This window comes from Flavobacterium sp. Root901, from assembly GCF_001429765.1.
Lineage (GTDB): Bacteria > Bacteroidota > Bacteroidia > Flavobacteriales > Flavobacteriaceae > Flavobacterium.
This window is the reverse complement of the sequence record NZ_LMJB01000005.1, coordinates 636,646-694,316: the sequence shown is the minus strand read 5'-3', so window position 1 is coordinate 694,316 and position 57,671 is coordinate 636,646. Positions and strand designations below refer to the sequence as shown.

General features: G+C 33.4%; 59 protein-coding genes. 22 read left to right on the top strand and 37 right to left on the bottom strand.

All coding sequences use genetic code 11. The features are described 5' to 3' along the window. The first annotated feature begins 62 nt into the window (after positions 1-62). The 22 genes from ASE21_RS06750 (at position 63) to ASE21_RS06645 (ending at position 22,281) form a co-directional block, all read left to right on the top strand. A complete protein-coding gene (locus ASE21_RS06750; RefSeq protein WP_057121841.1) occupies positions 63-1,523 on the top strand; it encodes a DUF5687 family protein in 1,461 nt (486 codons plus the stop codon). Positions 1,524-1,592: 69 nt separating this feature from the next. Continuing rightward, positions 1,593-2,288, top strand: coding sequence for an ABC transporter ATP-binding protein (locus ASE21_RS06745; RefSeq protein WP_057121840.1), 696 nt, complete (start codon positions 1,593-1,595; stop codon positions 2,286-2,288). Between the two features lie 88 nt (positions 2,289-2,376). Continuing rightward, complete coding sequence (locus ASE21_RS06740) at positions 2,377-4,986, top strand: tetratricopeptide repeat protein (protein WP_057121839.1); 2,610 nt, start codon at positions 2,377-2,379, stop codon at positions 4,984-4,986. A gap of 4 nt (positions 4,987-4,990) precedes the next feature. Further along, the gene (locus ASE21_RS06735) at positions 4,991-5,389 is read left to right on the top strand and encodes a polymer-forming cytoskeletal protein (protein WP_057121838.1); all 399 of its coding nucleotides are present in this window, start codon (positions 4,991-4,993) and stop codon (positions 5,387-5,389) included. Continuing rightward, positions 5,370-5,594: an AtpZ/AtpI family protein gene (locus ASE21_RS06730; protein ID WP_057121837.1), complete on the top strand. Its 225-nt coding sequence runs from the start codon at positions 5,370-5,372 to the stop codon at positions 5,592-5,594. Before ASE21_RS06735 ends, ASE21_RS06730 begins: the two co-directional genes overlap by 20 nt. Positions 5,595-5,652: 58 nt before the next feature. Next, a complete protein-coding gene (locus ASE21_RS22230) occupies positions 5,653-6,045 on the top strand; it encodes a DUF6168 family protein (RefSeq protein WP_057121836.1) in 393 nt (130 codons plus the stop codon). 118 nt (positions 6,046-6,163) lie between these two features. Further along, complete coding sequence (gene atpB / locus ASE21_RS06720; RefSeq protein ID WP_057121835.1) at positions 6,164-7,315, top strand: F0F1 ATP synthase subunit A; 1,152 nt, start codon at positions 6,164-6,166, stop codon at positions 7,313-7,315. Between the two features lie 99 nt (positions 7,316-7,414). Beyond that, entirely contained in the window at positions 7,415-7,606 is a 192-nt protein-coding gene (gene atpE, locus ASE21_RS06715) for an ATP synthase F0 subunit C (protein WP_053472986.1), read from the top strand. Between the two features lie 118 nt (positions 7,607-7,724). Then, entirely contained in the window at positions 7,725-8,225 is a 501-nt protein-coding gene (locus ASE21_RS06710; protein ID WP_057121834.1) for a F0F1 ATP synthase subunit B, read from the top strand. Positions 8,226-8,229: 4 nt separating this feature from the next. Then, a complete protein-coding gene (gene atpH, locus ASE21_RS06705) occupies positions 8,230-8,763 on the top strand; it encodes an ATP synthase F1 subunit delta (protein WP_057121833.1) in 534 nt (177 codons plus the stop codon). A gap of 39 nt (positions 8,764-8,802) precedes the next feature. Beyond that, on the top strand, positions 8,803-10,380 hold the full coding sequence (atpA, locus tag ASE21_RS06700; protein ID WP_057121832.1) for a F0F1 ATP synthase subunit alpha: 1,578 nt from the start codon (positions 8,803-8,805) through the stop codon (positions 10,378-10,380). Positions 10,381-10,470: 90 nt separating this feature from the next. Next, positions 10,471-11,331 (top strand): ATP synthase F1 subunit gamma, encoded by an 861-nt coding sequence (atpG, locus tag ASE21_RS06695; protein ID WP_057121831.1) that lies wholly within the window; start codon positions 10,471-10,473, stop codon positions 11,329-11,331. Between the two features lie 589 nt (positions 11,332-11,920). Next, the gene (locus ASE21_RS06690) at positions 11,921-12,367 is read left to right on the top strand and encodes a GNAT family N-acetyltransferase (RefSeq protein WP_057121830.1); all 447 of its coding nucleotides are present in this window, start codon (positions 11,921-11,923) and stop codon (positions 12,365-12,367) included. 93 nt (positions 12,368-12,460) lie between these two features. Then, complete coding sequence (locus ASE21_RS06685; protein WP_057121829.1) at positions 12,461-13,921, top strand: lipopolysaccharide biosynthesis protein; 1,461 nt, start codon at positions 12,461-12,463, stop codon at positions 13,919-13,921. Between the two features lie 29 nt (positions 13,922-13,950). Then, positions 13,951-14,385 (top strand): dUTP diphosphatase, encoded by a 435-nt coding sequence (gene dut / locus ASE21_RS06680; protein ID WP_053472973.1) that lies wholly within the window; start codon positions 13,951-13,953, stop codon positions 14,383-14,385. A 130-nt stretch (positions 14,386-14,515) separates the two neighbouring features. Further along, entirely contained in the window at positions 14,516-15,532 is a 1,017-nt protein-coding gene (locus tag ASE21_RS06675) for a sugar phosphate nucleotidyltransferase (RefSeq protein ID WP_057121828.1), read from the top strand. A 41-nt stretch (positions 15,533-15,573) separates the two neighbouring features. Continuing rightward, a complete protein-coding gene (locus ASE21_RS06670; RefSeq protein ID WP_057121827.1) occupies positions 15,574-16,923 on the top strand; it encodes a tetratricopeptide repeat protein in 1,350 nt (449 codons plus the stop codon). A 12-nt stretch (positions 16,924-16,935) separates the two neighbouring features. Continuing rightward, positions 16,936-17,715, top strand: coding sequence for a DUF4292 domain-containing protein (locus ASE21_RS06665; protein WP_057121826.1), 780 nt, complete (start codon positions 16,936-16,938; stop codon positions 17,713-17,715). 24 nt (positions 17,716-17,739) lie between these two features. Then, complete coding sequence (locus tag ASE21_RS06660; RefSeq protein ID WP_057121825.1) at positions 17,740-18,993, top strand: murein hydrolase activator EnvC family protein; 1,254 nt, start codon at positions 17,740-17,742, stop codon at positions 18,991-18,993. Positions 18,994-19,088: 95 nt separating this feature from the next. Beyond that, the gene (rbfA, locus tag ASE21_RS06655) at positions 19,089-19,481 is read left to right on the top strand and encodes a 30S ribosome-binding factor RbfA (protein ID WP_057121824.1); all 393 of its coding nucleotides are present in this window, start codon (positions 19,089-19,091) and stop codon (positions 19,479-19,481) included. 1 nt (position 19,482) lies between these two features. After that, positions 19,483-20,682: an ABC transporter permease gene (locus ASE21_RS06650; RefSeq protein WP_057121823.1), complete on the top strand. Its 1,200-nt coding sequence runs from the start codon at positions 19,483-19,485 to the stop codon at positions 20,680-20,682. A gap of 171 nt (positions 20,683-20,853) precedes the next feature. Continuing rightward, positions 20,854-22,281, top strand: a complete 1,428-nt coding sequence (locus ASE21_RS06645) for an MATE family efflux transporter (RefSeq protein ID WP_057121822.1) — start codon at positions 20,854-20,856, stop codon at positions 22,279-22,281. A 45-nt stretch (positions 22,282-22,326) separates the two neighbouring features. On the opposite strand, the gene dusB is transcribed toward ASE21_RS06645, so the two are convergent. From dusB to hutH, 37 genes are all read right to left on the bottom strand, one after another. Beyond that, complete coding sequence (gene dusB / locus ASE21_RS06640) at positions 22,327-23,319, bottom strand: tRNA dihydrouridine synthase DusB (RefSeq protein ID WP_057121821.1); 993 nt, start codon at positions 23,317-23,319, stop codon at positions 22,327-22,329. 148 nt (positions 23,320-23,467) lie between these two features. Continuing rightward, positions 23,468-24,757 (bottom strand): phenylacetate--CoA ligase family protein, encoded by a 1,290-nt coding sequence (locus tag ASE21_RS06635; protein ID WP_082603443.1) that lies wholly within the window; start codon positions 24,755-24,757, stop codon positions 23,468-23,470. Beyond that, entirely contained in the window at positions 24,754-26,421 is a 1,668-nt protein-coding gene (locus ASE21_RS06630; protein ID WP_057121819.1) for a C45 family autoproteolytic acyltransferase/hydolase, read from the bottom strand. Before ASE21_RS06630 ends, ASE21_RS06635 begins: the two co-directional genes overlap by 4 nt. A gap of 7 nt (positions 26,422-26,428) precedes the next feature. Then, positions 26,429-27,946: a phytoene desaturase family protein gene (locus ASE21_RS06625; protein ID WP_057121818.1), complete on the bottom strand. Its 1,518-nt coding sequence runs from the start codon at positions 27,944-27,946 to the stop codon at positions 26,429-26,431. Beyond that, positions 27,947-31,624, bottom strand: a complete 3,678-nt coding sequence (locus ASE21_RS06620) for a 1-acyl-sn-glycerol-3-phosphate acyltransferase (RefSeq protein ID WP_057121817.1) — start codon at positions 31,622-31,624, stop codon at positions 27,947-27,949. A gap of 82 nt (positions 31,625-31,706) precedes the next feature. Next, positions 31,707-32,891 (bottom strand): DUF2062 domain-containing protein, encoded by a 1,185-nt coding sequence (locus tag ASE21_RS06615; protein WP_057121816.1) that lies wholly within the window; start codon positions 32,889-32,891, stop codon positions 31,707-31,709. Between the two features lie 18 nt (positions 32,892-32,909). After that, positions 32,910-33,395: a hypothetical protein gene (locus tag ASE21_RS06610; protein ID WP_057121815.1), complete on the bottom strand. Its 486-nt coding sequence runs from the start codon at positions 33,393-33,395 to the stop codon at positions 32,910-32,912. Between the two features lie 2 nt (positions 33,396-33,397). Further along, positions 33,398-33,769 carry a 3-hydroxyacyl-ACP dehydratase gene (locus tag ASE21_RS06605; protein WP_057121814.1) on the bottom strand — a complete coding sequence of 124 codons (372 nt, stop codon included), beginning with the start codon at positions 33,767-33,769 and terminating at the stop codon, positions 33,398-33,400. A 7-nt stretch (positions 33,770-33,776) separates the two neighbouring features. Then, positions 33,777-34,418 carry an outer membrane beta-barrel protein gene (locus tag ASE21_RS06600; RefSeq protein WP_057121813.1) on the bottom strand — a complete coding sequence of 214 codons (642 nt, stop codon included), beginning with the start codon at positions 34,416-34,418 and terminating at the stop codon, positions 33,777-33,779. A 3-nt stretch (positions 34,419-34,421) separates the two neighbouring features. Then, positions 34,422-35,036, bottom strand: coding sequence for an outer membrane beta-barrel protein (locus ASE21_RS06595; protein WP_057121812.1), 615 nt, complete (start codon positions 35,034-35,036; stop codon positions 34,422-34,424). Next, complete coding sequence (locus ASE21_RS06590; RefSeq protein WP_057121811.1) at positions 35,036-35,638, bottom strand: porin family protein; 603 nt, start codon at positions 35,636-35,638, stop codon at positions 35,036-35,038. Before ASE21_RS06590 ends, ASE21_RS06595 begins: the two co-directional genes overlap by 1 nt. 38 nt (positions 35,639-35,676) lie before the next feature. Then, positions 35,677-36,312, bottom strand: coding sequence for a hypothetical protein (locus ASE21_RS06585; protein ID WP_057121810.1), 636 nt, complete (start codon positions 36,310-36,312; stop codon positions 35,677-35,679). After that, positions 36,278-36,910: an outer membrane lipoprotein carrier protein LolA gene (locus tag ASE21_RS06580; protein WP_057121809.1), complete on the bottom strand. Its 633-nt coding sequence runs from the start codon at positions 36,908-36,910 to the stop codon at positions 36,278-36,280. The genes ASE21_RS06585 and ASE21_RS06580 overlap by 35 nt, the downstream gene beginning before the upstream one ends. Next, positions 36,900-37,676 (bottom strand): polysaccharide deacetylase family protein, encoded by a 777-nt coding sequence (locus tag ASE21_RS06575; RefSeq protein WP_057121808.1) that lies wholly within the window; start codon positions 37,674-37,676, stop codon positions 36,900-36,902. Before ASE21_RS06575 ends, ASE21_RS06580 begins: the two co-directional genes overlap by 11 nt. After that, positions 37,673-38,734: a beta-ketoacyl synthase N-terminal-like domain-containing protein gene (locus tag ASE21_RS06570; protein ID WP_057121807.1), complete on the bottom strand. Its 1,062-nt coding sequence runs from the start codon at positions 38,732-38,734 to the stop codon at positions 37,673-37,675. Before ASE21_RS06570 ends, ASE21_RS06575 begins: the two co-directional genes overlap by 4 nt. After that, positions 38,731-39,933: a beta-ketoacyl-[acyl-carrier-protein] synthase family protein gene (locus ASE21_RS06565; protein WP_057121806.1), complete on the bottom strand. Its 1,203-nt coding sequence runs from the start codon at positions 39,931-39,933 to the stop codon at positions 38,731-38,733. The genes ASE21_RS06570 and ASE21_RS06565 overlap by 4 nt, the downstream gene beginning before the upstream one ends. A 133-nt stretch (positions 39,934-40,066) precedes the next feature. Beyond that, entirely contained in the window at positions 40,067-40,324 is a 258-nt protein-coding gene (locus ASE21_RS06560) for a phosphopantetheine-binding protein (protein WP_057121805.1), read from the bottom strand. A 2-nt stretch (positions 40,325-40,326) separates the two neighbouring features. Beyond that, on the bottom strand, positions 40,327-40,944 hold the full coding sequence (locus ASE21_RS06555) for a hypothetical protein (RefSeq protein WP_057121804.1): 618 nt from the start codon (positions 40,942-40,944) through the stop codon (positions 40,327-40,329). A gap of 2 nt (positions 40,945-40,946) precedes the next feature. Further along, a complete protein-coding gene (locus tag ASE21_RS06550) occupies positions 40,947-41,480 on the bottom strand; it encodes a hypothetical protein (RefSeq protein ID WP_057121803.1) in 534 nt (177 codons plus the stop codon). Positions 41,481-41,490: 10 nt separating this feature from the next. Beyond that, positions 41,491-42,105, bottom strand: a complete 615-nt coding sequence (locus ASE21_RS06545; protein ID WP_128414663.1) for a hypothetical protein — start codon at positions 42,103-42,105, stop codon at positions 41,491-41,493. A gap of 26 nt (positions 42,106-42,131) precedes the next feature. Then, positions 42,132-43,274: a beta-ketoacyl-[acyl-carrier-protein] synthase family protein gene (locus ASE21_RS06540; protein ID WP_057121801.1), complete on the bottom strand. Its 1,143-nt coding sequence runs from the start codon at positions 43,272-43,274 to the stop codon at positions 42,132-42,134. A gap of 132 nt (positions 43,275-43,406) precedes the next feature. Next, complete coding sequence (locus tag ASE21_RS06535) at positions 43,407-43,856, bottom strand: acyl-CoA thioesterase (RefSeq protein ID WP_057121800.1); 450 nt, start codon at positions 43,854-43,856, stop codon at positions 43,407-43,409. Then, positions 43,831-45,111 (bottom strand): ABC transporter permease, encoded by a 1,281-nt coding sequence (locus ASE21_RS06530; protein ID WP_057121799.1) that lies wholly within the window; start codon positions 45,109-45,111, stop codon positions 43,831-43,833. Before ASE21_RS06530 ends, ASE21_RS06535 begins: the two co-directional genes overlap by 26 nt. Further along, a complete protein-coding gene (locus tag ASE21_RS06525; RefSeq protein WP_057121798.1) occupies positions 45,101-45,853 on the bottom strand; it encodes an ABC transporter ATP-binding protein in 753 nt (250 codons plus the stop codon). Before ASE21_RS06525 ends, ASE21_RS06530 begins: the two co-directional genes overlap by 11 nt. A 7-nt stretch (positions 45,854-45,860) precedes the next feature. Beyond that, complete coding sequence (locus ASE21_RS06520; protein WP_057121797.1) at positions 45,861-46,859, bottom strand: BtrH N-terminal domain-containing protein; 999 nt, start codon at positions 46,857-46,859, stop codon at positions 45,861-45,863. Next, a complete protein-coding gene (locus ASE21_RS06515) occupies positions 46,859-47,263 on the bottom strand; it encodes a hypothetical protein (RefSeq protein WP_057121796.1) in 405 nt (134 codons plus the stop codon). Before ASE21_RS06515 ends, ASE21_RS06520 begins: the two co-directional genes overlap by 1 nt. 28 nt (positions 47,264-47,291) lie before the next feature. Further along, the gene (locus tag ASE21_RS06510) at positions 47,292-47,759 is read right to left on the bottom strand and encodes a hypothetical protein (protein ID WP_057121795.1); all 468 of its coding nucleotides are present in this window, start codon (positions 47,757-47,759) and stop codon (positions 47,292-47,294) included. 3 nt (positions 47,760-47,762) lie between these two features. Further along, entirely contained in the window at positions 47,763-48,191 is a 429-nt protein-coding gene (locus ASE21_RS06505) for a hypothetical protein (protein WP_057121794.1), read from the bottom strand. Next, positions 48,191-49,324: a beta-ketoacyl-ACP synthase III gene (locus tag ASE21_RS06500; RefSeq protein WP_057121793.1), complete on the bottom strand. Its 1,134-nt coding sequence runs from the start codon at positions 49,322-49,324 to the stop codon at positions 48,191-48,193. Before ASE21_RS06500 ends, ASE21_RS06505 begins: the two co-directional genes overlap by 1 nt. Before the next feature lie 15 nt (positions 49,325-49,339). Then, positions 49,340-50,242, bottom strand: coding sequence for a hypothetical protein (locus tag ASE21_RS06495; protein WP_057121792.1), 903 nt, complete (start codon positions 50,240-50,242; stop codon positions 49,340-49,342). Between the two features lie 199 nt (positions 50,243-50,441). Further along, complete coding sequence (locus ASE21_RS06490) at positions 50,442-51,323, bottom strand: lipid A biosynthesis acyltransferase (RefSeq protein WP_057121791.1); 882 nt, start codon at positions 51,321-51,323, stop codon at positions 50,442-50,444. Then, positions 51,323-51,577, bottom strand: coding sequence for an acyl carrier protein (locus ASE21_RS06485; protein ID WP_057121790.1), 255 nt, complete (start codon positions 51,575-51,577; stop codon positions 51,323-51,325). The genes ASE21_RS06490 and ASE21_RS06485 overlap by 1 nt, the downstream gene beginning before the upstream one ends. Continuing rightward, on the bottom strand, positions 51,570-52,805 hold the full coding sequence (locus ASE21_RS06480; RefSeq protein ID WP_057121789.1) for a beta-ketoacyl-[acyl-carrier-protein] synthase family protein: 1,236 nt from the start codon (positions 52,803-52,805) through the stop codon (positions 51,570-51,572). Before ASE21_RS06480 ends, ASE21_RS06485 begins: the two co-directional genes overlap by 8 nt. An 18-nt stretch (positions 52,806-52,823) precedes the next feature. Next, the gene (gene fabG, locus ASE21_RS06475) at positions 52,824-53,555 is read right to left on the bottom strand and encodes a 3-oxoacyl-ACP reductase FabG (RefSeq protein WP_057121788.1); all 732 of its coding nucleotides are present in this window, start codon (positions 53,553-53,555) and stop codon (positions 52,824-52,826) included. A gap of 95 nt (positions 53,556-53,650) precedes the next feature. Continuing rightward, positions 53,651-54,877 (bottom strand): WG repeat-containing protein, encoded by a 1,227-nt coding sequence (locus tag ASE21_RS06470; protein ID WP_057121787.1) that lies wholly within the window; start codon positions 54,875-54,877, stop codon positions 53,651-53,653. Between the two features lie 39 nt (positions 54,878-54,916). Beyond that, positions 54,917-56,029, bottom strand: coding sequence for a WG repeat-containing protein (locus tag ASE21_RS06465; protein ID WP_057121786.1), 1,113 nt, complete (start codon positions 56,027-56,029; stop codon positions 54,917-54,919). 31 nt (positions 56,030-56,060) lie between these two features. Continuing rightward, positions 56,061-57,581 (bottom strand): histidine ammonia-lyase, encoded by a 1,521-nt coding sequence (gene hutH, locus ASE21_RS06460; RefSeq protein ID WP_057121785.1) that lies wholly within the window; start codon positions 57,579-57,581, stop codon positions 56,061-56,063. Positions 57,582-57,671: the final 90 nt, after the last annotated feature.

The following is a 57,671-nucleotide window of genomic DNA, read 5'->3' as shown; positions in this document are numbered from 1 at the left end:
ACTTTTTTTGTAACGTTTTCCTACATTTGATCTCTTACTACAAAAATCAAAAACATTTAACCATGATTAAAAAGTTTATTTATCTGGAATGGAAAGCCTTTTTAAGATCGGCGTCATTTGGTAAAAACCTGGCAATGAAAATTATAATAGGTTTTTTAATGGTGTATTTTTCATTGCTTTTTATTGCAATGGGCGTTGGGGCATTTTATCTTCTTAAAGAAATGCATCTCGAACCATTTTCAACAGTTAACAGATTTTTAATTTATTATTTTCTTTTTGATTTAATAATCAGACTCTTATTACAATCTATTCCGGTTTTGAATATCAAGCCTTTATTGGTTTTACCTTTTAAAAAACCTGTTATCGTTCATTTTTCATTAGGAAAAACTGTTTTATCATTTTTTAACTGGGTTCATGCCTTATTTTTTATTCCGTTTTCTGTTGTTTTAGCGATAGAGGGATATGATATTACGGGAATTATTTTCTGGAATTTAGGAATGTTGTCTTTTATATATATCAATAATTTTTTGAATATTATTTTAACTAATATCGACAAATTATTTGTTGTTTTTATTGGATTAATTCTTCTGTTAGGAGGTGCGCAATATTATAAATTATTTGATGTTACAATTTTTACGACTCCATTTTTTCAGGGACTTTTTAATTTAAAAGGATTATTTTTAATTCCCGTTCTGGTGTTAATCGGGCTGTATGTTTTTACCTTTAAATATTTAAAAAACAATCTTTATCTCGACGCCGGACTTTCTGTAAAACAAGATATTGCAGAAACTGAAAATCTTTCCTGGCTCAATCAATTTGGAACATTGGGAACTTTCCTCAAAAATGATATTAAACTCATTAAAAGAAATAAAAGATCGAAAACGACTATTTTTATGAGTGTTCTCTTTTTATTTTACGGTTTTCTGTTTTTTGAAAATTCTCATCAGCCAGTCGTAATGCACATTTTTGCAGGAATATTTGTTTCGGGCGGATTTCTATTTGTTTTCGGACAATTTGTACCAAGCTGGGACAGTTCTTATTACCAATTAATGATGACGCAGAATATTCCGTATCGAGGTTATATCACATCAAAATGGTGGCTGATTGTTATTGCGACTTTCTTATCGACAATTCTTGCTTCTTTTTATTTGTTTTTTGGATGGGAAATTTACCTGACAATTGTTGTTGGAGCCATTTATAATATTGGGGTTAACTCTCATTTGGTTCTTTTGGGCGGGGCTTTTACTAAAACACCAATTGATTTAAGTAATGCTGCGGGCGCTTTTGGAGATAAAAAAGCATTTAATGTAAGTGCTATTTTATTATCTCTTCCAAAAATTTTGCTGCCTTTGGGCCTTTATGCCATTGGTCTTTATTTGAATAACAAAACTCTCGGTTTAGTATTAGTTGCCGGCGCCGGCGTTTTAGGATTTATTTTTAGGGATAAAGTTTTTTCTCTAATTGAAAAAAGATATAAAATTGAAAAGTACAGTACGATAAGTGCTTATAAACAAAAGAATTAATTAATGAGTGAATCTGATAATTAGAAAATTCATTAATCCTAAAATTAACAATCCAAAATCTAAAATTAAATGATACAAGTAAACCAGCTTTCAAAAAAATACAACGAAAAAACAGTTTTAAATATCAGTAATCTCGAAATTCCAAAAGGACAGAGTTTCGGTTTAGTTGGAAATAACGGAGCAGGAAAAACAACCTTTTTCAGTTTGCTTTTAGACCTTGTTCAGCCTTCTAGCGGATTTATAAAAAACAATGGCATTCAGGTAAATACAAGTGAAAACTGGAAATCTTTTACCGGATCTTTTTTAGATGAAAGTTTCCTGATAGGCTATCTAACTCCAGAAGAATATTTTTATTTTATCGGCGATTTACGCCATCAGAATAAAGCAGATATAGATGCGTTACTGGCAAAACATGAAGAATTTTTTAATGGCGAAATCTTAAATAACAAAAAATATCTTCGTGATTTATCAAAAGGAAATCAAAAAAAAGTGGGCATTATTGCAACGCTTATTGGAAATCCTGAGGTTATAATTTTAGACGAACCTTTTGCAAATTTGGATCCAACTACGGTTAGCCGTTTAAAGAAAATTATTAAAGAATTGGCAGATAATCCAAATGTAACAATTTTGGTTTCCAGTCATGATCTGCAGCACACGGTTGAGGTTTGCGACAGAATTGTTGCACTCAATAAAGGAGAAATTGTAAAAGATATTCAAACCTCAGAAGAAACCTTACAGGAACTGGAATCTTTTTTTGCGGTATAAGTTATCTAATATTCAAAAAGAAGCGTATTTTTACCAGTCATTATACTAAAAATGCTTTTTAGAAGTTAATGCTTTAAAATCAGTTCTATTGAAAAAGAATACTCTTAAATATAGTTTTTTTCTCACGCTTTTTTTCTTTTTGATAGCTTGTTCTACCAAGAATAATACTTTTGTGAACAGAAATTCTCATGCATTAAGCACAAAATATAACATTTTGTATAATGGAGGAGTTGGTTTGGAAAAAGGATTACTTTCAATTCAGGCCAATAACCAGGATAATTTCTGGAAACTTCTTCCGATTGAAAAAATGCAGTTTGATGAAAATTTCTCAGAAGGGGAAAAAGCCAAAAATGCTGATTTCGAAAAAGCAGAAACAAAAGCGACAAAGGCGATTCAGAAACACTCCATGAATATTGGTGGAAGAGAAAGAAACTACCAAATCGATGAAGCATATTTAATGCTTGGAAAAGCGAGATATTATGATCAGCGTTTTATTCCGGCATTAGAAGCCTTCAATTATATTCTTTATAAATACCCAAACAGCAGTAATATTTACACAGCAAAAATCTGGCGCGAAAAAACCAATATGCGTTTAGGAAATGATGCAATTGTAATTAAGAATATTAATCTTTTATTAAAAAAAACCGATTTAAATAAGCAAACATTTTCTGATGCCAATGCCTTATTGGCCGAAGCTTTCCTGAATTTAGAAGAAAGGGACAGCGCCGTTGCCAAACTAAGGATTGCTGAGGAATATTCGAGAATAAACGAAGATCGCGCCCGATATAAATTTATACTCGGACAAATGTATCAGGAAGCCGGCAAAAAAGACAGCGCTGCATATTATTATGATGGTGTAATCGATATGAACCGTAAAGCCGACAGAAAATACATGATGCATGCTTATGCAAAAAAAGCTCAAATGTATGATTATGAAAATGGTAATGACACCATTTTTTTAAAGACCTATAATAAGTTAGTTGCAGATCGTGAAAACCGTCCTTATTATGATGTGCTTTTTTATGAAATGGGAGTTTTCTATGATAAAAAGAAGGACAAGGAAAACGCAATGAAATTCTACAATAAGTCTTTGGGCAGAAAATCTAAAGATCCTTATTTAATGGCTTCGGCATATCGAAATATTGGAAATATGTATTTTAAAAATACAGATTATACAATGGCTGCCAAATATTATGACAGTACATTGACCAAGTTAGATCCAAAAACAAGAGAATATACTTTTATTGAAAAAAACAGAAAAAATCTCGACAACGTTATTAAATACGAAGCAATTGCAAAACGCAATGACAGTATTATTAAAGTATACGGATTACCGGATTCTGAAAGAAAAATTTATTTTGAAAGTTATATAGCAGAACTTAAAAAGAAAGACGAAGCGAAACGAATTCAGGAAGAAAAGGAAAAAGAGAAAATGGCCAATATTGACCGAAACACAAATGCTTCGAACGCGCCGGCAGCAATAAATCCAAACTCATTAGGAAAGCCTGCAGGACTTGATGACGGAATCCGGCCTCCATCTGGAAATGACGCAGCGAGTACATTCTATTTTTATAACCCAACGACGGTTGCTTATGGAAAACTGCAGTTTAAAAAAATGTGGGGTAACAGAACTCTTGGCGGAAACTGGAGATTATCTGCAATAAAATCTGTAAACGATGCCGCAATGCTCAATGATAGTCTAAATCAGGTAGACGCAAATAAAGTAACAGATACAGTTGTTGTTGAAAAATATACAACGGCTTTTTATGAAAAACAGCTTCCAAAAACAAAACAAGCAATTGATAGTATTGGTACAGAACGCAATTTTGCGTATTATCAGCTAGGTCTTATATATAAGGAAAAATTTAAAGAATATACTTTAGCAAGCGACAAGCTGGAGCAGTTATTAAAAAATAACCCAGAAGAAAAACTGGTATTGCCAGCGATGTACAATTTGTATAAAATATACCAAATAACAAATCCGGAAAAAGCAGCCAGAATAAAATCGGATATAACGGTGAATTATCCAACTTCAAGATATGCCCAGATTTTAAACAATGCAAATTCAGAAGATATAGCATCGCCGGAAAAAGAATATCAAAAATGGTATAAACTTTATCAGGAAGAAAAATTTGATGTTGTTCTGGATAATATTGACAATTTAATCAATCAATATTCCGGAGATGATATCGTTTCGAAATATGAATTATTAAAAGCAAATACTTTAGGAAAAGTAAACGGATTAGAAGCCTATAAAAAAGGATTAGAAAATGTAGCGGATAATTACCCTAACAGTGACGAAGGTAAAAATGCCAGAGAGATTCTTGAAAAACAAGTTCCGGCTTTAGAAAGATTAAATTTTACAACAGCAGACAATAAAAACTGGAAAATTTTATATTTAGTTCCAAATAACGATTCTAAAACGCTTAAACAAATTGAAGAAGCTATTAGAGTATTTTTGTTAGTCGAAAATTTTGAAAGATTAACAACATCCTTTGATAAATACAATAGAACAGAAAGTTTTGTGGCTATTCATGGTTTAAAATCGGAAGCATATGCCAGAGATGTTGCCGGAGTTTTAAAAGATGACAAAAAATATAAAATTGCACATCCTTCAATAATTATGTCAACTGATAATTACAAAGTGGTTCAAATTAAAAAGAATCTCGACGCCTACCTCGCCCCAAAAAACCCATAATATAATGTTTGACAAAGTAAAAAAAAACGGAACAGAACTTTTAGGAAAAACAAACCGAATTGTTGAAGGAACTTCTATTGTAGGAGACATTGTCTCAAAAGCTGATTTTAGACTTGATGGAGAATTGATTGGAAATTTTACATCGCAGGGAAAATTGGTCATTGGAGCAACAGGCGTTGTAAAAGGAGAAATCATTTGTAACCACGCTGATATTGAAGGAGAATTTCATGGAAAAATTAAAGTACTTGAAGTTCTTAATATTAAAGCAGCTGCAAAAATTCACGGCGAAGTTGCTGTTGGAAAACTTTCTATAGAACCAGGCGCAGATTTTACAGCAACATGTACAATGCTTGCACATTCGAATCAGGTAATAATGTTAGAAGATGGAAAAGGAACCGAATAAGAACCAAAGAAATAAATGGATAGCACTCATTAATATTCCCATACAAATGGGTGTTATTATTTTTCTGTTTTCTTATTTAGGAAGCTGGCTTGACGAAAATCACCCGAGTGATAAAGTGTACTATAACAAGATACTGGTTATGGTTGGTGTTGCACTGGCTTTATATAATGTGATCCGGCAGGTAAACGAAATCAATAAAAAGTAATTTAAGTTTAAAAACGACTAGAAATAAATATTGCATCTTTGCAAAAAGATTATTTAAGATGTTTTTAAAAAATTACAAACTCCTTCTTTATTTATTTACCCTTGCCATTGCTTCCTTTGTTTTGCATAAAGGAGCATTTTTACTTTTGAATATTAACGATGAAAATTTTCACTACAGCTTAGAATTACTGTATTTGATTTTTCTGTTTTTTTCTACCTTAATATTAATAGTTATATTAAAGTTTAAAAAAGACAAATTCGACAGTATCGGAATGTTTTTTATGGGCGGTACTTTTCTCAAAATGTTTTTCCTTTATGCATTTTTGAAGCCGATTTTATCAGATAAGATTCATAACGTCTCTGTTGAAAAAATCAATTTTTTTATAACATTTATTTTGTTTTTGTTATTTGAGACGATTTTAACTGCCCGATTACTAAATGAAAAGCGTTAAAATTGCGATATTGTAAAACAAGGTTCAAAAATAATTTTTCATATCCTTTTGAATATTAATAAAAAATGTACCTTTGCACCAAATTTTAGAAACTTAAAAAAATAAGATTTTCCACGATATGGTGATTTCAAACAAACCACTCAGATTTATTCTTGCAGCTTTAGTAGCTTGTCTTCCACTAATGAGCTTTTCAAATACAGAAAAGGACTCAGCGCATGTTCAAACTGAAGCAGTCCATGAAGGTGCTGCAGAAGGGCAGCATGCTGAGCCGACAGATGTTAAATCTAAGATTAAAGCATTTATTGGTCACCACGTTTTAGATTCTCATGATTTTACTTTATTTCAGGATGATGAAACGGGTAAACATTATGGTTTTCCATTACCAGTAATTCTTTGGGATAATGGACTTCATATTTTTTCTTCTTCAAAATTTCACCACGGTCACGAAGCAGCAGAATCAAATGGAAATTTTTACGCTATCAATCATCACGATGGTAAAATTTACAGAACAGATGCTTCTGGAAAAATCACAGAAGATGAAGCTACAGGTCATCCAACAAATGTTCGTCCGTTAGACTTTTCAATTACAAAAACGGTACTTTCTATTATGGCTGCCGCTTTATTAATGTTTTGGTTATTTACAAGCCTGGCAAAATCATATGCTAAAAACGGAGGGATTTCTTCTGGAGTTGGAAGATTTTTTGAACCATTAGTTCTTTTTATCCGTGATGATGTTGCTATTCCAAACATTGGAGAAAAGCATTATAAAAAATACATGAGCTATTTGTTAACTATCTTTTTCTTTGTACTGTTTTTAAATATCTTTGGTTTAACACCACTTGGTATTAATGCAACAGGAAACTTCACAGTTACATTTTCTTTAGCAATTATTACTTTCTTAATAACAAATATTTCAGCAAACAAAAATTACTGGGGTCACATTTTCTGGATGCCGGGAGTTCCAAAACCAATGAGAATTATTTTGGCGCCAATTGAGTTATTAGGAGTTTTTATTAAACCTTTCTCATTAATGATTCGTTTGTACGCAAATATTTTTGCAGGTCATATCGTATTAATGAGTATCATCGGATTAATGTTTATCTTTAAAAGCTGGATTGGAAGTTCATTATCTTTCGGATTATCATTTGTACTTTCTATACTAGAGATTTTAGTAGCATTTTTACAAGCCTATATTTTTACAATGCTGTCTGCACTTTATTTTGGTTCGGCAGTAGAAGAGCACCACCACGAAGAGGAAGGGCATCATTAATATTAGATTTCAGAATGTAGTTTTCAGATAATCAATCTAAAACCTAAATTCTAAAATCGACAATCAAATTTGAATGTTTAATTTTTAATATATATTTATATGAACGGTTTAAATTTCATAGGAGCAGGATTAATCGTAATCGGAGCAGCATTAGGAATTGGTAGAATCGGTGGTTCAGCAATGGACGCTATCGCTCGTCAGCCAGAAGCTTCAGGAAAAATCCAAACAGCTATGCTTATCGCAGCTGCACTTATTGAAGGTATTGGTTTCGCAGCGTTATTCGCAGCTTAATTAAAACACAAAAAACAATAGTTACAACGGTTGGTTGTAACTATTGTTTAAATTAAAACATTGAAATTGCTTTACGGCAGTTGAGTTAGACAAAAAATAAAATTTATAATCATATATAATGGATAAGTTAATAAATCAGTTTGAGTTCGGTTTGTTCTTTTGGCAAGTATTAATATTTGTTGGATTAATATTTTTGTTGAAAAAATTTGCCTGGAAACCTATTCTTGACGCAGTAAATACAAGAGAGCAAGGTATTAAAGATGCATTACTTTCTGCTGAAAATGCAAGACAGGAAATGGAAAATCTTCAGGCAGATAATCAAAGAATTTTAAACGAAGCTCGTGCAGAACGTGATGCTATGCTAAAAGAAGCTCGCGAAATGAAAGAGAAAATGATTGCTGATTCTAAAAACGAAGCACAGGCTCAAGGTCAAAAAATGATCGAACAGGCTAAAGCTGCAATCGAAAGCGAAAAGAATGCTGCTATGGCTGAATTGAAATCTCAGGTTTCAACTCTTTCATTGAGTATTGCTGAAAAATTATTGAAAGAAGAATTATCTAACAAAGAATCTCAAACTAAATTAGTAGAGAAAATGTTAGGTGACGTAAAGTTAAACTAAAATTATGGCAAGTACAAGAGCAGCAATTCGTTATGCAAAAGCAATTCTAGACTTAGCAAACTCTAAAGGTGTTGCCGAAGCTGTCAATAACGATATGAAATCAATTGCTTCTGCAATTGAAACCAATGAAGAATTGAGTACATTTATCGAAAACCCAACAACAACGGTAGAGATAAAACAAAGTGCTCTTTTAGAAGTTTTCAGTAGTGTAAATGATGTAACAAAAGGTTTATTTCGTTTATTATTTGAAAATAAAAGATTTGAAATTTTAGCAGCAATTGCATCAGAATATACTAAAGTATACGATGAAAGCAATGGAGTTGAAACAGCAAAAGTTACAACTGCAGTTCCTATGGATGCAGCTTTGGAAGCTAAAGTTTTAGCTAAAATCGCAACTCTGTCAGATAAAAAAATTACAATTGAAAATGTTGTAGATCCTTCCATTATTGGCGGATTTATTTTAAGAATAGGTGACAAGCAATATAATGCTTCTGTTGCAAACAGATTACAAGTATTAAAAAGAGAGTTAAGTAATTAGTTTTTATAACACAAAAAAGTGTCTAAATTATAAATTAAGATGGCGGAAATCAAACCTGCTGAAATTTCAGCAATATTAAGAAAGCAAGTAGAAGGTTTTGAATCTGGTGCTACGCTAGAGGAAGTAGGAACAGTACTTCAAGTTGGAGACGGTATTGCTCGTGTTTACGGGCTGTCTAATGTACAATATGGTGAGTTAGTAGAATTTGATAACGGTATGGAAGGTATCGTATTGAATCTTGAAGAAGATAATGTTGGGGTTGTGCTTTTAGGACCATCTACTGGACTTAAAGAAGGATCTACTGCAAAAAGAACTCAACGTATTGCTTCTCTTAAAGTAGGTGAGCAAATGGTAGGACGTGTAGTTAACACACTTGGTTTTCCAATTGATGGAAAAGGGCCAATTGGTGGAGAACTATATGAAATGCCTTTAGAAAGAAAAGCGCCTGGTGTTGTATTTCGTCAGCCAGTAACTGAACCATTACAAACAGGAGTAAAAGCAGTTGATGCTATGATCCCTGTAGGTCGTGGACAACGTGAGCTTGTAATTGGTGACCGTCAAACAGGTAAATCAACTGTTTGTATCGATACAATCTTAAATCAAAAAGAATTTTACGATGCAGGAAAACCTGTATTCTGTATATATGTTGCAATTGGACAAAAAGCTTCAACTGTAGCAGGAATCGCAAAAATGTTAGAAGAAAAAGGAGCAATGGCTTATACAGTTATCGTTGCTGCTAATGCTTCTGATCCAGCTCCAATGCAAGTTTATGCTCCTTTCGCAGGTGCTGCAATTGGAGAATATTTCAGAGATTCTGGTCGTCCGGCACTTATCGTTTATGATGATTTATCTAAACAAGCTGTTGCTTACCGTGAGGTTTCTCTTTTATTAAGAAGACCACCGGGACGTGAGGCATATCCTGGAGACGTTTTCTACTTACACTCTCGTTTATTAGAGCGTGCTTGTAAAGTAATTGCTGATGACGGAATTGCTAAAAACATGAACGACTTACCAGAGTCTATCAAACCTATCGTAAAAGGTGGAGGTTCATTAACTGCTTTACCAATTATCGAAACTCAGGCTGGTGACGTTTCTGCCTATATCCCAACAAACGTAATCTCTATTACAGATGGTCAGATTTTCCTTGATGGAGATTTGTTCAACTCAGGAGTTCGTCCTGCGATTAACGTAGGTATTTCTGTATCTCGTGTTGGAGGTAATGCTCAGATTAAATCAATGAAAAAAGTTTCAGGAACTTTAAAATTAGATCAGGCTCAATTCCGTGAATTAGAAGCTTTCGCTAAATTTGGTTCTGACTTAGATTCTGTTACCTTAAACGTAATTGAAAAAGGAAAAAGAAACGTTGAAATCTTGAAACAAGGTCTAAATGATCCTTATACAGTTGAAAACCAAGTTGCAATTATCTACGCTGGTTCTAAAAACTTATTAAGAAACGTTCCTGTAGAAAAAGTAAAAGAATTTGAAGCTGATTTCTTAGCTTACTTAAACACTAAGCATAAAGATACGCTTAACGCGTTGAAAGCTGGTAAATTAGACGACTCTATTACTGACGTTATCGAAAAAGCAGCAAAAGAAATTTCAGCAAAATATAACTAATAAGATAATTGTTAAATTAGATAATTAGAAAATGTTTAATCATTATTCTAATTATCTAATTTTCAAATTGTCACATTTTCTAATTAATAGATGGCAAATTTAAAGGAAATCCGTAATAGAATTACTTCCGTTTCATCGACGATGCAGATTACATCGGCTATGAAAATGGTTTCTGCAGCAAAGCTTAAGAAAGCACAAGATGCAATCACTGCGATGCGCCCTTATGCCGAGAAATTAACGGAGTTATTGCAAAATTTATCTGCTACACTTGAAGGTGAAGTAGGAGGAGATTACACAACTCAACGTGAAGTAAAAAAAGTGTTGCTTGTTGCTATAACTTCAAACAGAGGTTTATGTGGTGCATTCAATTCAAATGTTATTAAAGAAGTTAAGAATCGTACAGATTTTTATGCAGGGAAACAAGTTGATGTTTTTGCTATTGGTAAAAAAGGAAATGATGTTTTGACTAAAACACATAAAGTTCACGGTCACCATAATGCAATTTTTGATCATTTAACTTTTGAAAATGTTGCCGGAATTGCAGATAATTTGACTGAAAGATTTTTAGCCGGAGAATATGACAGAATTGAATTAATTTACAATCAGTTTAAAAACGCTGCTACGCAAATTGTTCAAACAGAGCAATTTCTGCCATTAGCGCCAATTAAATCTGATGTGTCAGTTTCTGCAGGAGATTATATTTTCGAACCTTCAAAAGAAGAAATTGTTTTGACTTTAATTCCAAAGTCTTTAAAAACACAATTATACAAAGGTATTAGAGATTCTTTTGCTTCAGAACACGGAGCACGTATGACAGCAATGCACAAAGCAACTGATAACGCTACAGAATTGAGAAACCAATTAAAATTAACTTACAACAAAGCTCGTCAGGCAGCTATTACAAACGAAATTTTAGAGATCGTTGGTGGTGCTGAAGCTTTAAATGGATAGTCAATTTTAATGATATAAAAAAAAATAGCCGACAAATATTTGTCGGCTATTTTTTTTTGGAAGTTTTCTTTTTTAAGAATGTCTATAAACAAGAAAATTTATAAAATGGTGATTCTCAATTTACCCAAAAACTGAGAATCCATACCATTTTATAAAATTATTGACACAGATTTTATCACTCTGTAGCTTTGTCTTTTATGGGAACAAACTAGCTTTATCAATCCCAATGCTCTGTTTTTTTAAGGGTTACATTTCAGCAGAATCAATCCCTGTGCTTTGTCTTTTATGGGAACAAACTAGCTTTATTAGTCCCAATGCTCTGTTTTTATTAGGGTTACAATACAGCAGAATCAATCCCTTGTGCTTTGTCTTTTATGGGAACAAACAAGCTTTATCAGTCCCAGTGCTTCCTTTTTTATAAGGGTTGTATTTAGCTTTCTCAATCCCTGTGAAACAAATTTAGGAAAACACTGAAGAAAAATAGTTACATAATTTTCTGCCTTAATTTATATATTTCACATGTGACTATCTGTTAATTATATAACTTCTACAAAAAGATTACGTATTTTTGAGTTCTATTTCAATCAAAATGGCTTTACAGGTACGAGAATTAACAACAATAGAAGAAATGCTGATGCAGATTGATACCATCAGATTTCTATATCCAAATATTTCTTCAGAAAAATATCAATCATTTCTTGTAGAAATGTTACCTCATAATTATATACAGATTGGTGTTTTTGAAAATGATATTTGCTTGGGAATTACAGGCTGTTGGTCAGCTACAAAATTATGGACCGGGAAATATCTTGAAATCGATAATTTTGTAGTAAATCCGGAATATCGATCTAAAGGAATTGGAAAAATGCTGACTAGTTATATAGAACAAAAAGCACAGCATTTAGGATGCAGCAGTATTGTTCTGGATGCATTTACAGGAAATTTTGGTGCACATCGATTTTATTACAACCAGGGTTATTATCCAAAAGGGTTTCATTTTGTAAAAGTTTTAGATGAAAATAAATTTACAAGATAAAATTCTCACTAACTTTTTTTATTGAACCTTCAAAATCTCTAATAAACCAAAGAATTGGTTATTTTTGTTTCACGAACTTTATTATGAATTATTTTGGGATTATATAAAAATCTATTCAAGCAAACTGCGATTTATGGACTGGCAACCGTTTTACCACGAATGCTCAGTTTTTTATTGGTCAGATTATATACAGGTATTTTACCAACGGCAGAATACGGAGAAGTTTCAATTGTTTTGTCTTGGATGGTGTTCTTTAACGTAGTTCTTTCTTACGGAATGGAAACGGCTTTTTTTAGATTTTACAGTGCCGAAGAAGACAAGAAGAATGTTATAGCTACTTCGACAATATCTATATTTTGGTCCTCTATTGGATTTTTATTTGCAGCTTTAATTTTTAGAAATACATTAGCAAATTGGGCAGAAGTTGATGCGCAGTATATTACGTATTCGGTTTGGATTTTAGTTTTAGACGCACTGGTTTTGGTTCCGTTTTCAAAATTAAGAGCAAATCAGCGCCCTATGGTTTACGCCGCAATCAAAATTGGGAATGTTGTGATCAATTTAATATTGAATATTTTCTTTTTAATGTATCTCCCAAAATTGGCCGCATCAAATCCTAATTCTGTGTGGGATAATTTATATGTAGAAAATTTTCAGATTGCTTATATTTTCATCGCCAATCTTCTGGCAAGTTTAGCAACATTTATAGTTCTTTCTCCCAATTATCTTTCGCTTGGACGAAAATTCGATCCCGTACTTTGGAAAAAAATGATGAAATACGGACTTCCAATTTTAGTGGCCGGACTTGCATTTGCAGTTAACGAACATTTTGATAAAATCTTACTGGGATATTTACTTCCGGAAAATCTTGCAAAATCTGAAGTTGGGGCTTATTCTGCTTGTTACAAACTAGGATTATTTATGGTTTTGTTTGCAACAGCTTTCAGATTAGGAATTGAACCTTTCTTTTTCAGTCATGCAAAAAATGAAAATGCGCCGCAGACGTATGCCGTTATTACAAAATATTTTGTGATTTTAGGTTCTTTAATTTTATTAGGAGTAATCGTTTTTGCAGACATTCTGAAATATCTTTTGCTTGACAATAAATCTTATTGGGAAGCCATGAAAGTAGTGCCGTTAATTATTCTGGCAAATTTCTTTTTAGGGATCTACAATAACTTATCAGTTTGGTATAAGTTAACAGACAAAACAAAAATTGGAGCTTATATTTCAATTGTTGGTGCAATTGTAACCTTGGTTTTAAATTATTTTTTAATTCCGAAATACAGTTATTATGGTTCTGCAATTGCAACAATTTCTGCATATGGAAGCATGATGTTAATATCATATGTTTTAGGGAATAAATTTTATCCGATACCTTATGATATGAATAAAATTTCAGCTTATTTAGGAATTTCCATTTTATTTTCTGCTATTTCATTTTATGGATTCAGAGAAAATTATTTCGTTGGAATTCCGTTATTATTAGGCTTTATGTACTTTGTTTATCACAACGAAAAAGACACAATCAAAGGAATAATGAATAGAAAGTAATTGTGCTTTTTTAATCTTTTATAATAAAAATGAAAATACAAATTATCAATAAATCACAACACGATTTACCAAATTACGAAACTATAGCTTCTGCAGGAATGGATTTGCGTGCCAATATTACAGAGCCAATTACGTTAAAACCTTTAGAAAGAACAATCGTAAAAACTGGTCTTTTTATTGAATTACCAATTGGTTACGAGGCACAGGTAAGGCCAAGAAGCGGATTGGCAGCAAAAAAAGGAGTAACAGTTTTGAATTCTCCAGGGACTGTCGATGCTGATTACAGAGGAGAAATAGGTGTTATTTTAGTTAATTTATCAAATGAAGAATTTGTAATCGAAAACGGTGAAAGAATAGCACAATTAATTATTGCCAAACACGAAAGAGCAGAGTGGATTGAAGTGGAAGAACTTACTGAAACATCAAGAGGAGCAGGCGGATTTGGAAGTACAGGAGTGAAATAATTCAGTCGCAGTTTTCAGTTTTTACTGTACTTAAAATAATTAAATTTTCGTAAATATTTACGGATTTTGTATTTAAAACTTGAACTAACCAAACAGAAGATTTTCATCTTCACATATAAAATAGAATTACATGAAAATAATCGTTCCAATGGCGGGTCGCGGATCAAGACTTCGTCCACATACATTAACAGTTCCAAAACCATTAATTCCAGTTGCAGGAAAATCAATAGTTCACCGTTTAGTTGAAGATATTGCCAAAATATTAAAACAGCCAATCGAAGAAGTTGCCTTTATTCTTGGAGATGAAGCATTTTTTGGAGATGATGTTGTCGAGAGTTTACAGGATTTGGCAAAAGGTTTAGGAGCAAAAGCTTCAATTTACCGTCAGGATTTACCTTTAGGAACAGGTCATGCCATTATGTGTGCAAAAGATTCTTTATCTGGTCCTGCTGTTATCGCTTACGCGGATACTTTAATCAGAGCTGACTTTGAACTTGACCCTTCTGCAGATGCTGTAATCTGGGTAAAACAAGTAGATCAGCCGGAAGCTTTTGGAGTTGTAAAACTTAATCAGAATAACGAAATTATAGAATTGGTTGAAAAACCAAAAGAGTTTGTCAGTGATCTTGCTGTCATCGGAATTTATTATTTCAAAGAAGTAGGAGATCTTAAAAAAGAACTTCAGGGCGTTTTAGATAATAATATTCAAAACGGAGGAGAATATCAAATCAACGACGGAATTAAAGCCATGATGGCGAACGGAAAAGTTTTTAAAACCGGAAGTGTAGACGAATGGATGGACTGCGGAAACAAAGATGTTACCGTAGAAACGAACTCCAGAATGCTTGGGTTTTTGCATAACGACGGAGAGCATTTGGTAGATTACAATGTAACTTTAGAAAACGCAACAATTATTCCGCCATGTTATATTGGAGAAAATGTTGTGCTGAAAAACACAACAGTCGGACCAAATGTTTCTGTTGGAAAAGGCTGCCAGATAATTGACAGTTCTATTAAAAATAGCTTAATACAGACTTATTCTCAAATAAAAAATGCTAACTTAGATAATGCAATGATAGGAAATCATGTTAGTTATGATGGTAAGTTTACAAGTATCAGCATTGGAGATTATTCAGTTTTAGAATAAAAACCGATTCATTTTTGAATAAAATGAAATCATAAAAAAGGATGAAAAAAGGTATTTTGATAATTTTATTTTTTGCTTTATTCAGCAATTCAGCTTCGGTTTCTGCACAAACAGAACCGGAAGATATTGCTTTGGCACCAGATGATTATCAGGATGCTTTTTACGAATCTTTGAAACAAAAAGGAATCGAAAATTATGATAAAGCCATAGCTTCGTTAGAAAAATGTATTAAAATAAAACCTTCTGATGCTGTCGCTTATTTTGAAGTTGGAAAAAATTATCTGGCGCTGAAAGAATATCAAAATGCCCAAAACGCTTTTGAAAAAGCCACGCAGTTAAATCCAAAAAATAAATGGTATTGGTTAGGTATTTACGATGTAAGTTATGAAACCAAAAATTATCCGCTTGCGATAGAAACGATTCAGAAAATTATTGTTTTTGACGAAGAATATAAAGACGATTTAATATCGTTATATATGCTTACAAATCAATATGATAAAGCACTTACAGCGATTAATGAAATGAATGATAAATTCGGCAAATCTGAAGATCGGGATCGTTATAAAATGCAGATTTTATCACAAGGGAAATATCAAAATGCCGAGATTTCAAATTTGATTGATCAGATTAAAAAGAATCCGAAAGAAGAATCCAATTATGTAAATCTGATTTTTTTATACTCAAAATCGGAAGAAACAGACAAAGCTCTTGATGTTGCAAAACAGTTAGCGAAGGAAATTCCAAATTCTGAATGGGCGCAGGTTAGTCTTTTTAAAGGATATTTAGACGCAAATCAGACAGATAAAGCAATTAAGTCGATGAATGTTATTTTGTCAAGTTCAAAAATTGATTCAAAAATAAAGCACCGTACTTTAAATGAATTTTTGATTTATGTCAATAAAAATCCACAGTACGCTGCGGATCTTGAAAAAGCCATTTCATATTTTGACAACGATAAAGAGGTTGATGTTGCAAAAGAAATTGGAAAATTTTATCACAGCAAAAACCAATTTGAAAATGCCATTAAATATTACGAAAAAGATTTAATGACCAATTCAGATACAGATCGCGAAACTAATCTGCTTTTGCTCGATGCTTACGCTCTGGCAAAACAATTTGCGCCAATGACAAAAAGAGCCATGACTATGATTGAAGTTTATCCGAGTCAGCCTCAATTTTATTACTATGCAGGATTGGGCAGTAATCAGCTTCAGCAATTTAAAAATGCAAAAACCGTTTTAGAAATGGGATTAGATTATGTTGTTGACGACAAAAAATTAGAAGCAAATTTTAATATTCAACTTGGAGAGGCGTATAATGGATTAGGAGATGCTAAGAAAAAAGAGGAATACTTTTTGAAGGCAAATGAATTATTAAAACAAAAGAAGTAAGGAGAACATACGATGAAAAAATATATTATAATCGCAGTAATGTCAGTTTTTGTGATTTCTTGTAAATCAAAAGCCGTTGCTGTACAGAACAATGCGGCAACTGAAGTTATCGCTAAAAAAGACAACAAAGCAATAGAGAAACATTACGAAAACAAACTGGATTTTTCGACCTTATATATTAAAGCAAGTGCAAAATATACTGATGAGAAACAAAGTCAAAATGTTACGGCAGAGATAAGAATCGAAAAAGACAAACAAATTTTAATAAGCGTTCGTTTTTTAGGAATAACAATGGCAAAAGCTTTAATAACACCAACAGCCGTAAGTTATTACGAAAAAATAAACAGCACATATTATGAAGGAGATTTTAGCAGTTTGAGCAAATGGCTCGGAACTGAATTGGACTATAATAAAGTACAAAATTTACTTATTGGAGAAGCCTTCGACGATTTACGAAAAGGAAATTACACGCAGACCATTGTAGAGAATCTTTTTAAATTAGAAGATGAAAAAGATCAAAATATCAAAAAAGCATTTTATCTGGATCCTGAAAAATATTTAGTACAAAAAGAAGAAATTTCTCAGCCGTCTGAAAACAGAAAATTAGAAATCAATTATGCTGATGCTAAAACATTCAATCAGGGAACGATTCCAACAACGCTGATAATTAATGCAGTTCAGCCAAAAGGAACAACCAATATTAATTTGAATTATAATAATATTTCATTCAACGAAGAACTTTCTTTTCCGTATAGTGTGCCGGGCGGTTATAAAAAAGTTTTAATTAAGTAAATTTGCAAAAAGAAAAATAGAAAGATGCCAAAATTTCTCCTAAGCCTAATTTTTGTTTGCGCTACGACTTTTGTCTGGGCACAAGATTCGCAGCAAGAAAAACTTGAACAGCGCAAAGCGCAGATTCTACAGGAAATTAAAGACAATGAAAAAATGCTGCAGTCTGTAAGAAAAAAAGAAAAATCAGCAGTAAACGAATATTTAATTCAGGCAAACAAAATCAAGCTTAAAGAAAAACTGATTAACACAACAGCAAAGCAGGAAAGAATTTTAAGCAACGATATGTATATTAATCAAGTTAAGGTTAATAAACTAAAAAAAGAACTGGCAGTATTAAAAGAAGATTATGCAAAAATGATCCTGAAATCATATAAAAGCCGTTCTGAGCAGAGCAGGGCTATGTTTATTTTGTCTTCAGAAAGTTTTTTACAGGCGTACAAACGAGCACAATACTTAAAACAATATACAGCTTTTAGAAAAAACCAAGGTTTAGAAATTCAGGATAAAAGCGCACAATTAGTAGAATACAATGCAAAGTTAGACGGACAAAGACAGGTTAAGAAAAAGATTATTGTTGAAAATCAAAAAGAAAAACAGAGTTTAGAAGTAGAAAAAAAGGAACAGCAAAAACTGGTTAATGCTATTAAAAAAGATAAAAACAGAATTGCTGCAGATATTAGATCCAAACAAAGTGAATCGAAAAGAATCGACAGGCAGATTGATCGTTTAATTCGTGAAGCAATTGCTGAAGCAAATAGAAAAGCAGCAGCAGAAAAAGCAAAAGAAAATCCTGGTTCGACAGCTTCAAAAGCACCGGTTTCATCTTCTAAAATTGCAATGACGCCGGAAGATAAAGTTTTAGCGGCTGACTTTAAAGCAAACAAAGGAAGGCTTCCATGGCCTGTAGAAAAAGGATTTATATCTTTAGGTTACGGAGATCAGCCCCATCCTTTATATCCTTCAATTTCTGTACACAATTCCGGAGTTGAGATTACGACAGAAGATGGTGCAAGTGCAAGAGCCGTTTTTGCCGGCGAAGTTTTTAGTGTAATGGTTTTATCTCCGGTAAATACCGTAGTGATGATCCAGCATGGAGATTACTTCAGCGTTTATCAAAACCTTAGCAAAGTATTTGTAAGCAAAGGCGAAAAAGTTTCAATTAAACAAAATATTGGAAAAGTAAGAACCAGCGGCGATACCGGAAAAACGATAATCAAATTTTTGATTCTTCAAAATACAACAAACTCCGATCCTGAAAATTGGTTGCAAAAGAGATAATAAAAAAAGGAGCTGAATAAGCTCTTTTTTTATTGATGAAATTGTTGATTATGAAAAATTGCACCGAATGAATTTAAAAATAGTATTTTTGCACTATGGAAACAAATAGACAGAAAAAAATAGGCAGCGTCATTCAAAAAGATTTGGTTGACATCCTGCAGGGTGAAGTGCGAAAAAATGGAGTTAGCAATTTGGTAATTTCAGTATCCAAAGTTAGTGTAACCTCAGATTTATCTGTGGCAACGGTATATTTAAGCATTTTTCCTCAGGAAAAAGCAAAAGAAACTTTAGAAGGAATAAAATCAAATACTACTTTAATAAAACATGATTTGTCGCAGCGTGTGCGTTTACAATTACGCCGTGTGCCAAACTTGGTTTTCTTTATCGATGATTCTTTAGATTATATCGAAAAAATCGACAATGCTTTAGCTGGAAAAGAAAACCCGATTGAAAACCGTGATCTTTTAGAAAAAAGAAGAAAATCATAAATTGAATTTCCCATTATACATAGCCAAACGTTATCTTTTTAGTTTAAGTAAAAATAACGCTATTAACATCATCAATTTAATTGCCAGCCTGGGAATTATTGTTGGTACAATGGCTTTGTTTGTAGTGCTGTCCGTTTTCAGCGGATTAAAAGTTTTCAGTCTTTCTTTTACAAACGAGATTGATCCGGATTTAAAGATGACAAGTACTTATGGAAAATCATTCTTAATTTCTCCGCAAGAAGAAAATCAGATTAAAAAAATTGAAGGTGTTGCTTCCTACACAAAAATCATTGAAGAACGTGTTTTGTTTTTATTTAAAGACAAACAGCATGTTACTTATTTAAAGGGAGTTGATAGTATTTATCCTGTTGTAAACGACATTAAAAAAAAGCTTTTTAACGGACAATGGTTAAAACCAGATTCTTATCAGGTTGTTATCGGTTACGGAATAGCACAGGATTTTTCGATGGGGATTCTTGATTTTGAAAATCCATTACAGATATTTGCTCCAAAACCCGGAAAAGGGGCCATTGAAAATCCTGAGGAGGCATTTAATAAAACAGATGTTTTACCCGTTGGTATCTATTCAATCAGCGAAGATCTGGATTCTAAATATGTATTTGCAGATTTAGGTTTAACACAGGAATTACTGATGTATAAACCCAATCAAATTTCAGGACTTGAGTTTAAATTGAAAGAAAACGCAGATGAAAATGCGGTAAAAACACAGCTGGAAAAAATCTTTCATAATAAAATTACTTTAAAAAACAGAGCCCAGCTTAACGAGTCTTTATATAAAATGCTTAATACCGAGAACATTGCAGTTTATTTAATTTTTACACTCGTAATTATTGTAGCCCTTTTTAACTTAGTCGGGGCATTAATTATGATGATTTTAGATAAAAAAGGAAACCTTAAAACCCTTTTTAATCTTGGAACAGAAATCAATAATCTCAGAAAAATATTTCTGCTTCAGGGAACTTTGTTAAGTATTTTTGGAGGTCTGATAGGACTTGGGCTGGGGATTATTTTAGTAATTCTGCAGCAGCAATTTGAGCTTATAATGATTACGCCCACTCTGGCCTATCCGGTCGTTTTTACATTAGAAAATGTGGTGATCGTAATGACAACTATTATCTCTCTCGGATTTGTTGCTTCACTTATTGCAAGCAGCCGTGTGAGTAAAAAATTATTGGATTAATTTTTTCTTTCAAAATATTACTTATATTTACCGCCTTGAAAAACTACAGCATATGATTGTTTCTGCCTAATCCTAATTTTATTTTTTAGAATAATTTAGGATACTTACGTTTTTATTTTTTAGTTCAGATCATAACATCTGAACCAATTTTATCATTTATCCTAATATATCATGACAGAAACAACTATAAAGAAAAGCTTCTTTTCTAAAATTTTTACCACATTAAAACAAGCCTTAAAAGGAGACGAATCATTTGATTATACTGCCGGAAGCATAAAAAAAGCCGTAATTCTATTAGCCATTCCGATGGTTTTAGAAATGATGATGGAATCGGTTTTTGCTCTGGTCGATTTGTATTTTGTTGGACATTTGGAGCACAGCAGTTTTGCTATTCAAACTGTTGGCTTAACAGAGTCAGTCCTGACAATTATATATTCATTAGCGATCGGAATGAGCATGGCGGCAACTGCAGTTGTAGCCAGACGAATTGGAGAAAAGGATCCAATTGCTGCAGCAAAAGCCGGAATGCAGGCTATCATTATTGCTTTTGCAGTAAATAGTATGCTGAGTATTTTCGGAATTATTTATGCAAAAGATATTTTGATTTTAATGGGTTCGTCAGTAGAATCAGCTGAACATGGTTACCGATTTACTCAAATAATGATTGGTTCCAGTTTATGCATTATGCTTTTGTTTTTAATAAACGGAATTTTTCGCGGGGCCGGAAATGCTGCAATTGCAATGAAAAGTCTTTGGATCGCTAACATCTGCAATATCATTTTATGTCCGATTTTAATTAACGGTCTTGGACCAATTCCTGCTTTCGGATTAATTGGAGCTGCTTTAGCAACATCTATAGGAAGAAGTATTGGTGTTTTATATCAAGTGTATCATTTGTTTTTTGGAAATGGTATTTTAAAAATTAAAATTGCCTATTTCGCTCCGGATTTCAAACAGATAAAAGCTTTAGTAAAAATTGCAGCTCCGGGAATTTTACAATTTGTAATTGCTTCCTGCAGCTGGATTTTCTTAGCACAATTAGTAGCAACAACGGGTGGTGATCATGGTTCTGCAGGTTATCAGACAGCATTGAGAATTATGATGTTTTTTATTCTTCCGGCATGGGGATTAAGTAATGCCGCGGCAACTTTAGTTGGACAGAATTTAGGAGCAAAACAAATTGAGCGTGCCGAAAAATCAGTTTATACCACAGCAAGATATAATGTTATTTTCATGTTTTCAATCATGATAATTACTCTTTGTTTCGGAAAATATATTATTTCATTTTTTACAAATGATGAAATGGTAAAATCCATTGCAGTTGAAGCACTGCAGATTATGAGTATTGGATTTATTTTTTACGGAATTGGGATGGTTTTGATTAATACTTTTAATGGAGCAGGAGATACGTGGACGCCAACGGGAATTAATTTCTTCGGATTTTGGCTGTTCCAGATTCCTTTAGCTTTTGTATTGGCAAAACATTTTAATATGGGTCCAACCGGAGTTTTTATCGCCATTCCTATAGCAGAAACGGCTATCACTTTAGCTGGAATCTTTTTTTATAAAAGAGGGAAGTGGAAACGCGTTCAGGTATAATTATAATAAAAAAAGACCTTCAATTTAGAAGGTCTTTTTTATGTTTTAAACAAATTCATATCCTGCATAAACCTGTTCGATTTCTTTCATGATGGCAAATAAATCTTCAGGAGCGTCAGTCGTAACTAATTTTTGTTTGAATTCTTTGAAAGAATGAATGCCTTTGAAATAGTTGGTATAATGACGGCGCATTTCGACAATTCCCAAACGCTCGCCTTTCCATTCCATTGACCATTTTAAATGATTTCTGGCGGCTTCAACACGATCAATAACCGTTGGGGCAGGCAAGTGTTCGCCCGTTTTAAAGAAATGCTTGATTTCGTTAAAAATCCACGGATAACCAATCGCAGCACGACCAATCATAATACCGTCAATTCCGTATTCGTTTTTATAGTGTAAAGCTTTTTCAGGACTGTCGATATCTCCGTTTCCAAAAATAGGCATTGTAATTCTTGGGTTATTTTTTACGCGGGCAATATGCGACCAGTCAGAATGTCCTTTGTACATTTGTGCACGGGTTCTGGCATGAATTGTTAAAGCCTGAACTCCAATATCCTGCAGTCTTTCAGCAACTTCGTCAATATTAATAGAATTTTCATCCCAGCCTAAACGTGTTTTTACCGTAACAGGCAGATCAGTTCCTTTGATAACCGCTTTAGTCAGACGAACCATTAAATCAACATCTTTTAAAACTCCGGCTCCGGCACCTCTGCAGACTACTTTTTTTACGGGACATCCAAAATTTATATCTACCAAATCCGGTTTTACAGTAGAAACAATTTTAGACGAAAGTTCCATTGCTTCTTCATCACCACCAAAAATCTGAATTCCAACAGGACGTTCGTAATCAAAAATATCCAGCTTCATTCGGCTTTTGATAGCATCACGAATTAATCCTTCCGATGAAATAAATTCAGAATACATCATGTCAGCACCATGGGTTTTGCATAATCTGCGAAACGGCGGATCGCTCACATCTTCCATCGGAGCAAGTAATAAAGGAAATTCGGGTAATTCTATGTTGCCAATCTTGACCATCTTCATTATTTTTTGCAAAATTACAACATTTAGTTCAATTAAAAAGATTCTAGGTTCTAAGATGCTAAGGTTCTGAGTTTTTATCCTTGTTTAATTATAAAAAAGAAAAAGTAGAACCTTAGAATCTCAGTATCTTAGCAAATTAAAATCAAGATCTGTAATCAAAAAACCGAATTGGTTTTCGACTCATAGGATTGAAAACTAAAGGATTCAGAATTTCTTTTGAGGCAAATTCTATTTTTGGGGTCACTCTTAATTTTGCCCTAAAGTGATCTTTAATTTCCTGCAGAAATTCAGGTGTTTGATTTTTTACTGCAATTTTTATCACGATTTCATCAGTACCTAAATCATTTGTAGAAATCTCAATAATGTGATTTTCAATATTGTCAAATCCGCTTAAAACATCATTCATTGCGGGCGGATATAAAGTCGTTCCTTTATATTTTATCATTTGTTTTTTGCGGCCAATAACCGGACCAACACGCAGCGTATTTCTTCCGCAGGCACAAGGTTCGTTATGAAGCTGTACAATATCTCCAGTTTTAAAACGAAGCAAAGGCATCGCTTCAATGCCCAAAGTGGTAAAAGTAAGTTCGCCCGTTTCACCATTTTTTACAGGCAGATTATTCTCATCGAGAACTTCAACAATAATAAGTTCCGGATGATGATGTCCGCCTTTTCCATGTTCACATTCAGTAAAAGCAGTGCTCATTTCTGTAGAGGCATAAGTGGAGAACAACTTAATATTCCATTTATCCGTTATTTTTTTCGATAAAATATTCATTGAGAAATCCTGGTCTCTCAAAGATTCCCCAATACAAATGGCGCCTTTGATGCTCGAATTATTATAATCGATTCCGTGAATTTCGGCGTATTCAATCAGCTTTAATAAAAACGAAGGAACTGTAATTAAATAACTCGGATTGTATTTTAAAATAGAATCCCACTGCATTTCCGGAATTCCTGCTCCAACTCTAATCACACCGACTTTTAATTTTCGAAGACCTAAAAAATAAGCCAGACCGGCCATAAATTTTCTGTCAATTGTGGTCATCAACTGCACGATGTCACCTTCGGCAATTCCGGCGCAGGCAAAAGAAATGGCTTCATTATAAGCCAGACGATCCAAATCAGAATCGGTTAAACCAAAAGTTACCGGATCGCCTAAAGTTCCCGAAGTAGAGGCATAGTCGATAATTTTATTTTGCGGAACGCATACAAAATCATCATTATATTGTTGTAAATCTTCTTTTGTAGTAAGCGGCAAATATTGTAAATCTTCTAAAGTTTTAATTTTTGAAACATCAATATTCTGACCTGCAAAAAGCCTTTTATAAAACGGAGAATTTTGACTTATATATTCTAAAAGTTCCGAAAGTTTTTTTTCCTGAAAAATTTTAATTTCTTCTAAAGAATCTTTTTCTATTGCTGGAATCATTTTAATTTTCTTTTGATTTTTTTTAAATATTTTTCAATTTTTTGTTTTTCAGGAAGTGTCGTAACTTCTTTGGTCAAAGCTTTTTCAAAATTAAACTTCGCCTGCTGGAAATCTTTTATTTGGTAAAAGTACAATCCTGTCTTATAATATACAACCCAATAATCAGGGTTTAGAGATTGATAGTTTTGGATAAACTCTGAAGAAACGGCTTCTTTATTCTTTAAAAAAGAATCTATTTTATGGTCTTCAATTTTAAACTTTTTATAATCACGAAAAGCTGCTGTTTCAATAAAAGGATCTTTGGCAATATTTAAATTTTCTTTTTGAAAAGATAATACGTCTTCTTTTTTTCTTTCCTTAAAAATTGAATTCAAATCATAGCAGACAAATTCTCCCAGTTGATACGGATTTGCAGAAACCCAAACCAGTTTTTCTTTTGGTTTAAAAATAATTCCGTGATGTGCCATTAATTGGTTTAAAGCTTTTTCTGAACCATAACCAAGCGGAATATCATTTAAACCATTTTTATTTCGGAGAATTTCTGATGCAATTTCAGGATTTACTTTTGGATTTTCTGCCAGAAGTTCCTGCATTCTTTCAAAACGATATTCAGAATGGCTGTTGAGAATTTGTTCCTGATTTCGTTTATCATTTTTAAAAACTTGTCCCTGAAAATGATTCGAGCAAATTAACTGGCCGCTGTTTGAAACATCGTAAATGTCCATTTTTTTTGGTGAAACTTCAATTAAAATTGCTTTATTGTCATTGGCGCTTCCTACCATAATAGATTCAGAAACAAATACTTTTCTTTTTTTTGCAATTGCAATTGCTTCATCAATAGTGGCGGCGTGCTGTAAAATTTCGCGGGTCAAAATCGAAATCGGAGTTTTGGCAATTAACGGAATTTTAGATTTTGATGCATTAATTGTGATGGTTAAACCTTGTTCGTTCATTCCGGAAACGGCGCCAATCATTCCCGGCCAGGTTACCATCATTAACTTATAACCTTCTTTCGGATTTATAAACGCCACGATTTTATTTTCTGCGAAAGCATCATTTACATAAAAATCAAAATTGCGTCCAAGAATTAAATTTCCATCTTCAGATTTTTCATGCCACGCAGCAAAAGACGAACAGCCAACCAACGCCAAATCCTGTAAAGCGTGACCAATATCATGCGCTCCGTGGAGATATAAACCGCGCTGATATTTTGGCGCGATGTAATTAAACTCATCCGAACTATATTCTGAAACGCCATAAATTTCGGTTTGATATTCTTCGGGAACATTCAAATATAATTTTCGATTGTACCATTTCAGAAACTGACGAAGGATTTTCTGCTGGAAAGAAGACGGAATAAAATCTTTTATTTTGGAGAAGAAAATCCGCTGCTGATTTTTTAAAAGCGAATCTGTCAAAGCTCCGGTATTGAGACCAATTTCCATCGGATCGCCTTCAACATATAATTCCCAAAGTCCTTGTTTATTTTTTGAAAGGGAATTTTTTCCTGAAATAAAAACAGAATCAGATTTTTTTATAACGACTGGTTTCGCCGAATTATAGCCCGAAATATCAGGTTTATGACGCATTGATTTTGATGTTCCGCAAGAAACGAACAACAGTAAAAAACCGATAAGGGAAAAAATAAAAATTCGGTTTTTCATGGATTTTTTATTCAGATTCGGAGTTGATTTTGGTAACCAGATATTCTTTGCCAATAATTTCAGAACAAGTAGATACTGCTCCAATTGTAACGCCCAAAACACCATGCATATTTATACTTTGTCCTGTAAGATACAAATTATCCAATTTGGTTTTTGCCGGAATTAAAGTTTTCATCGGATGGTTAGAATCCTTCACATAACCGTACATATTTCCGTTGTAGCCGCCAATATAATCACGGTAAGAAAGTGGCGTAGAAGTATGAATTGATTTTATGCAATCTTTAATTCCCGGGAATTTTAACTCTATTTCGGCTAAAAATTTGGCTGTTTTTTTAGATTTGAATTCCTCATAACTTTCGCCGCGGTCGCTTTCTTCTGCAGTTGTATTAAAAGTGTCGGCCCAGGGCGCAACATCTTCATATTTCATATAAGTTATAAAGGTCATTCCTTCGGCCCAGATTTCTTCTTTTTTTGAAGCATTCATCGATGCCATAAAACCTTTAGGCCATGAATTTTCATCATAATCATGTGCAGTCCAGACATCGCTGCTTTTTCTGAAATGATAAAAATTATGATTAATATATTTAAAAGTTTCGGGCTTAAAAACGATATACAAACTAAAGGCAGAAATCACTCCTTCAAGACTTTGTACGCGATTGACAAAAGCTTTTCTGAAATTTTCCTGGCCGGCCATTTTTAAAGTTGTTTTGGGTTCAATGTTTGAAATAAACATAGTGCCAAAAACTTTCGATCCGTTTTTTAGTTCTACAAAATCAACTTTATTATCTGCCACATTAAAACGCGTAACTTCTTTGTATTTATAGAATTCTCCGCCGTATTTTTTAAGTTGTTTCAAAAGTTGTTTTGTTATCTGGCTGCCGCCGTTAATGCACCGCCATGAACTTTGAATATAAGAGTTTACAGAAAGGGCATGAACGTAAAACGGCGATTTATCCGGTATTCCGGCATATAGAAAATTGGAGCCGGCAAGGACCGCTCTGAGTTTTTCATTTTGAGAGCATTCATCAATAATGTCTTTTGCGTTTAATGACAAAATCTCGTTATCGTATTTTCCTTCCCAGTTCAGGTTATAAAGAGGAAAAGCATCGCAGATCGTTTGTAATTTTTCGCAGTATTTGTCAATATTTTCTTTTTCATCGGGGAAAAAAACAGCAAGCTGGCTGGCAAAATTTTCATAACCCTGCGCATGCGGATATTCATTTTCATCATCCTGAAAAGAAATCATATCGTAACAGTTTTCATCTAATTTTTTCAAATTCAGATGATCCATAATACCGATATATTTAAAATATTTATTCAGATTCTGACCTTCACTCAAACCTCCGATATAATGGATTCCGGTATCAAAAATAGTTTTATCGCGAACAAAAGTCTGGAGATTTCCCCCATATTGATTGTTCTTTTCGAGCACACAAACGCTGTAGCCTTCTTTAGCTAAAATAATAGACGAAACCAATCCGCCTAAACCGCTGCCAACAATTACGACATCGTAATGCTCTTTCATTTATTTTTTATTTAATACAATTATGGCATCTTCTTGCGATACAATTTCGAAACCATAATCAGTCAATTTTGTTTTTAAATTCGATGAATTAACTAAAATTATTGAAGAGGCCGAAATGACTTTTTCCAGATCAGCAGCATAATTTTCATCAGAAATTAAAACAATTTCATATTGGTTTTCTTCCAGAGAATCCAGCTGCTCCAGATAAGATATTTTTCTCTTTTTCAGGAAATAATTGGTTTTTGCAACAGCAGATTTTTCTTCATCATTAATAAAAGAAACTATTTTTCGCTGCGGTTCCTGCAGCGCCAGTAAAACATCCAATTGTCCGTAATCATTGCCAAGATGCAAAATTTTAGCTTTAGGATTAATGTATTTATTCAGATTGAAATAAATTTCTAAATTCTGTTTCAGATCTTTTTTTACGGCATGTCCAATTTCAATTTCTTTATAATCGTAACTGTTAATCAGCATTTTTTTGAAATAATCCGGACCTTCTAACTGCTCCCGAATTTTGCGGTGTTGTTCCTTAAAATAGGCGCTTATTTGTTTTGTTCTTTCGGTATAATTATTTCCAAAAGATTTATTTTCAGGAGTAATTCTTTCTAAAATTGTAACTGTTATAATTCCGTCGTGAATGACAAAATCGCCTTTCGGAATTAACTCTGAAGCACCATGAATAACAACTGGAATAATATCTAAATTAAATGTTTCTGCAAGGAAAAAAGCACCTTTATGAAATCTCTTAATTACATTATTTTCTGAACGTGTTCCTTCCGGAAAGACCATTAACGAATATCCTTCGTTTACTTTTTTACGCAAATGTTCAACGCCGCCTTCTAGTCCTTCAGAAACCGGATAAAAACCAGCTTTTCTGACAACACCGCCAAAAATAGGAGAGTTGTAAACCCAGTCGCTTACCAGAAAAATAATTTTCGGACTCAGCATTCCGATGGACAAAATATCTAAAAACGAAGAATGATTGGCAATAATTACGGCTGGTTTTTCGAAAGTTTCATTAAAATTATTAACGACTTTTTTGTGTATAAAAGGATTTGAATATAATACCGATTTCATGTATTTTGAAACGACATATCTAAAACCTTTCATTTTTGTTTTTTTGCTGAGCGGCAAAATCGGCATTAGTGTGAAACTGAAAATCGACATTAAAACACCACCCAAACCGTAGTAGAAAAATGAAGTAACGCCGAAAACAAAAGTGCGCAACTGAAAAGGCGGGTTTCCGTTTTTCGGCCTGTTTGATAAAAATAATTTAAACAGAATTGGATAAAAAATGAACGTTATAATTAAGGCCGCAAAAACTCCAATTAATGAAACGGACGAAATAGAACGCAACGCCGGATGTTTGGCAAAAATCATCGCTCCAATTCCTAAAATAGTCGTAATTACTGCCAGAATAATTGAAGTTCTGTAAATGGCAATTTCATTTTTTCCGTTGGTATATTCTTTCTGTAAAGCACTTGTCATGAAAATACTAAAATCGACACCGTGACCAAAAATCAGGGTACAGACAATCATGCTGAAAATATTCATCTGAATACCAAAAATCCCCATAATTCCGGCGGTTACGATTCCGGTTAAAGCAATTGGAATACAGCTTACAATAACCAATTCGATTCTTCTGAAAAAGAAAAATAAAATCAAAATCACGGCTGCAAAAGAATAATTTACAAGCGAATTAAAATCAGTTTTTAATGTGCTGAAAAAAGTTTCATTCATTTGCTGACGGTCGATTGCAATTAAATTTTCTTTAGAAGAAGCAGCTTTTACAAAACTATCGCGTTGTTCAGGCGTGACTTTTACTAAGGTTGAAATCGTATAAAAACCATTTTTTTCGGTTATAAATTCTTTCAGCTGCAAAGCTTTGATTTTTAAATAATCGTCTGTCGAAATAGGTTTGAAATCAAAATCTAAATGATCAAAAAACAACGAATAAGCGGCTGGCTTAAAACCTAGTTTGGAACCTTCAGCAATTAATTGTGATTTTAAAAACTGCTTTTTTTCGGAGCTCCAGAATGAATTCCATTTTTGAATTTTTTGTTCCTGTTCTTTTTTCGAAATTACGATTCCGCCGACAGAACTAAAATTCAATATTTTATCTTGTTGTTTTGCTTTTGATAAATCAGCAAAAAGCTGACTGTTGTTTTGCAAAACTTCTTCCATGCTTTTTCCATAGGCCGCAACATAAATGGTTTTTGAAGTCAGGCTTGTACTTTCTTCCAATTGTTTTTCTGCGGCTTTAATTTCTTTTGGCACAAAATTTAATTGAGACAAATCATTATTGAAACCAACATCATTATAAGTAAAACAGCAGATGATGGTAATGATGACACAAAATCCAATTAAGAATTTGTTGTTGTGAAAAGAAAAATGAGCGAGTTTATCGATCACATTTTTCTTGTGTTCAAAATTATTTTCTTTTGGTTTGTACAAATGAGGAACAATCAAAAGCGAGAAAACTGCCGATGCCATAACAATTACAGCAGCAAAAATTCCGAGATCATTTAAAGCATCAGACTTTACAAAAAGCAGGCATAAAAAAGCAACAGCAGTTGTAGAACTACTCATAATTACCGGCATTGTAATGTCTTTGTACAATGTTTTGATGTCGCTGTTATGTTTGTAATGTGTGAGGATATGAAGCGAATAATCGATTGTAATTCCTAATAATATAGATCCGATTCCGAGTGAGATGGCTGAAATTTGCTCTTTTACAAAATATAAAAATGCAACGGCAAATAAAGCTCCGAAAACGGTTGGCAGAAAAATAATTAACGGAATGAATATTTTTCTGTAAAACAAAATCAGGATCAGCATTAAGGTAATCATGGCGATTGTTGTTGTTAAAACAATATCACTCTTAATTTGATTAGCATTTGCAACCGCAATTAAAGCCGGACCAAAATAACTGATTGAAGTTTTTCCTTTAAATTTTGTATTTAAATTTTGCTGAATTGATTTTAGTTTTTCGGCAAAGAGGGTATTTTTTTCGGTTTCGCTCGAAGAAATATCAGACGTTATAAAAAGCAGTAATTTCTTTTTATCTTTTGTCATCACAAAACCATTATCGAGCGTAAAATCGTCGCCAATATTTAACTGCTGCAATTTTTTTAAAGCAATAAAAGAAATTCCAAGCGGGTCCTGCAGGATAAAATCTTTTGTTATAAATCCCGAAGGCGAAATAATCGATTTGTAATTTCCCTGAACTGTTACTGCAATACTGTCTTTTTGAAGTTTAGTTTGAATGGCAGTATAATCTTTATCTTCAAGAAAAAACGGCAGATTGTTATAAACAAAATCAATAGTTTCCTGAATGTTTTCTTCGTCTATTTTTCCCTGAATTCCGGTTATGTAAGGTTTGCAGGATTGAGAAACGCTGTCTGAAAAAGCTGTTGCCATTTCTTTTAAATCATCTTCAGAACCATTTTTTTCGAGTTTGAAAATAACCGTCGTTTTATCTGCAAAATTTAATTGTTTTAAAACTTTTGCAGTTGCATCTGCTTTGTCGTTTGTTGGAATAAGTTTGGTAATGTCTTCTTCAAATTTAATTCGGGAAGCAAAAAAGCCAAATACTAAAAGCATCAAAACGGCCAAAAGAACCGAAAGAGATTTTCTTCGGTTTACAAATAAATGAATGGCGTAGAAGTATTGATGCATGATTGTTGATTTTTTCGCCACGAATTTCACGAATTTTCACGAATTAATTTGTGTTAATTGGTGAAATTCGTGGCAAAACTTTTTAAATATTTGATTTATTTTTAGAACTAAAAGCAGTTAAAAGCAAATAACTAATGAGACCAGCTGACAGTGCTAAAACGGATGCTAAAATAAGACTTCCGACGATATATTGCGCAGCGTTTTTTTGAATATCATCGAGCGTCGCAGAACTATCTAAAATTAAAGGCGCATCGCTGGAGACAAAAAAGCTTCCTGTTTTTAAAGAACCGTAAATGATAAGCGGAATAAATGGAGGAAAACTCACATTTGACGACAAAAATGCAATGACTTTATTAAGGCGGAATAAAGCGGCAAAAGTAAAAAGAAGGATCGTTTGAAATCCCCAGAAAGGAGAAATTCCGATAAAAATTCCCAAAGCAATTGCAGCCGATTTTTTGAAATTAGAATCGCTGCTTTCTAAAATATCTTCAAGGAAGAATTTTTTTAAACCTTTTTTTTTTGCCCGTCGAAAAAAATCGCGGGGTTTAATATAGATCAGGGCATTTGTAACCAAAACAGTATTCAAAATGCTGATTCTGGTAAAATCCCTGAAAGGGCGAAAATGAGAAACTCGTTCTGCAGGATCGTATAAAACCTGAATAGGAATATTTTTTACCACAATTCCTTTCCAGGCTGAACGAACTATTACTTCGATTTCAAACTCAAATTTATTGGTGTAAAATCGGTTTGGAATTAATTTTAACGGATATAATCTAAAACCGGATTGTGTGTCCTGAAGTTCAATTCCGGTTTCAAACTTGAACCAGAAATTCGAAAATTTGTTACCAAAACTACTTTTTTTCGGAACATTTTCCTGCGTCATGTTTCGGCTTCCAATTAAAAGCGAATTGGGTTCTTTTTGAATTTCTTCAATAAAAACCGGAATATCAGCAGCAAAATGCTGGCCGTCAGAATCTATCGTTACTGCGTATTGAAAATTTAGTTCAATCGCTTTTCTAAAACCATTTCGCAGTGCTCTTCCTTTTCCTAAATTTTCAGGATGATGAATTTGAGTAAACTGCGAATATTGTTTTAAAATTTCACTCGTTTCATCTGTCGAACCATCGTTGACAATAATAATATTTTGAGTGAAATCTAAAATAGAATCCAACACTTTTTTCAATGTTTTCTGGTTATTGTAAGTTGGAACAATAACACAAAAAGAAGTTGAATCGAGCAATTCCTGCTTTGATAAAATAGGTTTCATTGAGAATTTTTCAGGAGTTTATTTTACAAACTGCTTCTCTTTTTCAGAGAAACTTTTAGATTGTAAAACAAAGTCTTTTAGATAATCTTTCAAAGCTGCATTTTGCTCAGCATAGTGCGCCGCGATGAATTTTTTATCTTCTTTAATATTTTTTTTATAACCAGTTATTCCGGGAACATTTTCCTGAATACTTAATCGAATCATTCTGATTTCGATATTATTTGGTTCGCTTTTTATGGTAGATTCCAAAAGTTTTGCACCTTCTTTAAAGCGGTCAATTTTGTTTTTTAATTTATCTGCAAACTTCGAATCCAATAAAATTGAAGCGGCTTTGTAAGCCACTAAAACTTTATCATCGCTGGCAGAAACGCCGGCAAGTTTTTCAGTAAATTCTTTAGCACTTGTTTCTGATTTTGCAACATCAGTATACATCTTTCGGATAGAAGCCAAATCTGGAGTTCCGGCAAAATTTATCCATAAAAGTAATGACAATAGTAATTTCATAATTATAATTTTTTATACACATTGCTTAATTTTAAAGCAGTGGTTTCGTTAAAATATGTGGTGTTTTTCACCTTTACCAAATCATCTTCTGTGGTTGTTATGTCAAGTTCTAAACGCAGCTCCGGATTTGTTTCCGGATTAATTAATGCCATGAATTTTACATTCGAAAGCGTTTGTACAATCAAGGAACTTTTTGTGATTGACTCCACAAGTTCTTTAATAATCTGAATCATGCAAACGCCCGGCATAATTGGGTTTCCGGGAAAATGACCTTTAAAAACCTCATGATTGGCATTAACTAATATACGAAAATTATATTTAGCATCTCCTGTTTTCTCTTCCGAAAGTACTTTGTAAAAGTCTTTTAAAACCATAATTTTATTATTTTCCGAATGTATATGCGGCACCAAACTGAAACACTAAATTATTGCTGTCGCCGCTTTCATCATAATAATTTATAAAAGCATTTGTAAATCCTTTTTTTACTCTTGCTTCAAATCCAATCCCATTTTTAAGGCAGTATCCTAATCCGGCAATTATTCCTAAATCAATATCATCGCCCTTATTAAAATTATACTCTTTATTTTTAGGGGTAGTTTTAATATCATCAGCAATTAAAATATCGGCAAAAGGTCCGGCTAATGCATAAAAATCTTGAGTAAAATTAAATTTATTTATAGTAAGTGCTGAAATATACTGCAATGAAGCATTTACAGTTCCACTGTCATATGTGGTTATATATGAGTTTGTTTCTGGAATGTAAGTGCTGGTTGTACCCATGTTTGCATTTCCTTTTCCACCTTGTCTTGAATACGTTAATTCAGGCTGTAATGTATAAACGCGCCCCAGTTTTAAAGCTCCGAAAGCTCCAATGTAAAAATCTGTTTTATTACCCAGATCCGTATTTGTTATTTTAGCGATATTAACTCCGGCCTGAATCCCCGGTTTAAAAGTTACCTGAGCCTGTGTTTTGGTAAAAGCAAAAAAAGCAAATGCGATAAGTACTAAATTTTTAATATTCATATTTTATTTTACGTTGAAAGAATAGGTGATTCCAATTTGAAAATTGACATTAGTATTGTAATCGCCAAAAAAATAATGGTCGTTAGAATTGTTATAATAGTAATCGCTGTCTAAAACATCAAAAAGACCTTTTTTAAACCTGAATTCAAAACCAAGTCCTGAGGGCATTTTATAAGCAACACCGGTAACAAACGAAAGATCATTGTATGTTTTTCTAAAAGCTAAATTGTCATTTAAAAGGACATCTAAAGCAGGACCAAATTGTACCTGAAAACCCTGCCCAAATTTTAATTTGTTAATTAAATCAATCGACAAATAACTTATTTGTAAATCCTGATAAACTGTTTTTTCAGTATCTGTATTAGGGTCAATAAAATTTCTGGCTACATTATCAGATCCTTGTCGGATGTAATTTATTTCGGGCTGTAAAGAATATCGTTTCGAGATATTTATTTCTCCAAGAGCACCAATATAAAAATCGGGTCTGTAATTGGCATGTGTTTCTGAAATTGTAGACAAACTCAAACCTGCCCTTAAACCAGGATTAAAAGCTGCCTGCGCTTTTGAGTTAAAAATTCCGGCAAATAAAACAAAAGCGGCTGCAATTATTTTCTTCATTATTTTACTTTAAAAGTATAGCTTATCCCGATTTGGAAAACCTGATTTAAAATAACGTCATCATAATAATAATCGTTATTATTATCAATTCCGTCATAACCATAAATATCGATCATTCCTTGTTTAATTCTCGCTTCAAAAGTTAATCCATTTGGCAGCGTATAACCAACACCTCCAACAATTGCAAGGTCAAAACCTTCAGGACTGCTGTTAATATAATTATCGCCAACTTTTATATCTAAAGATGGACCGGCCAAAACATGAAATCCTTTACCGCCAAAGTGATATTTGGCAACCGCACCAAGCGTAAGATAGTTTAATTCATAATTAACATAGCGATAACTATTGCCGTTTCCAAAATATTCCCTTCCTTCATCACCTTGTCTTGAATAAGTAATCTCAGGCTGCAATGAAAAATATCTGTTAAATTTGATGTCTACCAGTCCGCCAATATAGAAATCAGTTTTAGATCTGTTATAATCAATATTGGTTAATGTTGATAAATTTAAACCGCCTCTGAGTCCAGGGCTGACTTTTACCTGTGCTTGTGATTTTACAAGTCCGATAAATAAAACGAATGCAATTAAGGTTATTTTTTTCATCTTTTGATTAGTTTAATTTTATGGTTAGTTTAAATTTTCTATTCTGATTTAAAATAGTTTAGTTCGATTTTTAGCTTAATATTCTGATGAATAATCTGAATCTTCTCCGCAAAAATATTGTTTTCTGAACTGAAAAACAGCGTAAATTTTTCTTTTGTTTGAGAGGCATGAACAATCTTTTCTAATTTTTGATCTTTTTTGGAGATAAAAATATAATTGTCCCGCTTGCCATCTGCCGATTTATAGATGTTATCCGATTCGTTTTCAAACTGTTCCTGAATCAAATATTGTTTTTTTAAAAGCAGTCGAAAATCTTCTTTTAAAGTATTGATTAAAATTTTCCGGTCTAATTCTGAAACAATCGAATTGACTTTAAAATCGTTTTCAGAAATTTCAAAATCCATTAATTTATTTCCAAATTCAGTCGTAAAAACAATTCGGTGTGTCGTGTCATTTATTTTTTTTGCAATGAAAATTCCCGACAACTCATTTCCGTAAACAGCTATATTGGTTTTGTAAACATAATCCGTTTTTGAATCTGAAAAATAGGGAACTTGATAAGACGTTTTGTCTAATTTTTTAGGATTATAATTTTTTGTGACCGAGCCGCAAGAAATTAAAAAAATTGCCAGAAAGCAATTAATTAGTAAAAACTGAATCGTCGATTTTTGCATTGATTACTTTATTTTTAAGTACAATTCTAGTGTAATCTTCAGATGATTCTAACAATTTTACCTGAACCACAGTTGCTTCTTCTTTATCAAATGTAAGTTCAATTTGTTTGATGTATTTTTTCAGCGTAGCATCTTTCGGAATAAATTTTGCCAGATTCTGGCCTTTCAGTTTAAAATACGAAATCGTAAATTCTTTATCGTCAAACATGTTTCCGCTTACGCTTCCCACGATTAATTTATTAATTCTCGCAAAAATTTTACTGTTGCCAATATCTACGGCGCTTTTCTTTCCTTCGTCGTTAATGAGGATTTTCCCATTCTTAAAAACGATGCTGTAATTGTATGGTTTTTTGTATTGCCATTGCAAAAGTGCAGGTTCCTTAAAAACCATTTTTCCGGATGTTTCAATATCTTTCGAAAGAAAATCCAAATGTTTGTACTGAACAAAATCAGTACTTAAAGTTTTGATTTTTTTGGCAACGACATTTACATCTTGTTTAAAAGATGCAATTTCGCCATCGGTCATTTTTTGTTCCTGAGCAGATAAACTGAAACCGCCGATAATTAAAAACAAGAATAGATATATTTTAGTCTGCATAAGCTTTAAGATTCAAAAGTTCTTCAATCGAAATCACTTCATAATTATTTTGCTGTAAAAATTGCAAAAACTGTTCCAATACCAAAACAGAGTGCGATCCCGTGTCGTGCAAAAGTACAATTCCGCCTGGAGAAACTCGTTTTTTAATTCGATTCAAAATCAATTCTACATTTGTTGTTCCTCCATCTAGAGAACGAATATTCCAGCCAATTGTTTTATGTCCGGTAATTTTTAAAGCTCTTCCAATCGATGGCGTCGTAACTCCGTAAGGTGGACGAAAGAAGTTTATTTTTTTGGAAGTGAATTTTTCCAGAAGCTTATCTGTTTTTTGAAGTTCCTTTCTTATAGTTGGTTCTGTGTAAAAATCAAAAAACTTAGAATGAGAATAAGAATGATTTCCAACTAAATGCCCTTCATCAATAACCTTTTGGAGAATTTCAGGATGCGTTTCGATGTTTTTCCCAATACAGAAAAAAGTCGCTTTGGCATTGTATTTTTTCAGAAGTTCCAAAACTTCTAAAGTATAAACGCTCGGACCATCATCAAAAGTCAAAGCAATTTTTTTTTCTTTTTCTAATGGATTATTGCAAAAAGCCTTTACAATATAATTAGATGAAATTCTTGCTGTTCCATAAATAGTAATGGCAAGAAAAGGCAAAGCAACTACTAAAAACCATAATTCGTTAATTCCTTTATCAGCTTTTAATAAAAATAAAAAAAGTAACAAGGATATAAAAAAAATGGTGACTTTTTTATGCGTTATCATTTTGAAAGTAACGTAAAACTATGATTTTTTCCGTTTAATTGATTGTACAATAAAATGGTTTTATAAGCTGGTTTTGTAACCGAATTTACTTTTATAATTTCTGGAATTTCCTGTGTTTTTAAAACTTTTGAAGCCATCCAAAAAGCAAAAGCCGAAGCTGTATCGTATTCTCCGCTCAAATGTTTGTAATACAAAACAGGCGTTTTTGAAAACGAATTTTCAGCAAGATTTTTATAATAATTTTCGAAAGAAGCATTTCCGTCAAAACCTAAAACCAAAGCGTCGATATCTGAAATTTCTAAATTATTTGATTTTAAAAAAGATTTTATTTCAGTTTCTACTTCGTTTACTTCCAGTGTGTTTACGATTGCAATATCCAGAAGTTCAGCGTAAGTGTTTTCTTTTTTTTCGTTTTCTAAAACAAAAAAACTGGCACCTTCTCCGTAAACAGCTCCGTTTGTATGAGAACTCAAAACATCATAAGGTCCCGAATTATCTTTTTTGATGCGTCCGTTTAATTTGAAAAGAGCAGTGGTGTAATCGCCATTTTCGTCAACACCTCCCACCAAAATTGAATTTGCTTCGTCTTCTTCAATCTGCATTTTAGCATCTAAAAGTGCCGATTCAAATGAAACAGCGCCGTTTACATACGTAAAATTATAACCTTTACATTGTTGTAAAAGAGCAATTTGTGCACCTACAGTATTATGTGTGGACTGAATAAATGAAGTTGGTGTTAAAAATTCTTCTTTATTATCTAAAATGCTTTTCAGGAATTTTTCAGAATCTTCGATGCATCCTAATCCCGTTCCGGTAATAATGGCATCAACTTTTTCGACATCAGCATCTTTCATTGCCAAAGCCGAAGCTACGATTCCGTTTTTTACACCTTTTGCCATTCTGCGGCTGGCAGCCGGAGCAATATATTCTTTATACGCTGGCGGAACTATTGCCAGTACATTTTCGTCGTGGTTTATATGGGCTTCTTCCAAAAAAACAGTATCAAATGTTTTTTGAGTCGAAATACAGCCTACTCCATTTATATATGTTTTTTTCATTCGCTTTTCGAAAATATAAGAGTGGAACAGTTTCCTCCAAATCCAAAAGAATTAGATAAAACATGTTCGATAGTTGCATTTTTTAAAGAAGTCTGCGGAGTCAAATCGAATTCTTCCATTTGTGTTTCAAAGTTCAAATTTGGATACACGACATTATTCTGAATTGCCAAAACGCTGAAAACAGCTTCAATTGCCGCCGCCGCTGCCAGAGTGTGACCGGTAAAAGGTTTGGTTGAACTGAAATCAGGTACGTTTTCATTTTCGTAAATTCGGCGTAAAGCTCTTCCTTCAGATAAATCGTTATTTGGTGTTGCAGTTCCGTGTACGTTGATGTAATCAATTTGAGAAGGTTCTAAGCCCGAAACTTCAAAAGCTTTTTTCATTGCTAAATAAGCACCGTCCCCATTTTCTGAAGAAGCTGTTTGATGATATGCATCATTGGCATTTCCATAACCAGAAACTCTGGCCAAAACTTTTTTGTTTTGTTTTTTGACAATTTCATCTGATTCTAAAACCAAAAAAGCGGCAGCTTCTCCAAGATTTAATCCTTTTCTGTTATTGTCGAAAGGCTTGTTGTAATCGTCTGATAAAATCATCAGAGTCTTAAATCCGTTGATGGTAAATTTTGACAGAGCATCGGCACCGCCTACAATTACGCGGTCCAGTTTTCCGGTTTTAATAAGTCTTGCACCAAGCATAATAGAATTTGCAGCAGAAGAGCAAGCCGTACTAATGGTCGAAACCATTCCTTTTAAACCCAGTTCTTCCGCAATTTTATCGGCGACATCGCCGCCGTCGTGACAGGTAATATATTTTACCAGTTCCGGTTTTTCAAAATAATCGTAATAATGCTTTTCTGTCATGTCCATTCCGCCCACACTTGTAGCCGAAATAAGTCCGGTTCTAAATTCATTGATCGATGTGATTCCGGCATTTTTTACAGCTTGTTTTGCTGCCAAAGTACCAATCATAGCGGTTCTCGAAAAATTGTTATCATCGTTCAATTTCAATTCTTTGATGAGATCATCGTTGGTTTTTTTAATTTCACCCACTTTAATAACATCTGCATGAACTGTAGAAATATTCGAGATACGGGAAATCCCGATTCTATTTTCGATTAACGAATGGTAATTTTCCTCAACCGAATTCCCGATCGAAGAGATTATTCCCATTCCCGTTATTGCAACACCTTTTGCCATTAGACTTCTTAGATTTTTTTTAGACTTGCTTAGACTTCTTAGATTTTTTTAGACTGACTTAGATAATAGACTTCTTAGATTTTTTGAAAGCATTGTCTACGAAGTCTAAAAATCTAAGCCAGTCTAAGAAGTCTTATTTCGTTCTGTTAGCATTAATGTACGCCGCCATAGTTTCGATAGACTGGAAAATTGTTTTTCCTTCCTTTGGATCTACTAATTTGATTCCGTAATCTTTATCTAAAATCACGATTAATTCAAGAGCATCAATTGAGTCTAAACCTAAACCGTCTCCAAACAAAGGATCGTTATCTGCAATATCTTCAACTGCAATATCTTCAAGGTTAAGAGTAGTGATAATTTTGTTTTTTAATTCTGCTTTTAATGCTTCCATGATTATTTATTGTATAAAGTATTGATCGTTTCGTTTTTAAATTTTGAATTTTCATCTGTTCCCATTACGCAAAGAAAAGCTTTATAATTGTCATTAAAAAGTTCTACCCAGCCGCACAAAACTTTTTCTGCTTTATTTGTGTTTAACAATATGTTCGAATAGTTAAACATAAATTCGGTATTGAAAGCATCAAATATAAAGAAAGAATTTTCACTTTTCAGCTGATGACGAATACTTATTTCACCCAGACAGATATTTGGCAGTGTATAAACGAAAACCGCTGGACTCGGAAAATAATTTTCTTTGTCTGAAATCGATTCCTGATATTTTACATCGGTATCTAAACTCGACGATTTATTGGCCAAAACCAATGCGATATTATTTTCCTCTTCCGTTGAGGTAATTGGACTTAATAGTAATTCTGATCCTAAAAAAGCGAGTTTGCTCAAAGCGTCCATTTTGAAGAACTTTGGATATTGCATTTCGAAATTTCGATACGCTTGTTTGGCAAAGTCCGCAAAATCTGTTGGTTCTATTTTGAATATATATTCGCCGTTGAGAACAATTTCGTTGTTTTCGATTTTGATGTAGGATTGTATGTTGGTTTTGTTTTGAGCCATTTTTAACAGAGCTTTTTAATATCTCTCTTTAAACTTATTTGTGAAAAAAGAACTGGAACATTTAATTTTTGATTCTCTTTTATCATTGTCAAATAGATATTGTTTTTATCTAAAATAAATATTCTACTGGTTTGAAATCTGGCATTAATAGCCAAATAATTTAAGTTATTATAAATGATTATATTTTTTGCATCTCTATATTTTTCAAATCCTTTTACTTTACAATATTCATTTATAAGAAATCTGTTTTTTTCAGCATCAAATTTACTTTCAATTTTTGAAAGTTGTTTTTCAGTTGCTTTTCTATAAATAACATACAAAGCGTAAAAGCTAAAAATAAAAAGCAGATAAAATTCAATTCCGGTTTTAGAATAATCGCGATAAGGATTAAAGTAAACCAGAAAAGGCATTAGAAAACCCCAGCTATAAAACAGATAAACGATCATTTTATCAAATTTGTCTAACCAGTCTTCGGAATAGATTAATTTACTTTGTTCTATACTTTTTTGAATATTTAAGTTTTTTAAACTTCTCATATTTAAAATTTTAAGAAACCCAAGTATCAATAATTTTACTGATATGCCATTCTCCGGATTTATTTTTAATTGTAATTTCAAATCCTCGTCCGCATCTCCCACCGCCACATGAAGCACTTGCTTTTAAAATTCCTGATGTTTTAGTTTTATTAAAATGAATTTTAGAAATTGATATTGTGCCTACAGGAAGTGAACTTTTTTTGTCATTTATATCCCAAAATCGCTCTTCAGGAAATTTGGACATATATTGAAAATCATATTTTTTATTGTTTTTAAAAGGGGTTAAGTCAAATTTATCATCCTTAATTTTATTGTTTTCAATAAAATCATAAACGGCAATTAAGATTCTATTTTTATCCTTTTTAATACTGTCTTGTTCGTGCCAATATTTTTTTAAAATTGCATGATATCCAATTGTGTCTGTTTGACCAGTTTTAAAATTTACTATTTTTGGACTTGGCGGAGGATACATGATTCTTCGGTCCATATTTATAGAATCTACAATTTCAACAAAAACGCTGTTTAAAACCTCTTTTTCAAAATCAGATTCAGACACTTCTTTCTTTTTACATCCAAATGATGAAAGAAGAATTAGAGTTATAAATATGAATTTTGATAGTTTCATTTTCAATTCGTGGAAAATTAGTGCAATTAGTGTTTCACCTTCTCAAAAACCACAGCCGTATTACAACCTCCAAAACCAGAAGCTGTTTTCAAAAAGAAATCAACATTCTTTTCTTCATTCTTTTCAATCACATTTATATTTTCGCTTACGCCAATTTCATCAAAGCCTTTCGATTCAAAAAGCATATTTCGATTTGCTGATTCAATCGCAATAACCGTTTCCAATAATCCCGAAGCACCTAATGTATGACCGTAAAATCCTTTTAAACTATTTACAGGAACATTTTGTAAACCTAAACGGCTAAAAGCAATCGCTTCCATTTCGTCGTTAAAAGGAGTTGCAGTTCCATGGGCTGAAATATAATCTAATTTATCGGCATCCATTTGAGCTTCTTTTAAAGCATTTTGGATGCTTCTAAACAAACCTTCACCTGTTCTTGACGGACCCGAAATATGATTCGCATCATTTATCGAACTGTCACCGATCACTTTTATTTTAGCGTTTTTGGCTTCCGCCGAAACTAAAACTGCAGCAGCAGCTTCGCCTAAACTTACGCCCGTTCTATTTTTAGAATACGGTTTGCAAGGCAGTTCGCTCATCGCCTGAAATGCATTAAAACCAGATAAAACAAATTCTGAAACTTCGTCACCGGCAACCACAAAAACATGATCATACAATTCAGACTGAATCATTCTCTTCGCAACTGAAACAGCTAAAATTCCCGAAACGCAGGCATTTGAAACCACAATTGGCTGTGTCTGGAATCCGAAGAAATCTGAAATATTTTTTGCTAAAACATCTAAATGCGCGTTATTAAAATTTTCTTCTGAATCATTTTGTAAAGCGGTTACATTTCCCTTAGTTGTAGAAAGTATAAACGCTGTTTTTGAATTTAATGCGGCGCCAGAATTTTTAATAATTGGCTGTAAAGCCAAAATCATCATTTTTTCTAAACGCGAATATTTAGTACCTGAACTGATTTCCGCGAAAGCGCCATTTATTTTTTCATCATGAATTATCGAAGCATAAAATGAATTTGACATCAAAGAAATATCATTATGAAGCTGAATTCCCGAATCGCCGCGAAGAATTGCCTCGACGTTAGATGCTGCATCAAAACCTAATGGCGTGATACAATTCGTTTCGGTAATATATATTTCTTTTAACATTTTATTTTTTTTTTAAATCTCTCGCAGATTTTGCAGATTAAGCGGATTTACTTTTCTCTAAAGGTTTCACAAAGATTCTACAGATTAATGCAGATTTATAATTTGTGAAATTTGTGTAATTAGTGGCTAAACTTACATTAACAATCCCACTTTTCTTTTCCATTCCTCATAAAAAGGAGGATTTGTCAGCATTAAATTTCCTTCCTTATCCAAAAAAACCTGAACTGTTTCTCCGGTGCAGGCAATTTCTCCTTTGTCATCAATAATTTTAAAACGATAAATTATTTTGGCTGCAGGCGTATCAACAACTGTTGTTTCAATGGTTACTACATCGCCGTAACGCAGGGACAATTTATGCTCGCAGGTCGATTTTACAATTGGAGTTGTGTAACCTGTTTTGGCAATATCTAAATAGGTAAGTCCGTGCTGACGGCCAAACGCTTCACGTCCATCTTCAAAATAGGTGATATAATTGCCGTGCCATACAATTCCAAGCGGATCAGTTTCGTTAAAACGAATCCTGATTTCGTGTGAAACGGTTAAACCTTCGACCTCGTTAAACTGCTCTTTTCTTTTTATCATAAAATAATGCGATGGCTGTGGTGAGAATGAAAAACAAAAATAATAAACTTATTTTTGGGATAATTTCCAGGAAAGAAACATTACGAAGCAAAACATCATAAAAAGCATCTAATCCCCAGTTCATTGGTGATGATCTGGCAATAATCTGCATTATTTTCGGCATAGCAAAAACAGGAACCCAGATTCCGCCAATTGCTGCTAAAATAATCACACTTGTTGCTCCAAAAGGTGCCGACTGCTCTTGTGTGCTTGCAATTGTTCCTAATAAAATTCCGAATCCAATTGCGGCAAAACCAGAAAATAGCGCCACAACGCTCATCATTGCTAAATGTCCTTCAATATTTAAAGAAGGAAGTCCGATGGATGGAAATAGGAAAACGGCAACTGCAACCATCATATAAAACTGAATCATACAAATTATCGAGTAAGTAATTGTTTTACCTATAATTACAACTAATCCGGAAACAGGATTTGTTCTTAATCGAACGAAAGTTCCCTGCGATTTTTCTTTTACAATATTAATCGATAACGGAATTACAATAAAAAATATCGCAAAAAGTGTCCACGCCGGAACGTTGTGCTGAACCGAATTGGGACGGACTTCTTTATTGTTAATCTTCGGAATTATTTCTTTAAAAGAAATGAAACTTTTTTGCTCAAAATCGGCATTTCCTTCTCCTAACTGATTCTGAAAAGTAGTGTAAATTGATTTGGTTTCGATTTGCGAAATCATTTTGTCGATAGAACTCATGACCGCATTTTTAAAACTCATCTGAACCGCCGGATCAAAATACAGCTTTACTTCTTTTTCTTTAATTATTCTTTTTTTATTTTGAGAAACGCTGTCTGTTAAACCAATTGCGCTTACAATTTTTTCGACATTCTGATCAATTTTTTCCTGTAAATCAGAACTTAAATTTTTAGGAATTATAATCGCCAATTGAAATTTTCCCTTGTAAACATTTTCCCGGGCAGCATCTTCGGTAATGGTTTTATTGTCGAGCTGTGTTACAACGCTGAATAAATTGCTTTTTTCTAAATTATCAAAAACAGTCTTCGAAACCGAACCTTTGTCATTATCTACCAATAAAATTGGAATTCTGGAATCGCTCACCGTTTTAAAAGTGCTGTCCTGAATTAATGTAACAGTAACGACCAAAACTAATGGCATGACAAAAAGAATAATCAATCCGCCTAAATCGCGTTTAAGCAGTAAAAATTCTTTTACAATAGACATCCAGATTTTATACAGCATCTCTCAAAGCTTTACCGGTTAATGAAATAAAAACGTCTTCGAGATTTCGGGCGTCTTCAACAGAATCGATTAAACTCAACGGCGTTCCTTTAGCATAAATTCGGCCCTGGTCTAAAATGGCAATATTGGTACAGAAATCTTCGGCTTCAGCCAAATGATGCGAAGTATAAATAATAGAAGTTCCGTTTTGGTTTAACACTTTCAGATAATCTATAATAGCATTTTTAGACTGAACGTCAACGCCAACAGTTGGTTCATCTAAAAATAAAACTTTTGGCTGATGCAGAATTCCGGCAATTAAATTTACGCGGCGTTTCATTCCGCCCGAAAAAGTTTCGACCCGTTTATCGGCAAATTTTAAAAGTCCTAAAAGTTCTAAAGTTTCGATTACTTTATCTTTTAAGTCAGAACCTTTTATGCCGTACATACTTCCAAAATAATGCAGGTTTTCTCTGGCCGTAAGAGTAGGATAGAGGGCATATTCCTGAGGAACAACACCTATGATTTTTTTAATTTTTGAAGAATGATCAGAGTAACTTAAATTATCAATTGTAAAATGTCCCGAAGTTGGTTTAACCAATCCGCAGAGCATTGAAATTAAGGTTGTTTTTCCGGCACCATTTGGGCCGAGTAAACCAAAAATTTCTCCTTCATTTATATCCAGCGAAACATCGTTCAAAGAATACTGGTCTGCTTCTTTGTACTTTTTCGAAAGGGATTCTATTTTAATTATAGACTGCAAAATATATTTAGCTGATAGCTTTTTTTAGTTTTTTGAAAAAAAATTCTTCTCTGTTGGCAATGTCCAAAAGTTCATCGGCAATAGTGTTGTAAGCGTCTTCTTTGGCGCTTCTGTTTTTATAAATTCGGGATGCTTCGACGGCAAAATCGCGCCATGAATCGCCAATTTTTGTCATTTCTTTAGAAAGATCTTTTAGTTCTTCATTATTTAAAATAGCCGAAGCTTCCTGCAAAAATGCTGCATAAATAAAACGGAAACCACCGCCTCCAGTTCCAATTTCTTCCTGCATACGAACCATTTGTGCCAAATAATGATTGGCTTTTTTAGTGCCGTGTTTTACAGGCCATTTTCTAATTTGTTTAGAAACAAATTTAATTCCGCGAACGCCTACAATTGGCATTGGTGCCAGCATATCGCGGCAGGTATTTTTGATTCCTTTAATGATGGCGCTTTTTAAATTCACATCTTTTGGAACCTGAATTGGATAATACATTTGTCCGCGAGGCGCAAAAGCTCCTTTTGCAAAACGAACTTTATCCAGTTCTTCATGCGTTAAAGTCGTCACAGTTTCCATTACCGGATCGCTGACTAAATAATCAGTTTCGGTTTTTCCGTAAACAACTAAATTGTGTGCGTTAAAATGAAAACGATACTCGTCCGGAAAATAACTTAAATTGTAAACTCCAACCTGTAATCCTGTTGGAATATTATTTTTTAGATTTTCATCTAATGCTTTATTGGCATTTGATACCGATGAAAATTTTTGTCTTTTTATTTTTAAATTTAAACGGTTGGCTACTTTATTAAAAATCTGTCCGGGCAGCGTTCTATAACTAATTGCCGGAGCATAATTGACTTTTATAAAAGGCAGATATACAAAAAATAATCCAGAGCCAATACCAAAAACCATCGGTTCGCTGATGTTTAGTCCGCTGTTTTTTAGCAGATTCGACGCTACTCCATTCTCACAATGAGCAGACTGATGATGTGTGAAAGTTAATTCCATTATTTGGTGATGCTGTTTTTTAATTCTTCAATTGAAATTTCAAATGTATTGGCGTATTTCTGCAGAATTTTATCGTTTAGTTTTGCAAAAACACTTGGTTTAAAATGTCTTTTTACACGCCATTTCCAGAATCCTACATAGCTTGCTAAAATCGTAAGATCCATTTTATTGACTTCCATAAAATAAACAATAGGGCTTACTTCGCCATTTAAAACTTGTTGTCTGGCATCGGCAATTCTTTCGTTTATTTCATCGATTGAATTAGAAAGTGCGATTGCTTTAGGTTCCCATCCTGTACTTAAGGTTGTGGTATAATTACCATTTTCATCTGTTGCGTACAAAAGTTCTTTAACGTTGTTTTTTGTTAAGTTGCTTTTATCCTGAGGTACTTTATCTTTTTCCATTACCTGGTTATGTTTTCAAGTGGGATTATTACGAAACGGAAACTGTTTTTTGAATAAACAAATTAATTTCGCATTCTATGAGTATTTGGTCTTCGACAGAACTTTGACAGCTCATCGTGCATAAAGTGTAATCGTCGCCGACAAATTTTGAAACCAAATCTGCCTTTGTAATTATAGTTTCGCCGACTTTTGGCAGCGAATGAATTTTTACATTTTTTAAAGCGCTGATAAATCCAATTACATTTACGTTCTCATTTTCTGTTCCGTTTTCGTCAAAATAATATTTTTTTCCAACAATAGACGAACAAGTCTGCGCCGTATTTTCTATTAAACCTGCTTCGATAAAAACATTATTCTGAACAAAAATATTGTCTTCTTTTATCAAAAATGTGGTTTCTACGAAGCTGGCATCAATATCCAAAATTAAATCGACCATAAGCATTGGTGCCCTGTGCGGTAAATAATTTTGTATGTCAACTCCGGTATTCAAAATCATATATTATTTCGCTAAAACGGTTTTCATTTGTCCGTTTGCAATTTCTTCATTGTTTAGTTTCGTAACAATGTTCACTAAAGTAATTCCGGCAAATTCCTGTAAAATAGTCACTTCAGATTGAATTGTATCGTTTAATTCCGGCAGTTTTTTAATTTCAATTTCTTTAATAGAACCAATATATCCGGTTGGTGCTGTTTCATTTCTTAAAAAAAACTGATATCCGGTGTGCAGTGCCACAGATTGTGCCATGTGCTCAATTAAACCGGCTTCTAAAAAAGTATTATTATTAAAAAAGATATTGTCGCTTTTAATATTAAATCCCGAAACCAATGATGTTTCACTATAAGAAATCATGCTGTCTACCATAACAAAAGGAAACTTTTGAGGTAATAAATTTTCGACAGCTTCTTTTTCTAAAAGTAAAACTTCCATTAGCACACAGTTAAATACGCATATGCAAAAGAGAATCTTCCGCTTTCAGGAACTGATAAAAGAATTTGATCTCCTTTTTTCAAATTGCCTGAATTCATTAATTCTTCCAAAGCCAGATAAATAGAAGCAGAACCTACATTTCCAACTCTGGAAAGATTCATAAACCATTTATCATCACTCATTCCGATTCCTTTTTCAGTTAATCCTTTTTTTAGTCCTTCAACAAAAAAGTTTGAAGAAACATGAGGAATAAAATAAGTAATATCTTCAGATTTGATGTTGTTTTTATCCATTGCATCTTTCATGCTTTCAGCACCTTTCGTCAGGATAAATTCATCTAATAATTTTACATCTTGTTTGATAGAAAACACAGATTCATTAAGCCATTGTTCCGGCGCGTAATCGCTCCATGATTTAATTTCTCCATTTTCTAATTTATCACCTCCGGCATACATGCAGGTTTCTAATTCGTAAGCATACGAAAAAGCTTCCATCCATTCTATTTTTAGAGAAATAGGTCCTCTTGGTTTATTTTCTAATAAAAAAGCGCCTGCGCCATCTGAAAGCATCCATCTTAAAAAATCTTTTTTGAAAGCAATAATCGGCTGTTCTTCCAGACTTTTTAAATTGTCGGCTTCGTGATTGTATTTTTGGGCATTCAGCCAGGTAGAAACTTTTTCTGATCCTGTACAGACTGCATTTTTTGAATTCCCGGATCGTACGGAAAGAAAACCAAATTTAAGAGAGTTCATTCCGGCACAGCAAACTCCTGTTGAAGAGTTTAATTCTACCGATTTGTTTTTTAACAAACCATGAACCATCGCAGCGTGCGAAGGAAGAAAAATATCCGGAGTTGAGGTTCCGCATGAAAGGACTTCTAAATCCTGTGGCGTAAAATTCTCATCGAATAATGGCAAAATAGCATTTCGTGTTAATTCGGCATTACTGTGCGTGCTTTTTCCAGCTTTATCAACAGCGTAATAACGGCTTGTAATTTTGTTGTTGCGCAAAATAATACGTCTTGCTTTTGATGCAGTATCGTTAATAAGGCCTAAATAAGCTTCCATTTCATCATTTGAAACAGCTTCGTTGGGCAGGTACTTTGCAGCTTTTGTTATATATACTTCAAACATAATCTAAATTCGCTTCTAAACTCCCTGATAATATTGAGTTTCTCTTTTTATGGTTTTTAACTTAAAAGGATAGGAAATAAAGTGCAATATATACACTATTGGTGAGATTAACCAAATTGCCAAGAATAAATAAACATTAAATACTTTTAGAAGCTTTTTTCGGTTTTTTTGATTTTTATAAATAAGGTTTGACCATTTATTGAAAATTTTATTGGCTGTTTTGTCAACAGTTACTAAATAGGGACTAATTTTTACGGCACCAATTGAAACCAGTTTTGGCTGTAAATTTTGTAAATTATTCTCGTTAAATGCAGAAAGCATTACTTCTCCAAACTTTGGAGATTCGTTTATGTCTTTTTCTGAAACTCCCGGAAGCGGAAAAATGCCTAAATATTTTTTCTTAACCCCAGAAAACATCCATTCGACAATTGTAATCACACTGATTAAGTTTCCAACACGATCTACCAGAGCCACATTTCCGACTAATTGTGCGTTGGCATCTTTAAGTAAAGTTTTGATTTTTTCCTGCGCCATAATCCACATGTTTCTTGAACCGCTGATGGTTATAACTGGTGTGTTGTTCAGGATTTTTTTGGCTTCTTCGCTCTTTAAAAACGAGTTAATTGGAATTGAAGGTGATAAATACCAAACCTGATAATGGAAAAGTACCAAATCGAATTTTGTATTTAAAATTTCTTCGGGAACTGGTTTTAATGATGTCGGAATCTGTAAAAAAGATTCTGGAAAGGCATCAAAAAAGGAATCCTTATTCCACGGAAAAGGAAAGGGTTTTTCCAGCTGGATTTCGTGAAAAGTTACATTGATATCCCCTGAGTTTAAAAACGGTTTTGCAATATTTTGCGCAATCGTTTCTAACTGTCCTGACTGGGAATAATAAATAACGAGGATGTTTTTCATTTAGGTTTACTTGCTTTGATTGCGGACAAAAGTAAGTAAATTTATTTAAACGAATTTTCTTGTTTAAGGTATTGGTTTCTGCCTTTTATTTCAAAAACTACATTGTTTTAAATTATTATAAATGCAGGTAAACAATGAGGTGCTAAAATTCTTTTTTTGATAACAGAACAGGAAAAAACTTGTATAATTCTCTGTAGAATTATGCTTTCAAATCATTCCAGAAGTCAAAATAATTAAACCATTGCAGCGGATATTTTTTCAGAATACTTTCTACGCTCGTTACATATTCTTTTAGCAGCGCTTTTTCGTCACGGTGTTTTACAGCTGCTTCTCTTGCGTATAAATGATAATGTAAATTTGGCTCTTTCATAACGTAAACAAACACAACGGGAACTTTTAATCTGGATGCGATTAAAAATGGTCCGGCAGGAAAATTTGCTTCTCTGCCCAGAATACTTTCAGAAAGTGATTTTGTACCTGCAAAATAACGGTCGCCTGTAAAGCAGACTAATTCATTATTGGCCAAAGCCGCATTTATCTCAAAAATATGAGACAAATCTTCTTTTATAATAATAAATTTTACGGTTGGCTTTTGAGTAATGCTTTCCAGATAATTTTTTATGGCAGAATGTTCGAGATCTGTAGTGACTAAATTGATTTGAAAATCGATATCAATTTCTCCAAAAAAATGTTCTGCAATTTCAAAATTCCCAACATGCGCGCTGATTAAAACACCGCCTCTTTTTTCGGCCAGAAGATTTTTTAGAATATCAATTCCGTCAAATTCATAGGTGAATTTGTTTCGCATTCCGGCCGAAATGGAAATTTTATCAATAATAGTCTGTCCAAAAGTGTAATAACTTTTGAAGACCATTTTTTTTGATTTAAAATAGGAATATTGCAGCCTTTCTTTAAAGTAATAAAAAATAGCGCGATTGCTTTTCTTTAAAAACAAAAAGTAATAGGAAGCAACGAAATAAAGTAAAACATAAGCAGATCTGACACCCGCTTTCTGAATTAAAAAAACGAATATTTTATAACCTAAAACAGTTCCTTTTGATTTGCCATCCCATTCGCTCATTAAGCTGTTTTGGCTTTTAATTTGGTTTCGATAAGGTCATAGAAACTTTGGAAATCAGAAATTCCAACAAAATCTGCCTCAACTAGTTTTACGCCAAAGTTGGATTCTATTGAAACGACTAAATCAACATAATCCAAACTATCTAATCCAAGCGTATCTTTTAAATTAGCATCTGGTTCAATGTCGTCATTATCTACTTCAAATTCATCAACTAAAAAACCATTAATTTTTGCTATAATATCTTCTTTATTCATCGTTTAATTTAAACTTTTTAACCACCAACGCCGAGTTGGTTCCTCCGAACCCGAAAGAATTGGACAAAAATATGTCAAATTTTTTGTTTAACGTAGTTTTAACTAAATTTAATTTTGAAGCATCTTCATCCGGGTTTTCTAAATTGATGTTCGGCGCAATGAAATCGTTCTGCATCATGATGATAGAGTAGATAATTTCACTTGCTCCGGCCATCCAGCATTCATGTCCTGTCATTGATTTTGTTGAACTTACGTAAGGATTTTTCTCACCAAAAACTTCAAAAATCGCTTTAGCCTCGTTTGCATCACCTACCGGAGTGGAAGTTGCATGCGCATTTATATACTCAATATCTGCTGCTTTTAACTTTGCATCGTCAAGTGCTCTCTGCATTGCTGTAGCCGGTCCTTCAACATTTGGAGTCGAAATGTGTCCGCCGTTTGATGAAAATCCATAACCAGAAACTTCGGCTATTATAGTTGCTCCGCGTGCTATCGCCGACTCGTAACTTTCGAGAATTAAAGTAGCACCGCCGCCACTCGGAATTAATCCGTCGCGGCCCGAATCAAAAGGTCTTGATGCTTTTTCAGGATCGCCTTCTCTGTTAGAAAAAACACCTAATCCGTCAAAACTGCTCATGGCATATTTATTAATTTCCTGCGCTCCTCCGGTGATAATAATGTCCTGAAAACCGCTTTTTATTAAAAAATAGGCTAAACCTATAGAGTGGGAACCGCTTGCACAAGCCGCACTCACAGTTAAATTAATACCACGAAGTTTAAAAATCGTTGAAAGATTCATGGTAACAGTAGAATTCATCGATTTAAAAATAGCTCCGGAACCTATCAAGGCCGTATCTTTTTTTTCACGAACAATATCTGTAGCATCGATAATGGCTTTAGAAACACTGTCGTTTCCGTACATAATCCCGACTTCGCGCGTTTCAAAAAATTCGTCGTCGATATTAGCGTTTTTCAAAGCTTCTATTGTGGCCATGTAAGCATACTCGGTTTCTTCACCAATGCTCATACGCTGTCTTCGGGTAAGTAAATTTTTTAAATCGGCTTTTGGAACTATTCCGGTCAAGGCCGACTGAAAACCAAATTCTTTTCGTTCAGAATCAAACTGAATACCCGATTTTCCGTTATACAATGATTCCTTTACTTCATCTAAAGAAGTTCCGATACAAGAATAAATTCCCATTCCAGTAATTACAACTCTCTTATTCATCGTCTTTCAAAGTAATTTTTAAGAATATATTCCTCCGTTTATATTAATAATTTCGCCGGTAATATAGCTCGATTTTTTTGAAATCAAAAAGCTTACCAAATCTGCAACTTCTTCTGCCTCCCCAAAACGATTTACCGGAATTAGTTTTAATAATTCTTTTTCATCAAGTCCGCTTGTCATATCTGTCCTGATAAAACCGGGTGCAACGGCATTTACGGTAATATTACGTTTGGCAACTTCTTGTGCCAGTGCTTTTGTTGCTGCAACAATTGCTCCTTTTGCAGCAGAATAATTGGTTTGTCCGGCTGTTCCTTTTACACCTGAAACAGAAACCATATTTACAATCCGGCCATATTTATTACGAAGCATTTTTTGAATAAAAAACTGCGTCACGTTAAAAAATCCGTTGAGACTGGTGTTTACAACACCATTCCAGTCTTCGGGAGTCATCCACATAAAAAGACCATCTTTTGTAATTCCGGCATTGTTTACAATTGCTTCTACTACTGCGTCAGGATTTGCTTCCTGCCATTTAGTTAAAACATTTTGCACTTGTTCAAAATTGGCGACATCAAAGCCTAAAATTTCTCCGGCTGCTCCTAATTTTTGTATTTCCTGAAGTGTTTCTTCAGCAGCAGTTTTGTTTGAATGATAATTGATCAAAATATGATAATTAGATTCAACGGCTAATTTTTTACAAATAGCACTGCCAATTCCTCTTGAACCGCCTGTTACTAATACACATTTCATTTATGTAGATTTTATTTTTTTATAAGTCATAAATGTTATCGCTTTTAATGGTGTTTGTTCAAACGGTTCATATTGGCGATTTCATTGTATAAATTTTATTTCTTTTTCTTGGCCGCTGGTTTATTTGCCGCTTTAGCCGTTGTTTTTGTTTCAGCTTTTGGGCTTTCAGCAGCTGTACTTATTTCCTTTTTCTCTCTTTCTTTTGTTTGCGAAAACAGTTCAGCATTTTCAAACCATTGGTTTCCTAATACGGTTCCGTCAGGTCTTAGAAATCCCCATTTTCCTTCGTTTTTTACTCTGGCAAGACCATCAATAAAACCCTTGTCCTGCTGTACAAATAATGCAATAACAAATCCGTTTGAAGTGATTCCGTATTGGGTTGGAATTACAAGTTTTCCAGTTTCATTGATAAATCCCCAATTGTTTTCTTTTACCGGCGCCAGACCGTTTGAGCTAAAAACTTCTGCGTCGCTGTAAGTTGGTTCTATTACAAAATCTCCTTTTAAATTGATATAACCCCATTTTTTTCCAACTAAAACCGGAGCTAAATTTTTAGAAAATGCTTTTGCCTTATCGTAAATGGGAAGAATTGCCCAGTTTCCTTTTAAATCTATAAAACCAATTTTTCCGTTCTTTTTAGCGTAGGTTAAATCCTGTGTTTCAAAATCCCATATTTTTTCTGCACCATCAACCGGAATAAATTTTCCGCCGCTTACAAGGCCAAAAGTTTTATCTTTTCTTGCCCATGCTGTGCCTTTAAAATAGTTTCCAATTTCGGAATAAGCCGGTTCAATTAATTCTTTTCCGTCTGTATTAATAATTCCCCAGTTTTTGTTGAGTTCGACTCTTGCATAACCATTTTCAAAAGATTTGATCTGGTCATATTTAGGTTCTAAAACAACTGTCAGTTTTGAATTTATTAACCCAACTTTGTTTCCTTGTCTGATAAAAGCAACGCCATTATTAAAATCGAATATTTTTTCAGTAGCAGGCGCTTTTAGAATTTCTCCTTTTGTATTAATATAAACCCAGTCCTTATCTTTTTGTACAACTGCTATTCCGCTGTTAAAATCTTTAGCATTGTTAAAAGAAGCCGGAATTACCCAGTTTCCTTTAGTATCGATAAATCCCCATTTTCCGTTGTCTTCTGCAGCGGCTAAACCTTCAGAAAAACTTTTAGCAGATTTATATTGAGGTTCGATTTTAAAAGATCCGTCTTTTGAAATATATCCAATTTTTGAATTCTTTTTAACTAATGCCAGTTCTTGACTATTAACAAATTGAATGAAACCCAGCAGCAAAAAAATAAGTGTTTTTTTCATGATATTAAGATTCAATATTAATAATGTAAAAATTCTGTTTTATTTCTGAAAGAGTTCGGCGTTCTGAAACCATTCCGCCAAAAGATCTCCGTTTGGTTTAAGAAAGCCCCATTTTCCATTGCGTTTTACCCTTGCCAATCCGCCAATAAATCCTTTTTCCTCATGCGTGTTATAGCTTCCAAATGCTGCGGAAATTTCATAGTTTGGAGGAATAATCGATTTTCCTTTTTCATCTATAAATCCCCAGCCGTATGCTTCTTTTACGGCAGCAAGACCATTTTCGCTAAAAGAATCTGCATCATTATATATTGGCTGTATTACGCATGTCCCTTCAATATTGGTATAACCCCATTTTTCGCGAATACATATTGGAGCCAGATTATTAGAAAATGGTTTTGTTTTCTCAAACATTGGTTTAAGAATCCATTGTCCTTCAAAATTTACAAATCCCCATTTACCGCCTTTTTTTGCAGCAATTAAATCCTGAGTTCCAAAAGAACCAAATTCAGTAACATCTTCTATTGGAGTAAACTGTCCGTTATGAACCAGTCCGTACTCTTTCCCTTTTTTTGCCCAGGTTGTGTTGTTGTAATAATCTCCTACTTCATCATAAATTGCCTCAACAACTTCTTTTCCTGCCGGGTCAACAATTCCCCATTTTCCATTTACAGCTGCTTTAGCATAACCTTTATAAAATGCCCTGATCACATCGTATTTTGGAGGCAGAATAATCTCAAATTTGTTGTTGATAAGACCCACTTTATTAGTTTGTCTAAAAAAAGCTGCACCATAATGAAAATCAAATAATTTATCTGATTCCGGATTACCGCTTAATATTTCACCTTGTTTGTTGATATAATACCAAACCGATTTTTTTTCTACAGCAGCAATTCCGCTGTTAAAATCCCTTGCATTATCAAAGGCAGCAGGAATTACAAAATTTCCTTTACTGTCTGTATATCCCCACTTTCCGTTTTGTTTAACGGCGGCCAATCCATCAGAAAAATCTCTTGCGCTGTCAAATTTTGGTTCAACTGCAAAAGTTCCGTCTTTGGTAATAAGACCAAATTTACCGTCTTTTTTAACTAAAGCAAGTTCTTGAGCATTAATTAATTGAAAAGATATCAGGAATAAAAAAATTATTTTTTTCATATTTATAAAATGTGTGATTACAGTTTTTTGATTAACTGTTTATCAAATAATCTTTTACTTTTTGAACGAAAGGGTACATTACCTGATCTTCCTTAAATGTTGGAATTATAGTTCGAATTTCATCGTACCATTTTTTAGTAACAGACGACACTTTATCTTTTTGTCCTAAGTAATCAATGGCCTGAACAATAGTGATCATTTCGATTGCTAATACTTCAAAAGCATTTTCGATAACTTTTGATGTAATTACCGCAGCATTTGTTCCCATACTTACAATGTCCTGATTGTCATTGTTGTTGGGGATGCTATGAACATACATTGGGTTAGAAAGCATTTGGCTTTCGGCAGTTGTTGAGGTCGCAGTAAACTGAACGCCCTGCATTCCGAAATTAAATCCTAACGTTCCTAAATTTACAAATGGAGGAAGCAGTTCGTTAATTTTTGAATTCAGTAAATAGTTTAATTGACGTTCTGCCAGCATCGTTAATTTTGTAATAACAATTTTTAGTTTGTCCATTTCAAGCGAAATATAATCTCCGTGGAAATTTCCTCCGTGATAAACATGTTTGTTTTTTACATCAATGATTGGGTTGTCATTTGCCGAATTAAATTCGTCTTCCAAAATAGAAGCAACATTGTTGATTGTTTCTAAAACCGGACCCAAAATTTGAGGAACACATCTTAATGAATAATATTCCTGAACTTTTTCTTTGAAAATTTCCTCTGTATTTTCTCCAGAATATAAATGGTCTTCTCTCTTGCGAATTAAAGTACTGTCTGAAAGATTTTTTCTCATCTGAGCAGCAATTTCCTGCTGGCCTTTATGACGCTTAGTCTGGTTTAGTTCTTCAGAGAAATGATCATCATAAGCCTGAACTAATTCATTGATGGCACAAGATGATTTTAATGACCAGTTTAATAATTTTTTGGCATGATAAATATTTACAACCCCAATTCCTGTCATTACAGAAGTTCCGTTGATTAAAGCCAGACCTTCTCTAATTTCCACCTGAATTGGTTTTAAACCTTCGATTTCAAAAACTTCGGGAGTCGGTCTTCTTTCGCCTTTATAAAAAACTTCACCTTCTCCAATTAAAACCAGAGCTAAATGTGACAATTGTACTAAATCACCGCTGGCACCAACGCCGCCGTGTTCAAAGATTAATGGTGTAATATCTCTATTTATAAGTTCAGACATTAGGTTAATTACTGAAGGATGGACACCAGAATTCCCTAATGAAAGTGTATTTAATCGAGCTAAAATTGCTGCTTTTGCACAAACCGGACTTAAAGGTTTTCCAGTTCCTGAAGAGTGGCTTCGGATTAAATTATATTGAAGCTGAATTTGATCAGACTCTTTAATTCTGTATTGCGCCATTGGGCCAAAGCCTGTATTAACGCCGTAAATAACTTTATTTCCAGAGAACTCCTTTAAGAAACTGAAGCTTTCGTTTACCCGGTTAAGTACTACATCGCTAATTGTAACCTTTTGATTTCCAAAGATTATAGCTTCAAACTCTGCTAAACTTAAATATTCATTAATTGTATTCATTAAATCGTTTTTGATTGTGCTAATTTAATTTTATTTATCAAAATAATTGTAGTTATTTTGATGATGGCAAATGTAGGTTAATAATTGATA

Coding starts and splice junctions, on each gene's coding strand:
- ASE21_RS06750 (WP_057121841.1), top strand. CDS start 63: ATGATTAAAAAGTTTATTTATCTGGAATGGAAAGCCTTTTTAAGATCG.
- ASE21_RS06745 (WP_057121840.1), top strand. CDS start 1,593: ATGATACAAGTAAACCAGCTTTCAAAAAAATACAACGAAAAAACAGTT.
- ASE21_RS06735 (WP_057121838.1), top strand. CDS start 4,991: ATGTTTGACAAAGTAAAAAAAAACGGAACAGAACTTTTAGGAAAAACA.
- ASE21_RS06730 (WP_057121837.1), top strand. CDS start 5,370: ATGGAAAAGGAACCGAATAAGAACCAAAGAAATAAATGGATAGCACTC.
- ASE21_RS22230 (WP_057121836.1), top strand. CDS start 5,653: ATGTTTTTAAAAAATTACAAACTCCTTCTTTATTTATTTACCCTTGCC.
- atpB (WP_057121835.1), top strand. CDS start 6,164: ATGGTGATTTCAAACAAACCACTCAGATTTATTCTTGCAGCTTTAGTA.
- atpE (WP_053472986.1), top strand. CDS start 7,415: ATGAACGGTTTAAATTTCATAGGAGCAGGATTAATCGTAATCGGAGCA.
- ASE21_RS06710 (WP_057121834.1), top strand. CDS start 7,725: ATGGATAAGTTAATAAATCAGTTTGAGTTCGGTTTGTTCTTTTGGCAA.
- atpH (WP_057121833.1), top strand. CDS start 8,230: ATGGCAAGTACAAGAGCAGCAATTCGTTATGCAAAAGCAATTCTAGAC.
- atpA (WP_057121832.1), top strand. CDS start 8,803: ATGGCGGAAATCAAACCTGCTGAAATTTCAGCAATATTAAGAAAGCAA.
- atpG (WP_057121831.1), top strand. CDS start 10,471: ATGGCAAATTTAAAGGAAATCCGTAATAGAATTACTTCCGTTTCATCG.
- ASE21_RS06690 (WP_057121830.1), top strand. CDS start 11,921: ATGGCTTTACAGGTACGAGAATTAACAACAATAGAAGAAATGCTGATG.
- dut (WP_053472973.1), top strand. CDS start 13,951: ATGAAAATACAAATTATCAATAAATCACAACACGATTTACCAAATTAC.
- ASE21_RS06675 (WP_057121828.1), top strand. CDS start 14,516: ATGAAAATAATCGTTCCAATGGCGGGTCGCGGATCAAGACTTCGTCCA.
- ASE21_RS06670 (WP_057121827.1), top strand. CDS start 15,574: ATGAAAAAAGGTATTTTGATAATTTTATTTTTTGCTTTATTCAGCAAT.
- ASE21_RS06665 (WP_057121826.1), top strand. CDS start 16,936: ATGAAAAAATATATTATAATCGCAGTAATGTCAGTTTTTGTGATTTCT.
- ASE21_RS06660 (WP_057121825.1), top strand. CDS start 17,740: ATGCCAAAATTTCTCCTAAGCCTAATTTTTGTTTGCGCTACGACTTTT.
- rbfA (WP_057121824.1), top strand. CDS start 19,089: ATGGAAACAAATAGACAGAAAAAAATAGGCAGCGTCATTCAAAAAGAT.
- ASE21_RS06645 (WP_057121822.1), top strand. CDS start 20,854: ATGACAGAAACAACTATAAAGAAAAGCTTCTTTTCTAAAATTTTTACC.
- dusB (WP_057121821.1), bottom strand. CDS start 23,319: ATGGTCAAGATTGGCAACATAGAATTACCCGAATTTCCTTTATTACTT.
- ASE21_RS06635 (WP_082603443.1), bottom strand. CDS start 24,757: ATGATTCCAGCAATAGAAAAAGATTCTTTAGAAGAAATTAAAATTTTT.
- ASE21_RS06630 (WP_057121819.1), bottom strand. CDS start 26,421: ATGAAAAACCGAATTTTTATTTTTTCCCTTATCGGTTTTTTACTGTTG.
- ASE21_RS06625 (WP_057121818.1), bottom strand. CDS start 27,946: ATGAAAGAGCATTACGATGTCGTAATTGTTGGCAGCGGTTTAGGCGGA.
- ASE21_RS06620 (WP_057121817.1), bottom strand. CDS start 31,624: ATGCATCAATACTTCTACGCCATTCATTTATTTGTAAACCGAAGAAAA.
- ASE21_RS06615 (WP_057121816.1), bottom strand. CDS start 32,891: ATGAAACCTATTTTATCAAAGCAGGAATTGCTCGATTCAACTTCTTTT.
- ASE21_RS06610 (WP_057121815.1), bottom strand. CDS start 33,395: ATGAAATTACTATTGTCATTACTTTTATGGATAAATTTTGCCGGAACT.
- ASE21_RS06605 (WP_057121814.1), bottom strand. CDS start 33,769: ATGGTTTTAAAAGACTTTTACAAAGTACTTTCGGAAGAGAAAACAGGA.
- ASE21_RS06600 (WP_057121813.1), bottom strand. CDS start 34,418: ATGAATATTAAAAATTTAGTACTTATCGCATTTGCTTTTTTTGCTTTT.
- ASE21_RS06595 (WP_057121812.1), bottom strand. CDS start 35,036: ATGAAGAAAATAATTGCAGCCGCTTTTGTTTTATTTGCCGGAATTTTT.
- ASE21_RS06590 (WP_057121811.1), bottom strand. CDS start 35,638: ATGAAAAAAATAACCTTAATTGCATTCGTTTTATTTATCGGACTTGTA.
- ASE21_RS06585 (WP_057121810.1), bottom strand. CDS start 36,312: ATGCAAAAATCGACGATTCAGTTTTTACTAATTAATTGCTTTCTGGCA.
- ASE21_RS06580 (WP_057121809.1), bottom strand. CDS start 36,910: ATGCAGACTAAAATATATCTATTCTTGTTTTTAATTATCGGCGGTTTC.
- ASE21_RS06575 (WP_057121808.1), bottom strand. CDS start 37,676: ATGATAACGCATAAAAAAGTCACCATTTTTTTTATATCCTTGTTACTT.
- ASE21_RS06570 (WP_057121807.1), bottom strand. CDS start 38,734: ATGAAAAAAACATATATAAATGGAGTAGGCTGTATTTCGACTCAAAAA.
- ASE21_RS06565 (WP_057121806.1), bottom strand. CDS start 39,933: ATGGCAAAAGGTGTTGCAATAACGGGAATGGGAATAATCTCTTCGATC.
- ASE21_RS06560 (WP_057121805.1), bottom strand. CDS start 40,324: ATGGAAGCATTAAAAGCAGAATTAAAAAACAAAATTATCACTACTCTT.
- ASE21_RS06555 (WP_057121804.1), bottom strand. CDS start 40,944: ATGGCTCAAAACAAAACCAACATACAATCCTACATCAAAATCGAAAAC.
- ASE21_RS06550 (WP_057121803.1), bottom strand. CDS start 41,480: ATGAGAAGTTTAAAAAACTTAAATATTCAAAAAAGTATAGAACAAAGT.
- ASE21_RS06545 (WP_128414663.1), bottom strand. CDS start 42,105: ATGAAACTATCAAAATTCATATTTATAACTCTAATTCTTCTTTCATCA.
- ASE21_RS06540 (WP_057121801.1), bottom strand. CDS start 43,274: ATGTTAAAAGAAATATATATTACCGAAACGAATTGTATCACGCCATTA.
- ASE21_RS06535 (WP_057121800.1), bottom strand. CDS start 43,856: ATGATAAAAAGAAAAGAGCAGTTTAACGAGGTCGAAGGTTTAACCGTT.
- ASE21_RS06530 (WP_057121799.1), bottom strand. CDS start 45,111: ATGCTGTATAAAATCTGGATGTCTATTGTAAAAGAATTTTTACTGCTT.
- ASE21_RS06520 (WP_057121797.1), bottom strand. CDS start 46,859: ATGGAATTAACTTTCACACATCATCAGTCTGCTCATTGTGAGAATGGA.
- ASE21_RS06515 (WP_057121796.1), bottom strand. CDS start 47,263: ATGGAAAAAGATAAAGTACCTCAGGATAAAAGCAACTTAACAAAAAAC.
- ASE21_RS06510 (WP_057121795.1), bottom strand. CDS start 47,759: ATGATTTTGAATACCGGAGTTGACATACAAAATTATTTACCGCACAGG.
- ASE21_RS06505 (WP_057121794.1), bottom strand. CDS start 48,191: ATGGAAGTTTTACTTTTAGAAAAAGAAGCTGTCGAAAATTTATTACCT.
- ASE21_RS06500 (WP_057121793.1), bottom strand. CDS start 49,324: ATGTTTGAAGTATATATAACAAAAGCTGCAAAGTACCTGCCCAACGAA.
- ASE21_RS06495 (WP_057121792.1), bottom strand. CDS start 50,242: ATGAAAAACATCCTCGTTATTTATTATTCCCAGTCAGGACAGTTAGAA.
- ASE21_RS06490 (WP_057121791.1), bottom strand. CDS start 51,323: ATGAGCGAATGGGATGGCAAATCAAAAGGAACTGTTTTAGGTTATAAA.
- ASE21_RS06485 (WP_057121790.1), bottom strand. CDS start 51,577: ATGAATAAAGAAGATATTATAGCAAAAATTAATGGTTTTTTAGTTGAT.
- ASE21_RS06480 (WP_057121789.1), bottom strand. CDS start 52,805: ATGAATAAGAGAGTTGTAATTACTGGAATGGGAATTTATTCTTGTATC.
- fabG (WP_057121788.1), bottom strand. CDS start 53,555: ATGAAATGTGTATTAGTAACAGGCGGTTCAAGAGGAATTGGCAGTGCT.
- ASE21_RS06470 (WP_057121787.1), bottom strand. CDS start 54,877: ATGAAAAAAACACTTATTTTTTTGCTGCTGGGTTTCATTCAATTTGTT.
- ASE21_RS06465 (WP_057121786.1), bottom strand. CDS start 56,029: ATGAAAAAAATAATTTTTTTATTCCTGATATCTTTTCAATTAATTAAT.
- hutH (WP_057121785.1), bottom strand. CDS start 57,581: ATGAATACAATTAATGAATATTTAAGTTTAGCAGAGTTTGAAGCTATA.